We start from the raw sequence: 57,671 nt of genomic DNA on the forward strand, positions 1-57,671 counted from the left end.
GGATGATGCTTAATGCCTTTAAATGCCGAACACCAAATGAATATATTAAAAGATATTTTATCTAATCATCAAAGTGATTGCTGCGGAACGGTTGCGGAATGTGAACAGGTTGAACGTTTAATTCAATCAATGTTAGCAAAAGGATATGCTAGCACAGACGTACAAGCAACACTACAAAACGTGTATAAATACACGCAAGATGCAAAAAGTGCTGCTCATTTAGACGAACATATTCAAACCAATCAACAAAATTTATCACAATGGGTCCAAGAACTATCTACCTTGTCATAATCTTTGCTACTGTGCTTGAATGTCGTTGACGAGCAACATCCGAAGATATTCAAGCCAGTAATTCATTTCAGAATGTTCATTTTTCGAACGATGCCATTCAATGAATAAAATGGTTTGACTTATCACATACCACTTCATTCTCTTTTTCAAGTTCTCGGTTAGTTCAACCCCATAATGCTCAAGCCATTCTTCCCACTGAGATGGATTGATGTACCAATAAAGCAATAAACCTAAATCAATAGCAGGATCTGCAATCATCGCTCCGTCCCAGTCGATTAAATATAGCTGCGTATTCTCTCCAAGCATCCAGTTATTGTGGTTCACATCACAGTGACACACAACATATTTATCTGTCTGAACGGACGGAAGCTCTGCTTGTAAATAACTGATTCCCTGCTCTACAATACTCTCTTTTTGAAGTCGTTCGTCCACATTCTCTACAATATCGGCTAGCACGTCTTCGGGAAGAAGCGGTGTTTTCCCCAACCTTTTCAACATATCTAATAACTCGTTTGAATGATGAATTTTACTAAGCAATTCTGTCACTCGACTCGAATTCATATCTTTTGGTTTTAATTCTCGACCATCTAGCCAGTGCTGAGCTGTGATCACATCTCCATTTTCCATTCGTCTTGTCCACACGAGCTTCGGTACAATTCCTTCAGCTGACAATACTGCTAAAAAAGGTGATGAATTACGCTTTAAAAAAAGCTTTCGGTCTTGAAATTTTGCAAAATAAGCTTCTCCTGTCGCTCCGCCAGCAGGAGTAATTTCCCATTCGCTTCCTAATATATCTTCCAACCAATTCACCTTCAATTTCAACACACACATTTCGTTTAAAAATTTCACTCAATAAAGCAATCTATTAAGACATCATGACGTTATTTTCTTAGTAAATAAAAAAGACGGCTATTGAGGATATGTATCAATAGCCATCCTTTATAAATATTATCTCCATCACACTTTTTTCGTCAAGTGGTTGAAGACAATAATTACGTTTGAAATAAAATAAGAACGCTAAGCTTTGAAACGTTTATAGCATTATTCTCTATAGTAGGATACCCATTTTTATATACTTTACAATGATCAAGTGCTATTTTCCATGGTCCTTCTGGCAAAACTATTTTTTCTTCCATTAGGCCTTGATTAAAAAACACGATAATATTCTTCCAAGGACCGTAAGCCAATACGTTTGATAAGCAATAGCCAATAACGGATTGCGGCGTGTTTAGGAAAGAGACATGCTGCCTAATCGCTGAAGCATCTCCCAAGCGAAATGCACCGTGCTGTTTGCGAATACGAATCAGCTCTTGAACCCAATTCACATCACGAGAAAATTTGATCCGTCGATTCCAATCAAGTGCATTAATATCATCGGGTGAATTATAGCTGTTCTCTACGCCTTGTTTAGTGCGGTAAAACTCTTGACCACTATGAAGAAACGGTATGCCTTGCGAAAGAAGCACAATAGCAGTAGCAAGGCGGTGACGACTTCTACGAGTGTCTTCGTCTTCTTCTCCATTTGAATTCGTTAACTTATCCCACAGCGTATGATTATCATGTGATTCAACGTAATTAACTGATTGTGCTAGATTTATAAATAAAGCCCGGCTGTCTTCTTTATCCAGAATGCTCCCCGCTATCACAGATTGCACTGCCTCTTTTTGATGAATATTTCCGCTGATAAAACCTTTTTCATACACATCAAACGTGCTTCCTTTTACAGAATCTCGAAAGCGATCATTAAAATAGCCGATTTGAGGCGTTTGGCGAGCATTCGCCATAATTGCTTTTTGATTGTAGGAGAGAGGAGTATTTAAATCCCAGCCTTCGCCAAAAACCAAAATAGTAGAATCAATTTCATTTATTTTTTCCCGAATGATGTTCATCGTTTCTATATCTAAAATCCCCATGAGGTCAAAGCGAAACCCATCAACATCGTACTCTTTTATCCAAAATAATACTGAATCGATAATAAACTTTTGCACCATTTTCCGTTCAGAAGCAAAATCATTTCCTACTCCCGTCCCGTTCGAAGGCATCCCAAACTCATCATGTCGAAAATAATAGCCTGGAACAATTTTTTCAAAAGGTGATTCTTCTCGTACAAATACGTGATTATAAACTACATCTATAATAACACGGAATCCCTGTTGATGAAGGGTTGATATTAATTGTTTCACTTCAGCAATACGAGTGGCAGGATTTGAAGGGTCAGCGGAGTAGCTTCCTTCTGGTACATTAAACAACAATGGATTATACCCCCAATTATAAGAAGCATGAGGATTTAATTCATCTACTCCGCCAAAGTCGTTAATAGGAAGAAATTCAAGGTGGGTCACTCCTAGCTCTTTTAAATAATGAAGGCCTGTTGTTTTGCCTGGATGCCCGCTTGATTCAATAACAGCTAGGTACGTACCTTTTTTTTCTATCCCGCTTGAAGGATGAATAGAAAAGTCTCGAACGTGCATTTCGTAAATAACGGCATCCGTTGGCTGAAGGAAAGGCGGCTTTTCATGGAGATGAACATAGGCTGTATGAAGATTTATCAGAACTCCGTATTCACTATTTGCTGTAGCTGCAACGGCATAAGGGTCCACCGCTTCATTTGTCCGGCCGTTTACATCTATTAAAAATCGATAATAATACCCTTCTTTATCTAAGGAAAGTTCCTTTTCCCATACGCCTTTTTTTTGACGAGTCATGACGTACAGTTCCTCTTTCCCGCTATTTGCATGTATTAATTTTAAAACCACTGCTGATGCAGTTGGAGCCCAAATTTTTATCATAATATGATCTGAATAAAAGGCTGCACCCAAATCATTTTGATTATAATAAAATCTCTCATCAAACTCTTTGGTTCGTATAACAGCCCCTACCTGCAGCGGAACTTTCTCCCCGTAATTATCACAGATAACGTACGACTGTCCAATTTCTATGCTACCTGCAACCTTGCCTTCATATTTGATAAAACCTTCTAATTCATGTACGTTTTCAATAGAGATGGTCTCATGCATTTGTGTACTTTTAATCACAAAAAAATCAATTTGACCTTCATGATAAGAAGTTGGAACTAAAAGAGTAATACGATCTATTTGATCTAAATAAGCCTGAAACTTATTATCACCAGTCATCTTTTTCTCCTCCTTATGCCAATTACCTCTTTAGTAGCATTATATGTAGCAAACGCAAAAACGAAAGCACTTTCATAGCGTGAATGTTCGTATTATTCACCAGCTTCGAATTCCCGGTCAAAATAAATACTCTGGCTGTGTTCGAGCAATACTTGAGCTGCTTTCATCTGCTTAAACTTTAAAGGCGCTTTAGATTTCCGAAGTTCATAAAACCACTCTTCATACTTTCTAGCATCTACAAATTCAACCTGATAAGGCTCCGCAGCGTAATCAATGTATCCATTTCTGCTCAGTAATATTTTCTTTATGTTATGTTCAATATCGTGAGTACGATAGATGCTTCGGACAATTTGCTCCGTTCGATTTAACCCAATTAAAGGATTTAATATCTTTTTTTGATCTCTTCCTCTTAACTCTGTCCAAAAATTTTCTTTTGAATACTGAAAAACAGCGCTTTTATATGTTTCTATTAAACAAATACAGAGGGTTTCCGTTGGAGTAACAATAATGATATCTCCTTCTACCGGAGCTTTATTAATCAGGAAAACAGGCTTGTACATCACGAGATACGTATCAGGAAAGCGCTGAATAAAATAACGTAGAGCTTCATCATGGTAATATTTACGATCTGCTTGTGAAAACTCAAATAAAGTGGATGTGGCCCATTTCATTTGAAGATCAAATACATTTTCTAAAAACAATATTTTCAAGTCTTCCGCTGTTTGTGGAAGAGTTGTAAACCTCAATAGCTCTTGATTTTCCACGCTATCGCTAGAGAACGCTTCTTCCACTTCAAACGTTTCTTTTTTTCTTGTAAACCGCTCTTTTGCTTTTTGCAAAAATGAACGTTGAGCTTTTGTTTCTTCTTGTACAGGCGGCTCATGTAATAGCCCTTCTTCAAATAATTGCGTTGCTTTCTTCCAATTATGCTTTTTTAAGTGATTAAACTGAGACGTATAGTGATAAACGTCTTTTTCATAACGGGAAATATAATCTTGCACCTTAAGTAGCTGCGCCACGTTTACATCAATCCCCTAATTAAAATTCCTCTAAAACTTTGTTCGCCGATGATTTCTCTATTATCATCGGCGTTTTCTTTCCTTTGATAAGAGTGATTTTTAAATAACCTCTCTCCATGCTTGTATGTTCATATGCTACTGTGACTGCAAGGAAAAAGATAGTATTTTTTTATATTTAGGTTTGCTAGCAGGATGAACTTCAAAAAGGGCAAACGAACTTACTTGAAACTGTTCTTCAATCGACGTTTGCTTTAACAGTTCTTCAGAAAGTCCGGCTTCTCCTCCCCACTTCTTTGCAATTGTAATATGAGGACGATAAGGACGTTTTTCGTATAAGCCGCTTAGATCTTCCCATACGGCCTGTATATCCCTTTGCAGATTCACGAGCTTATCTTCTGGCCTAAGGCTTACATAAAGTACTCTAGGCTTGTTATACGCACCGAACACATCGTACTGACCTGTCTGCAGTGAAAAACTTGAATGACGGGAGGCTACTTCTTTTAAGCGGGTAATCAGCTTTTCCTTTTTGTCACCTAAAAACCCTAAAAATTGTAGCGTTATATGATAATCGTCAGGATATGTCCATTGTTTGAAAGGAAAAGGTATTAATTCCTTTGCCCAATTTTCTGCCTGATGTGCAATGGATACAGGCACGTTGATTCCAATAAAATAGTGTTTATCACCTTTCATCAAATCGCTCCTTTTCTTTTCATTAGCTTTCCCCAATTTGTTATGTTCAAAAAGAGCTAGATCTATTTTAAAGGTTTTTTCGGATGAAATAGAGAGGTTTTTCTGAAAATTTGTCATGTGCTTAAAAAATAAGAATTTGTGTTATCATAGAAACAATACAGAGAATTTTTATAAGAAAAGGATGAGAAAAATGAAAGTTGTTAACAATATGGCTGATTTGATTGGCGAGACACCTCTTGTTAAGTTGAATCGTCTTCAACCTGCAGATGGAGCATCCGTTTACTTAAAACTAGAATTTTTTAATCCGAGCCGTAGTGTAAAAGACCGTGCTGCTTTTAATATGATCGTGGAAGCTGAAAAAGCAGGCTTGCTCAATAAAAATTCAACCATTATTGAACCAACGAGCGGAAATACAGGTATTGGCTTAGCTATGAATGCAGCGGCAAGAGGTTATCGTTCTATTTTAGTCATGCCAGATACCATGACTCAAGAACGAATTAACTTGTTAAAAGCATATGGTGCTGAAGTTGTTCTAACACCGGGTGATGAGAAAATGCCTGGAGCAATCCGCAAAGCAGAAGAGCTTACAAAAGAAATTCCAAATGCATTTATGCCCATGCAGTTTGAAAATAATGCAAACCCTGACGCTCATCGAAAAACGACTGCTAAGGAAATTATCGAGGCAATGAACGAGTTAGGCAAAGACCTATCTGCTTTTGTCGCTACTGCTGGAACAGGCGGAACGATTACAGGCACAGGTGAAGTCCTAAGAGAAAACTACCCAAATATGACCGTTCATGTTGTGGAACCAGCTGGATCTCCTGTATTATCTGGAGGAAGACCTGGAAAGCACAAGCTTGTAGGAACAAGCCCTGGATTTATTCCTGATACGCTTAATGTAGATGTTTACGACGAAATTTTAAAAATTAAAGATGAACAAGCCTACGATATTACGCGACGCTTGGCTTCTGAAGAAGGAATTTTAGTCGGTCCTTCATCTGGCGCTGCGTGCTATGCTGCTATCGAGGTAGCCAAAAAATTATCTCCTGATCAAGTGGTCGTATGTATTGCTTGCGATACAGGTGAACGTTATTTATCAAGCGACCTATTCTCATTTGAATAATAAAAAAGCGAACGCAAAGGCGTTCGCTTTTTTTATTTAGCTAATTCGTAAATAGCCTGTGCATAGATAGCTGTTGCACGAAGTAAATCTTCAATTACCATGTACTCGTCTTTTTCGTGCGCTACTTCTTCACGGCCTGGGAAAAGAGGTCCAAATGCCACACCCGCTTCTAATGCTCTGGCATATGTTCCTCCTCCAATTGAAATAAGTGTTGGTTCTTCATTTGTTTGTTCTTGGTAAACCTTTTGAAGCGTTTGAATAAGCTCATGTTTTTGATCGACGTGATGTGGTTTAGAATCTGTAAAATGTTTGATGGTCATTTGATAAGATTCACTTTTTTCTTTAATCGTATCAATAATATCGTCAATATGAGCTGATACAGGATAGCGAATGTTTAAACCAAAATGCCCCGCTTCTTCTTGATTGTAAGACATGATTCCAACATTTATCGTTAAATCACCCGTGACCTCATCTTTGCGATTTAAGCCCATCTTTTCTCCTAGTGCATCTTGGACTAAATACGCATTTGCATAACCTACAAACTGATTAGCTTGTTCATCAAGTTCTAATGTGTGTAAAAAGCGAAGAAGTGTAAGCCCAGCATTTTTCCCTTTATCAGGCACGCTGCCATGTGCTGAAACGCCTTCTAGAGTAAGTGTGTGCACACCGCTCTTTTCTGTTATTGAACCTTTTAAAGACTGATCCTTTAAAAATTGATCATATTTATTTTTAATATCCGTTTCACTATGGAATTCAAGAACAGCTGTTGCAAGATCAGGAACCATATTGTAGCGTCGCCCAGAGGCAAATGATGTAAGCTGGACGCTTCCCTTTGTTCCCTCAATTGGCTGCTGGCGAATTTCTACGTCTGTAATGCCTTTTTCAGCATAAATGATAGGAAAATCCGCATCCGGTGCAAATCCCATAGTTGGCATCTCTTCATGGTTGAAGTAGTGGTCCACACATCTCCAGTCACTTTCTTCATCCGTTCCAATAATCATTCGAACTCGTTTAGATAGAGGAAGCCCTAAATCTTTCACAATTTTCATCGCATAATAAGCAGCCATCGTCGGGCCTTTGTCATCGATTGCTCCTCTAGCAAAAATTTTCCCGTCTTTTATTTCACCGCCGTATGGATCAACCGACCACCCGTCTCCTTCAGGAACAACGTCTACGTGACAAAGAATGCCAAGAAGGTCTTTCCCTTCTCCTGCTTCAATATGACCTGCATATCCGTCTACGTTCTTGACTGAAAACCCGTCATTTTTTCCTTTATTTAAAAGAAAGTGAAGCGCTTGAGCAATTCCAGGTCCGAATGGCTCTTCTTGTTTTTCTGTGCTTGTCAAAACACTTTTAATTTGCAGAAAACGCTGCGTCTCAGCTAGAATTTCAGCTTCTCTTTTTTGAACTTCCTCTTTCCAATTAATTGCCGTCATCTGCTTGTCTCCTTTTCCTGCTTTTACAGATTGTATCTATCATTACTATTGGTAAATTTAACTTTATCATACCTTTATATAGAAAGAAATAATTGTCTCCTTCCTTTCATATCAAAGGTTTACAGAGTCAAAATTCCGGGAAATAATTTGTAGGCACAATCGATAAAAACGGATTCTATTTGTTTATTGTTTACATATACTATAAAAAATGTGCAAATAGAGGAAGGAGATGTTACGAAAGGATTACATATTTATATCATTTTTTGTAAATATTGTGTTAATTCGCGTTTTCTCTTTTATTTTTCTGTCGATTTTGTGTACAATAAGGATAAGGACTGAAATAGTGCTTGACATCTCAGAGTTATAAAGAAGTTGTGCCTTACGAAAAACGAATAAGGAAGTGGTTTTTTGAAACCTTCAACTAATCGAATGCTAACTCGTATCAAATCGGTCTATATGTTCATTTGTAAAAATGGAACAGTTACAACGCAAGAGCTCGTAGACGAATTTGGTATTACACCAAGAACCATTCAGCGTGACTTGAATGTGTTAGCATATAATGATTTAGTTCGCAGCCCAAGTCGCGGTACATGGACGACTACGCAAAAGAAGGTCAAGATGTCATCCTAGTAAGTTTATTTCAAGGGTAGTAAGTGATTTATATATAGAGATAAAATTCTACGCAGTAGAAAGTCAAGACTTGGACGAGTGCATAGTCCCCCGCTCCATTTGCACGTCAAGCAGAGTTGGTACTCGTTTAAGTGCTTTAACGTGAAATGTTTCACTTGTCTAATAAAGTGGACAAAAAAAAGGAACCATTTTAGACTTAGGTTCCTTTTTCTTTCGCCTCTTCTTAGGCATTTGATTTTTGCAATAAAGCTAGTTCCTCTTCCGTTAACTCCCTATACTCTCCTAAATCTAACGACTCGTCTAATAGCAAAGCTCCCATAGATAAACGTTTTAAATACGTTACTTTTTTTCCTCTTGCTTCAAACATACGCTTCACTTGATGAAATTTCCCTTCAACGATCGTTAATTCAATTTCTGATTCCACACCGCTTGTTAGTATCTTTAACTCTGCTGATTTTGTTACATATCCATCATCAAGAGTGACGCCTTGTCTAAATGCTTCAGCATCTTCTTCAGTCACCGGTGCATTAATTTTTGCAAAATACGTTTTAGGAACGTGCTTTTTAGGAGATAGCAGCTGATGCGCAAGCTGACCGTCATTCGTCAGCAGCAAGAGCCCTTCTGTATCTTTATCTAAACGCCCTACCGGAAATGGGTCATACACAGCATCGTCAAGTTCAAGTAAGTCCAAAACTGTTTCATGAAGAGAATCTTCTGTCGCTGATATGACGCCTTGCGGCTTATGAAGCATAAAGTAAACAAATTCTCGGTAAGAAACGGCTTCGCCATGCACAGTTATTTCTTGTTCATCTGGATTAACGTGGACCTTAGCATCTTTAACTGCTGTACCGTCTACCTTAACAGCTCCAGTCTTTAAAAGACCTTTAACTTCTTTTCGGCTTCCGTACCCAATGGTAGAAAGCAATTTATCCAAACGCATGTAATATCCTCCTCTTTTTTGAAAAGAAGATGACTCTAACGAGTCATCTTCTTATGCACTGCGCTGTTTATTTCGGCGCAGTATCTTTCGTTCAATTGCACCTGTTACCCTCGCTCCCATTACTTTTTCAAGCAAGCTTGAACGATAGGTAATAATAAAGTAAATAAGGCCGCCTACTGCTGCTCCTATAATCGTAATAACAGTGGCAGAGAATCGTCCTGGCGTTGTAAATAGACCAATCACTGCTGCGACAATTTTTACGCTGATTCCCATAATCGCAACAAAAATGAGAATAAGCACAGAGCGTTTTATAAACTCACTGTAGTTATATTTTGCGTGTTTTTGAATAAGCGCAAACATATAAACAAGAGATACGATATAGCCTAGTGCTGTCGCTAAAACTGAACCAATCTCGTGGAACATAAGAATAAATGGAACGTTCACGACAATTTTCACAATCAATCCAAATAATAGACTTAAAACAGCATATTTTTGTTTGTTGATTCCTTGTAAAATAGCTCCATTAACCGTGAAAAATGAGAACAATAAAGCTACCGGTGCATAGTAAAGCAAGACATTTCCACCCGCATCCGATGCATCTGTTCCAAAGAAAAACGTATAGGCTGGGCCAGCTAAAGCCATTAATCCTACAGATGCTGGCAGCACAAGGAACATAATCGTTTGATATGTTTGATCAATTTGCTTTTGCAGTACGTTATAATCTTTATTCACAAAGGAACGTGTAATTGTTGGTACAAGAGTCAAACCGAACGCAGTAGCTAATGAAACAGGAATCATTACAAGCTTTGGAACATAAGACTGAACAATTCCGTTCATTGACTCTGCTATTTCTTTTTGTCCAGCCGCTACCATGGCACGGTTAAATGTGAATTGATCCACATACTGATAAAGCGGAATAGCCAAGCTGACAAAGACATATGGCAATGAATACGTAAGCAGCTCTTTAAAAATGGATACGGTAGAAATACGCGTAGGCGTTACCGTCTGCTCGTTCACCATTTTATCAAGATAAGGCTTTCGTTTTTTCCAGTACCAAATTAATACAGCAAGTCCAGCAAGAGCTCCTACAAAAGCCCCCATCGTAGCAAATCCAACGGCTAATGCAAGACTCCCATCGACAACTTTGATGACAATATAGGTAGATGCCAATAAAAAGACAACCCGCACAAGCTGTTCAACTACTTGTGAAACAGCTGTTGGCCCCATAGACTGGTGACCTTGGAAAAATCCCCGCATTAAACTCATCATCGGTACTACAATTAACGCAACACTAACCATTCGCATAACCATTACTACATCTTCTAAGGAGTTATTTAAATCAGAACCTCCCAGTGTAATTCTAGACATAACAGGAGCTAACGAATATAAAAGTAAAAATGCGAGTATTCCTGTGACAAGCATTAATTTCATGCCGGCCCGGTACATTCTTCTACTCGTATAGTAATCACCGAGTGCATTATATTTTGATACAAATTTCGATACGGCCATTGGCATACCGGCTGTAGCAATACTTAAATAAATAGCATATTGGTTATATCCGTAACCAAACAGTGCTCCCCCTACGGTTCCAACAAGGATTGCAAATGGAAATAAATAAATCATTCCCAAGATTCGGGATACATAGGTGCCAAGCGTTAGCACAAAGGTCCCTCTTAACAATTTTGAATCAGACATACGTTTGCCTCCGATACTTAATGTTACATACTGATAATAATGATAGAATTGAAAAGAAGCAAGTGACAGTATACACTAAGAAAGGTCTTATACTCACTCGCACTCGTCAACAAACTAAAAAAACAAAGACTATAGCCCATTTTATCCAATGTTGAGAGATTTGTCAGTGAACAAACTAAAATTTTTTAAGAATAGACAGGTTGGTGAAAGTATGATATATGATGTAGTCGTAATCGGAGGAGGACCTTCTGGTTTGATGGCATCGATTGCAGCTGGTGAGTCAGGTGCAAACGTATTATTAATTGATAAAGGCAATAAACTTGGACGAAAGCTGGCCATTTCTGGAGGCGGACGCTGTAATGTGACAAACCGCCTTCCCATTGATGAACTTATTAAACACATTCCAGGAAACGGACGCTTTTTATACAGTGCGTTTTCTGTTTTTAATAACGAAGATATCATCTCTTATTTTGAAGGCCTTGGAATTAAATTAAAAGAAGAAGATCACGGGCGTATGTTTCCGGTCAGCAATAAAGCGCAATCTGTTGTTGACGCATTAATTAGCGAACTTCACCGTCTTCGTGTGACAATTCGCACAAACACAGCCGTTAAACGCGTAAACTATGAGAACAACACCGTGAAAGAAGTTGTGCTTCAAAACGGGGAAGCAATCCAAACGAAAAGCGTTGTGATTGCAGTAGGTGGAAAATCAGTACCTCATACAGGTTCGACAGGAGACGGTTATCAATGGGCAAAAGATGCGGGGCATAAAATTACTGAACTTTACCCAACAGAAGTTCCTATTACATCTAGCGAACACTTTGTTAAAACCAAAACGCTTCAAGGTCTATCGCTTCGCAATGTAGGACTAAGCGTGCTTAATAAAAAAGGCAAGCCTGTCATTACTCATCAAATGGATATGATTTTCACTCACTTTGGCATCTCTGGCCCTGCCGCTCTTCGCTGCAGCCAATATGTTGTTAAAGAGTTAAAGAAACAAAAAAGCAACACTGTTCAAATGTCTCTTGATTTATTTCCTAGCCAAAACGAAGAAGATATTTTCCAAAAATTAGTCAAAACAACAAAAGAAGAGCCGAAAAAAGCAATTAAAAATGTCTTAAAAGGTTTTGTATCTGAACGCTATCTATTGTTTTTACTCGAGCAAGCAGGCATTGATAGCCAAGCGCTAGCAGGACAGCTTCAGCATGAGAAGTTGAGAGAGTTTTCAAGACTGTGCAAACGATTTGAATTTGCTGTAAACGGCACGCTTTCTTTAGAAAAAGCATTCGTCACAGGAGGCGGCGTATCTGTTAAAGAAATTCACCCAAAAGAAATGTCTTCGAAATTTATGCAAGGCCTTTACTTCTGCGGGGAAATTCTTGATATCCATGGATACACTGGAGGATACAATATCACTTCTGCTCTTGTAACAGGCCGTTTGGCTGGCAGTAATGCAGGAGAATTTGCAACAAGCCTAGCATAATATGCTAGGCTTTATACATAACCATGGCTGAAAAACAGTACACCTGCTCATCACGATCAACATCCACTGTCACTTGGTATTTAATATCAACGACGTCTTCATCCTCTAATTTCCGTAAAAATCGATTCACCGCAAATTCTAAATCTTTTTCATGCTCTTTATCAAACATTTTTACTTGTATCACAGCTTATACCACCTTGTCCTATCAAATTTGTTTCAATCAGAATGGACTGTTTTTCTTGATGATGGTTTTTGTACTGATTTTCAATCTCTTACTACCTCTATTTTTATGAGGGCTTTTATAGATTTAGTCATCATTTGTTTTCCTACTATCATTTTAGTCGGATGGCAGAAGTTTCATTCAAAAAGAAAAAAGCGCCTGTCAAAGGCGCTTTTTTCTTATTTATTAACCGTTTTTCCTTCCCACTCTAACATACCGCCAACCATATTTGTTACTTTATATCCTTGTTCTTGAAGGTAGTAACATACGTTTTCACTGCGGCGGCCCGAACGGCAAATGAAAATATATTCTTTGTCTTTATCGAAATAATCCACATTTGCTGGAATATCATTCATACGAATGTGTTTAGCAGTTGGAATCATTCCTTCTGCTACTTCTTCATCTTCGCGCACATCAACTAAATGAAGTTCTTCTCCATTTTCAACGCGTTTTTGAAGTTCTTCAGGCGTAATTACTTTTACTTCTTCCATCTTCGTCATTCCTCTCTATTCTTTCATTCAGCTTGCTATCGCTATTGTAGCAAATTCAAATACCTTTATGCCACTAAATAAGAAAAGCTTAAGCAGCAGCCTGCCTAAGCTTTTCCAATCGTAGTTAAAGGTTTGACTAAGCTCTTAAGGTCAAACCCGAAAGTAAGACGCATTTGCTTAAGCCTAGAACACAAGCTCCTCTAGCTCTTTCACTCTGAAGTGCATCAAAAAAAGAAACGAAGAAGACCTTTCGACCAAGTGACTCTATCATTGGCTAACCAGACTACTCCGTTCTTACTTTCAAAGATTTGACTAAGCGCCTGATGTCAACCCCGAAGGGGGGACATCAGGCGCTTAGGTCTAGAAGAGAACCCCTGACTGCACTTTAGTCAGGGGTTCTCTTCTACATCAATACTTAATTAGCTACGATGTTTACTAATTTACCAGGCACAGCAATCACTTTGCGCACTGTCTTACCTTCAATGAACTCTTGAACATCTTCATTAGCCATTGCAATATCTTGAAGCTCTTCACGAGATGCCTCAGCAGGTACGTTTACTTTCGCACGTACTTTACCGTTAATTTGAACGACAATTTCCACTTCATCATCTACAAGTTTCGCTTCGTCAAACGCAGGCCAAGCCTCATACGAAATTGTATCTTCGTGACCTAGTTTGCTCCATAATTCCTCAGTCGTATGAGGACAAATTGGTGCTAATAGCTTCACAAATCCTTCTACGTATTGCTTTGGCAGCACATCAACTTTGTATGCATCATTGATGAATACCATAAGCTGAGAGATACCTGTATTAAAACGGAGGCCTTCGTAATCTTCCGTTACTTTTTTCACCGTTTGGTGATACACGCGTTCAAGTGTAGTGTCATTGCTTTCTTGAACCTTGCTGCTTAATTCACCAGTATCTTCAATAAGTAAACGCCATACACGATCTAAGAAACGGCGTGCACCATCAAGTCCTTTTGTTGACCAAGCGATTGATGCATCTAAAGGTCCCATAAACATTTCGTAAAGGCGAAGCGTATCTGCACCGTGGCTTTCTACGATTTCGTCTGGATTTACAACGTTACCTTTTGACTTACTCATTTTTTCGTTGTTTTCTCCAAGAATCATACCTTGGTTAAACAGTTTTTGGAACGGCTCTTTTGTTGGAACTACGCCGATATCATATAAAAACTTATGCCAGAAACGAGCATATAATAAGTGAAGAACGGCGTGTTCAGCTCCACCGATATAAATATCAACCGGCAACCATTCTTTTAATTTTTCTGCATCTGCTAACGCTTCACTGTTTGTTGGATCAATGTAGCGCAAGTAATACCAGCAGCTGCCTGCCCATTGAGGCATTGTATTTGTTTCGCGGCGCCCTTTTTTGCCTGTTTCCGGATCTACAACGTTCACCCAGTCATCAATGTTTGCTAACGGAGATTCACCTGTGCCTGACGGTTTGATTTCAGTCGTTTTTGGTAACACAAGCGGAAGCTGATCTTCAGGAACTGCAGTTGTTGTGCCATCTTCCCAGTGAATAACAGGAATTGGTTCACCCCAGTAGCGCTGACGGCTGAATAACCAGTCACGCAGACGGTATGTTACTTGTTTTTCACCTTTTTCATTTGCTTGAAGCCACTGAATCATATTTGAAATTGCTTCTTCTTTATCTAAACCATTTAAGAAGTCTGAATTAACGTGCTCGCCGTCGCCTGTATAAGCTTCTTTTGAAACGTCTCCGCCCGCTACCACTTCTTTAATTGGCAGTTCAAATTTAACAGCAAATTCATAATCGCGCTCATCATGAGCCGGAACAGCCATAATTGCACCTGTGCCATAGCTCATTAGAACATAGTCAGCAATCCAAATTGGCATTCTCTCGCCGTTTACAGGGTTAATTGCATAAGCACCAGTGAATACGCCAGTTTTGTCTTTGGCTAAGTCTGTACGTTCTAAATCGCTTTTGCTTTTAATTTGATCTAAATACGCTTCTACCGCTTCTTTTTGTTCGGCTGTTGTAATTTTTTCCACAAACGGATGTTCAGGTGCTAAAACGGCATACGTTGCCCCAAATAGCGTGTCAGGACGCGTTGTGAACACAGTAAATGTGTCGTCATATCCATCGATTGTGAAGTGCACGTGAGCTCCTTCAGAGCGGCCAATCCAGTTGCGCTGCATTTCTTTAATACTTTCTGGCCAATCAAGATCATCTAAATCTTCTAGTAAACGATCTGCATAAGCTGTGATTTTAAGCATCCACTGCTTCATTGGACGACGCTCAACCGGATGTCCTCCACGCTCACTTTTGCCGTCGATAACTTCTTCGTTTGCAAGTACTGTTCCTAAAGCAGGACACCAGTTAACAGCTACTTCATCCACATAAGCTAAGCCTTTTTTATATAGCTGTAAGAAAATCCACTGCGTCCATTTGTAGTAGTTAGGATCAGTTGTATTAATTTCACGCTCCCAATCGTAAGAGAAACCTAACGATTTGATTTGACGACGGAAATTATTAATGTTAAGTTCAGTGAACTCAGCCGGATCGTTTCCTGTATCTAATGCATACTGCTCAGCAGGCAGTCCGAATGCATCCCATCCCATTGGATGAAGTACATTGTATCCTTGCATACGCTTCATACGAGATAAAATATCCGTTGCTGTATAACCTTCTGGATGCCCAACGTGTAAACCCGCTCCAGATGGATAAGGGAACATATCTAATGCGTAAAACTTACGCTTTCCTTCATCTTCTGTTGTTCTAAATGTTTTATTTTCTTCCCAAACTTTTTGCCATTTTTGTTCGATCTTTTCATGATTAAAAGCCATACATAATCCTCCTTGTACGCTCCAGCTGTATTTAATTAAACTAAAAAACCCCTCATCCCTCAAACAAAGGGACGAGAGGTTGAATAAACTTCCCGCGGTACCACCCAAATTAGCACAATTATGTACTCACTCATTTTCCTTAACGCGGATAGACGGCAAATGTTACTTTACTTCACATTTACAACTCCAAGGTGAGTTCATGAACGCTCGTTTGCTGACTCGCACCACCCGTCAGCTCTCTTAGCTCGCTTCGTTCACTACTATTCCTTATCATAGTTTTTACATCATACTACCTTGTATTGTAAATAATATGTTCGTAAACTGCAAGTTGTTCAACGGATTTTGTAAAAGTTTCTGCACTGCAGCACTGCTTTGTTGCTAAATCCTCTCTTTCATTCTTATATATGAACAACTTCTCCCAAAAACATACATCCACGGCCAAACAAAAAAGAGATTGAGACATAACTAAATCAATCCAATTTAAAGACGAACAAATGGGATAAATGCGCTAGTATGAATCTCTTGGTTACACCGCTGTTGATTTCCGTGCAAGACTTCTCTTTCCGCGGGCGGCCGATGAGCCTCCTCGTTGCTTACGCTCATGCGGGGTCTCACCTATTCCGCTTTTCCCGCAGGAGTCTTTGTCTTGCCCTCCACTCCACAGCTAGAAGCACCTAAACAAATGAAACCTACGTTCACCATAAACATGAAAAAATCCGAACGATTCATCGTTCGGATCTTCCTTCAACTAAAATATTTTTATCCCAGTCCCTACTTTCTTTAGCTGCTATTATTAAATGCCAAATCCAAAAGAAAACAGGATAATCGCAAGTACAAGACCGACAAGCGGAACAATCACCGTCATCGCTGCAACCGATCCATACGCATCTTTATGAGTTTCTCCGCAAATAGAATTAATTGTGGTGACGACATAACCATTATGAGGCAAGGAATCTAATACTCCAGAAGAAATAGCTACTACGCGATGGAGAGCTTCTGGATTTACACCAGCATCAAGATAGTGAGGTGCTAAAATCGGCAAAGCAATCGCCTGACCTCCTGAAGCCGAACCTGTCATCCCTGCGATAACACTCACGGCGATAGCTCCCCCGATTAACGGACTTCCTGGAATATGCGTCATAGCATCTACAGCCACTCCAAACGCAGGAACCGCCTTGGCCACTCCTCCAAAACCTACGACAGCAGCTGTATTCCCAATAGCAATTAATGCCCCCAGCGTTCCTTCTGAAGCTGCATTCCAAAATCCTTTAAAATGCTTTCGGTTCACAATATAAGTGACAATGATCCCGCTTAAAAGTGCGACAATCAACGCAGATTGCTGAAGTGGCTTATGAAGTGCAAAAGAAATAATGAGCACGACCACAAGCGGAAGCAAGCTTAACAGCGGATTAGGCAAAGACTGACCTTCTGTTGTTACTGGATCTTTCTCGCGTGACATAAAACGCTCTCCATTTTTAACTGCTTTTGAAATCAAGCGCTTTAACCACCAGTAGCCGAACACAGCCATCACTACTGCTACAATTAAACTAACTTCCCATCCTGCATATGGACTAGTCTTCAAATATTCAATTGGAATCCAGTTTTGGATTTCAGGCGACCCAGCCGAGGTCATCGTAAATGTAACGGAACCAAACGCTAAAGCAGCAGGAATAAACCGCCTCGGTAAATCGGCTTGTTTGAATAAGCTCAAAGCCATTGGATAGACAGAGAATGCTACTACAAACAGGCTGACTCCTCCGTATGTTAAGACCCCACAGGCAAGTACAATCGCCAACACTGCTCTTTTCATCCCAAGTTTACTGACAATCCAGCGTGAAACACTATCAGCAGCCCCGCTGTCTTCCATCACTTTTCCAAAAACTGCGCCCAATAGAAACATTAAATACCAAGAAGCAATAAAACCTGTGAAACCAGACATGTAATTCCCAACAAAATTTGCTTCTCCTTCTTTCACCAACTGTGGAAATAAAGGCATTCCGCTTGTTAACGCAACAACTAAAGCACTGAGCGGACCTGCTATAAATAAATTCATGCCTCTCATCGTTAATACAATGAGCAGCAATAATCCTCCAATTAATCCAATCATACTAAGCATATTTAGCCCCCCATGAAGTCACACGATTAGAAAACGCTTACATATTTACAGGTATATACTCCTTTCTTTGCTCGTCACAACCCTTACTATATTATTAAAGGAATACTGAAGACATTCCTACGTTTAGTTAACAGTCAAAAATAAAACCATCTCTATTTATTTAGAGATGGTTAGTGAACGCTGACGTTTTTCTTTTAATTTATAATCGTATATCCATGTTGTACACATGCTAAATAACAATAGTGCAATTAATAAATAACACAGGGTAGACATATTAAATGCATCGAAAATAACGCCTCCAAAAAGAGGGCCAATCATTTTACCTGCAGTAGCCATACTGTTAACTACGCCTTGATAAAACCCTTCTTTTCCGGATGGAGCTAACTGACTTGCAACAGCCGGAATGGCTGGCCAAACGAACATTTCTCCAATTGTTAACACAACCATTGCTGTTAAGAACTGCGGAAATGTTGTAGCATTCACCACGATAATAAAAGAAGCCACAAAAATAACCGTTCCAATTAGGACCTGTACTTTTAATGTTTTTGCTACTTTTTGAATGATGGGTACAATCAAAGGCTGACCGACTACAATTAAAATCCCGTTAATCGTCCAAAGCAAACTGTAGCTAGAAAGAGGTATATTCAGCTCACGCGTATGCGTAGCAATCGTTGTTTGCCACTGAACATACGCCACCCAGCATAAGACATACCCCGTACATAAAATAAGAAGAGCAGTCAGTTTCGTTTTATGCCCAATGCTCCCAGCTTCATTAAGGACATTCGTTTGCCCAACTGTAACCGAAATATGGCGATATGAAAAAATAGCAATAAGCAGAAAAATAACGTATAAAATTGTATTAGCTAAGAAAATATACGTAAATGAATAAGACGCTACAATGCCCCCTACCGCGGCGCCAATAGCTACTCCTGCATTTTGAGCAACGTACATCGCATTAAATGCTTTTCTTCCGCCTTGTGGCCAAACGGACCCTGCCATTGCATACATAGATGGAAACACAATACCAGATCCAAACCCTACAACAACCAAGAGAACAACGTATGTAGGCCAACCATGGAAAAACACGAGTCCCACTAATGCAATAAGAGTAATAATAATTCCTGATAAAATGGATTTATATCCTCCGATTTTGTCAAAAAGCGTTCCTCCAAGCAAATTTCCTACTACGCTTGCAGCAGAATTCAGCATAAGAACCACTCCTGCGACGGATAACGACTTTCCTAAATGTTCATTTATATAAATTGTATTGAGAGGCCATAAAAATGAAGCTCCCGTTACGTTTACAAGCATACCAATAATCAAAAACCAAAGTGATTTGGGCATTGATCTCCCCCCTATCTATTCGAATGCCAACGTACATTCTAGTCTTTTCTTAAAGGGTTCGCAATGCTTTTACATATAGACAATTTATTTGAAATTCGCTGACTATTTAAAAAGGTGATTCCACATGACAATATCATGCAAAATCACCTTTTTATCGCTTATTTTTGCTTCGAACGAACCGGCTGTGCACGCTTGCTGTTCCGTGCTTTTAATTCTTTTACCGGATCAAAATCTTTTCCTAGCTCAATATCATTGCTGTTGATTCCGTTTTTTGTTTTTTGTTCCGGATTATTTTGATTTGAACGAGTTGCCATAAAATCCTCTCCTTAATGCTGAGTTGTGATCAATTTATTTTGCAGCTGCTGAACTTGCAGGCGCATGCGATATAGCTGCTCTCTTTGCTGTGCATTTGCACTGTGAGAAAACTCTTCAATTTCTTTATAAGCATTTTCTAATTTTTCCTGTGCTTTTGTATATTCAGTGTCATTATAATGTTCTTGCTTCATGCCTTCCTGTAACTGACCTTGTCCAAAGCGAATAGCATCTTCACACTGTTGCATAAGTTGATCCACTGCTTGACGAGTTGTCATTCTCTATTCCTCCTATTCGTTCATTTCTGTCTTATTTTGCGCAACTTTACTTCCCTTTACGACAAGAAGAACCTGTTAAATATAAGCATCCTTAAATTTGTTTGGCACTTTTTCACGTTTTTGATACAATTTGTTGATGTATATTGCATGTAAAAAGGAGGTTGCTGATTTGAATCAGACAAACCCATTTCCGTATAAATCTGAAAACAAACGTTATCATACCTGGAATTACCACTTACGTAACCACTTTGGCCATAAGGTATTTAAAGTAGCCTTAGATGGAGGATTTGATTGTCCAAACAGAGACGGCACGGTAGCTCACGGCGGCTGTACGTTTTGCAGTGCTGCCGGTTCAGGGGATTTTGCCGGAAACAGAGCGGATGACCTTGTGACACAATTTAATGAAATCCGTGAAAAAATGCATCATAAATGGAAAGATGGAAAATACGTTGCTTACTTTCAAGCATTTACTAATACTCATGCTCCTGTCGAGGAGCTTCGTGAAAAATATGAAGCCGTCTTAAAGCTTCCCGGAGTTGTTGGGCTTTCTATCGCCACGCGCCCTGACTGTCTCCCCGACGATGTGGTGGAATACTTGGCTGAATTAAATGAACGAACTTATCTATGGGTAGAACTTGGACTGCAAACTGTTCATGAACGAACTTCACTGCTTATCAACCGGGCACACGATCATCAATGCTATGTAGATGGTGTAGCAAAGCTTCGAAAACGCGGTATTCGCGTTTGTTCTCACATCATTAATGGTTTGCCTTTAGAAACACCTGATATGATGATGGAAACGGTACGGGAAGTAGCAAAATTAGACGTTCAAGGAATTAAGATTCATCTGCTTCATTTACTAAAAGGAACTCCTATGGTCAAACAGTATGAAAAGGGCCTTGTTGAATTTCTTTCATTTGAAGAATACGTAAAGCTTGTATGCGATCAGCTCGAAGTAATCCCTCCTGAAATGATTGTTCATCGTATTACAGGCGATGGACCGATAGACCTCATGGTTGGACCGATGTGGAGCGTAAATAAGTGGAGCGTATTAAATGCCATTGATCAAGAGCTCCAACGCCGTCAAAGCTATCAAGGAAAATATTATGAAAAAGAGTTGATGGAAAGATGAAAATAGAACGTATCCTGCCTTTTGCCCGCACATTGCTCACTAATGCTGTGGCCGAAGGAGATGTCGCGATTGATGCCACAGCAGGAAATGGACATGATACATTGTTCTTAGCTAACTTAGTCGGAGATACAGGTCATGTATATGGATTTGATATTCAACCTCAAGCCATTCAAGCAACTCAGCAGCGATTGACAGAACACCATGTAGAAAACAGAGTAACACTTATCCAAGAAAGCCACAGCAATATAAACATGCTTCCTCGTTCTATTAAAGGACGAGTCACGGGCGCTGTCTTTAATTTAGGTTATTTACCAGGTGGAGATAAAAACATTGTCACCACTTCTGAAACAACAATCTCTGCAATTGAGCAGTTACTTGATTTGTTAGCACCTGAAGGAGTGATTGTGCTCGTTATTTATCATGGACACGAACAAGGGAAACAAGAAAGAGACGATTTACTAACGTATGTCCAAAATCTTGATCAAAAAGACGTTCACGTTTTACAATATCGTTTCATGAATCAGCAAAACAATCCTCCCTTCATCATTGCTATTGAAAAAAGATAAGCCGCATATGGCTTATCTTTTTAACATTCGGTACAAGCGTCCGTTGATGTAGAAAAAGTAGCTGAGGGCTCCCCCCGCTTTTATTAACCTACGTGCATTCACATGAACATGTTTTTGTGCCCGCACTTTTTGATCCGACAGGTAAACGCCCAAGAGTCCTTTATAGATAAAGCAGTGAAAGTGATAATCCGGCAGTTTTTTAGCATATTCGTCCGCTTTTACGACAAAATGCAAAAAGCGATCCATCATTTGCTGATAATGAGGATAATAAAAACAAAAGTTCAAATCTCCTCCTGCTTTATCTTCTTCTTGGTCAATTAAATAATCGAGTAAAATATGTAAGCCTTGAATATAAGGAAAATATCCTGCTTTTATTTTCTGAGTCATTTCTTCTGTCATCTCTTCTTGAAAGCTATAAGCGACCAAACAAAAAATTCCTAACGTTGAACCAGAGCACGCTGAAAATTCATACCACTCCATTTCAGGAACACTGTGCCGGTGAGCATCGAACCAATTCTCTAATCGTGGAACTCTTTCCTTGATTTCAACATGCTTATGTATTTGCAAATCACAATAATAATTAGCTAGTTCTAATAAATGTGAAGAGACTATATGGTAATTACAAGCTTTTCGCAAGGACTGCTGACAAGTCTGGACAAGTCCGGCTAAGTATCCTCCGTCGTCTTTATCCGTTCGAAAACGATAGTAATCCCCAAGGGGTGCATGAGGAGTCAACGCATCTGGCATCGATTCATGTAAGGCTGCAAAATCTTTAGGGTCGAGCGAATTGCTGCGATCACATAAGTTATCTAAGTAATCGCTGATTGTTTGGTAGGCAACAATAAATTTCACGCATTCAATCATATTTTCTTTCGCTAAAATCGATAGGATACCGCCTCCTTCACAATGAAAAGTTTTTGTATCGATACTTGCCAATGCTTGAGTACGCAATTCTTTATTAGGAATCTCTTTTGCCCGTTCGCGCCAATGCTTAAGCTCATGATGAACGACAGGAAACACTTCTCGATAAATTTTTCTCATTAATGAAATAGGATGAGACGGAATCTTCATTTATTTTCACCTCAATTTCTTACGGCACTTATTAAATGTGAAGATCAACAAAACTTTTCGCATATGTAAAAACGTATTCTCTTTCAGGCTCATTAAAGATTTCGTGATACAGCTGAGACCATTCTTTGTAGATTTTTTCACTTAGCTCTATTTCATCAAACCACTGCCTAACAATCAGCTTTTCAATGATTTTATCTTCTCCTGCCTGCATCACAAGAAGCGGGACATCGGGCAAACGATCGATATCTTTAAAAGCTAAGTTGACAGCTTGGATCAATTCTCGGTACCATCTTACAGAAACTTTTGTAACGTACAGTGAGTCGTTTTCATCTTCATCTCGAACTTCTTGGTTTCTTGTTGCTTTTTCAACAGTGAGACCCAAATCGAAAAGTTTGTTCGGCATGACTTTATTTAACCCTTTAGATAGCATATCCAAATAAGCCGGTACTTGCTCTTTTAATCCTAGACAAGGAGAGGAAAGAATCGCACCCCATACAGGGAGATTTTTTGTCTGCAGCGTACGAATAACCGCCAGTCCTCCCATACTGTGGCCTAACAGGAAAATAGGCAAATCATATTTTTGCGCTTCACGTACCCATTCTTCCACTTCATATACATATTCATCAAAGGATAGGATATGTCCTCTTCTTCTTGTTGTTAAGCCTTGGCCAGGAAGGTCTCCCATAATTACGTGCATTCCAACCGAACGCCACATCTCAATCAGCCAGCGATAGCGTCCGTGATGCTCCGCTGCTCCATGGACCATGACAATAACGCCTTTTGGATTTACTGCTTCCCATTTATGCATTTGAGTTACTCCTTCTTCCTTTTTTTGTTTACCTGCTTAAAAAACCTTTGTACACTTACATTAGAAGATTTACTACTTTTTTTCAACTAATAAAGGGAGATGATTTGATGATTTATCCGTATAAAGAAAAAATACCTACCATTGCCCCCAGCTGCTTCATCGCAGACTATGTCACGATTACTGGAGATGTCACCATTGGTGAAGAAAGCAGCATTTGGTTTAACACTGTTATTAGAGGAGATGTTTCACCTACGATTATTGGTAAACGAGTAAATATACAAGATCAATCAACACTCCATCAAAGCCCAAATGCTCCTTTGCTTATTGAGGATGATGTGACAGTAGGACATCAAGTTATTTTACATAGCTCCATCATCCGCAAACGCGCGCTCATTGGCATGGGTTCTATTATTTTAGACGGTGCGGAAATTGGCGAAGGTGCTTTTATCGGTGCTGGAAGCTTAGTGCCTCCCGGTAAAAAAATACCGCCTAATACTCTCGCACTCGGCCGACCTGCTAAAGTGATCCGCACTCTGACAGAAGAGGATTTAAAAGATATGCAGCGCATTCGTACAGAATATGTAGAAAAAGGGCAGTATTATAAGTCTATTAAGAAACCTGATTCTTCATTATAAAGGAAACGTTCCCTCAGAAAGTCATACTGAGGGAATTTTTTTAGTATCTCCACAAACTCTCCAATCATGTTCTATTCTCTCCACAATTGTAAAGAAATTTCCATATTAATTTACATCGTTTTAGTACTGCCTCCACAATTAAAGATTAAACTGAATAATAAAGACGTATTTATTGAAAAGGGAGCGACTCTATGAAAGCCAAGTTAATTCAGTATGTATACGATGCCGAATGCCGATTATTCAAAAGCGTAAACCAACATTTTGATCGAAAGCACTTAAATAGATTTTTACGTTTACTAACTCACGCCGGCGGAGCCGCGTTTACCATTGTGATAGCGTGCTTGCTGCTATTTCTGCATCCTTCATCCGTCGCTTACGCTTGTGCGTTTTCTCTAGCCGTTAGTCATATTCCTGTCGCCATGGCTAAAAAACTATATCCGAGAAAACGACCTTATATTCAATTAAAACATACAAAAGTATTAGAAAATCCATTAAAAGATCATTCATTTCCATCTGGGCATACAACAGCTATTTTTTCGTTGGTTACCCCTCTTATGATTGTTTATCCAGCCTTCGCTGCCGTTCTTTTGCCTCTTGCAGTAACGGTAGGAATTTCAAGAATTTATCTCGGTCTGCACTATCCGACGGATGTCATCGTAGGCCTGATGCTGGGCATCTTTTCAGGTGCTGTTTCACTGAACATATTTTTAACTTAATTGATAGGAGGAGTACTAATGAGAATTGCTTTATTTACGGATACATTTGCTCCAGAAGTTAACGGAGCTGCTAAAACACTTTATCAATTTACTCAGTATGTCAAATCAAAGCAAATTCCCATCCAGGTATTTGCTCCTGAATTTGCTCATGACCAGTCATTTTCAACGTATGTTCACCGTTCGCCCAGCATGCCGTTTTTCCTTTATCCAAACAGCCGCTTTTCATTGCCAAACGTTCTAAAAATTAAAAAGCAGCTGCAGGAATTCAATCCTTCTATTATTCATTTGGCCACTCCTTTTACAATGGGGCTTTGCGGCTCCTATTACGGGAAAAGATTAGGTGTTCCTCTTGTCGGCTCTTATCATACCAATTTTGATGATTATTTATCTCACTATGAACTTGAAAAAATGCGTGTACCACTGCAAAAATATATGAAATGGTTTTATAAACCTGTACAAAAAATATTCGCTCCCTCTGAAGTGACCAAACAGCAGCTAGAAGAACAAGGGTTTTACAACGTAGCTATTTGGTCGCGAGGAGTAAATCATAAATTATTTCATCCCCACTATGACCGCTTTGATATTCGTATTAAATATAATATTAAAAAACCCTACATTTTAACGTATGTAGGAAGATTAGCTAAAGAAAAAAACGCTGATTTTTTAATAAAAATCGCACGATCTCTACCTGATCATATCCGCCATCAAGTTCACTGGGTTATTGTGGGAGACGGCCCTTTAAAAGAACAAATGCAGCAGCAAGCATCTGAGCATATGACATTTACAGGCTTTCTTGAAGGTAAGCAACTTGCTCATATCTATTCATCATCTGATTTGTTTGTTTTTCCTTCAGAAACAGAAACCTTCGGAAATGTTGTACTGGAGTCTCTTGCTTCTGGAACTCCTGTAGTGGCAGCAAATGCAGGAGGAGTTAAACAGATGGTTCAGCATGGGCGAAACGGCTACCTTTGCAAACCTCAGTCCTTAGAAGAATTCAGTTCGGCTATTACAGGTTTACTCGATGATTTGCATCAGCGGCTTCACTTTGGCCATGCAGCGAGACACTATGCTCTTACTCAATCATGGGACGTTATTTTTCAGCATTTGCTTTCGGAATATGAAGGTGTCGTAGAAAAATCTGCTGAAGGTATTCAATGGGCATAAAAAAATCTCCGTTTTCACGGAGATTTTTTTATTATTTAGCTAAAGCTTGAGTTTTTAATGCTTCCGCTTTGTCTGTGAACTCCCAAGGAAGCTCCACATCCGTACGACCAAAGTGGCCGTAAGCTGCTGTTTGCTTATAAATTGGGCGACGTAAATCAAGCATTTTAATGATGCCTGCTGGACGTAGGTCAAAGTTTTTGCGTACTACGTCTACTAGTACTTCTTCAGAAACTTTTCCTGTACCGAATGTATCAATTGAAATAGATACTGGTTGTGCAACACCAATTGCATATGCTAGTTGTACTTCACATTTATCAGCAAGATCAGCTGCTACAATGTTTTTCGCAACATAACGAGCTGCATAAGCTGCTGAACGGTCTACTTTTGTTGCGTCCTTACCAGAGAATGCACCGCCGCCGTGACGAGCATATCCGCCGTAAGTATCAACGATAATTTTACGACCAGTTAAACCAGCATCTCCTTGAGGACCGCCGATTACGAAACGTCCTGTTGGGTTAATGAAATACTTTGTATTTTCATCAATTAACTCGTTTGGAACAACTGGATTAATAACATATTCTTTTAAGTTACGTTGAATTTGCTCTAACGTTACTTCTGGGTGATGCTGAGTTGAAATAACAATTGTATCGATGCGAACAGGTTTGTTGTTTTCATCATATTCAACTGTTACTTGTGTTTTACCATCCGGGCGAAGGTAAGGAAGAATTTCTTCTTTACGTACTTCTGTTAGACGGCGAGCAAGTTTATGAGCTAATGAAATTGGAAGAGGCATTAATTCTTTTGTTTCGTTACATGCATAACCAAACATTAACCCTTGGTCTCCAGCTCCGATTGCTTCGATTTCTTCATCTGACATTTGACCTTCACGTGCTTCTAACGCTTGGTCTACACCAGCAGCGATATCAGCTGACTGCTCGTCGATAGATGTTAATACTGCACAAGTTTCAGCATCAAATCCGTATTTTGCACGAGTATAGCCAATTCCTTTAATTGTTTCACGAACTGTTTTAGGAATATCCACGTAAGTAGAAGTTGTAATTTCACCACTTACTAAAACTAAACCAGTTGTTACGCTTGTTTCACAAGCAACACGAGCATTTGGATCCTTTGCTAGGATAGCATCAAGAATTGAGTCAGAAATTTGGTCACAAATTTTATCGGGATGTCCCTCTGTAACAGATTCTGACGTGAACAGACGACGTTGTGTTGACATCAGTTTTCCTCCTTATAAATACGATACATTGTGATACGGTACTCATTCCCTTATTTTCATTACACGTTAAAAAATATAAAAAAACCTTTCCTTGTATCGAGGAAAGGTATCAAATTCTACATAAGCCTTTCACTCTTATCGATCAAGGTTGTGCCCTTGCATCAGGTTAGCACCTTATCGTCTACACAAAAAAATGACGATGGTTGCTGGGTTTCATAGGGCCTGTCCCTCCACCAGCTCGGGATAAGAGAGTATCCGTTCAAGGACATATAATACATGAAAAAGCGCTTCACTGTCAACAACATTCAAATGGAAATCATCTCTTTATGTTTGAATCTGTTTTAATGTAACATACTCAAATTCTTAAATAGTACATCTTATTAAGAATCATCACTAAGTTTGGTTAATAAGACAGATCAAAATGAGGCTTTCACTTGAAATAGCTTCACTTTTTTCGCTTCTAGCACATATACATGTGTCTAAAATAGGTATAACGTACATTTTTTTATAAGACACAAACATTTTTAGTGAAATAGTATAGAATAATTAAATAAATGTGTTATACTAATTATAAATTTCAAACATTAATGAATAAATAATAGCTAAAAAAGGAAGGTAGTGCACATGAGTACTGTTGATATGTCTATCGAATTAAATGGTTTGCTTCAATTAAAAACAACAAAACACCAATTATCTGTTCCACAACTTGTTGAAAAAATTCTAGCTCGACGCGAAGGAACGCTGACTTCTACAGGTGCTGTGTCAGTCGAAACCGGAAAATATACAGGTCGCTCTCCTTTAGATAAATTTATTGTAAGCGATGCTGTGTCTTCAAAAACGGTTGAATGGGGACCTGTCAATCAGCCAATTTCTGCTCAGCGATTCGATGCGCTATACAAAAAAGTCTTAACCCACTTAAAGAAGCAGGATGAACTTTTTGTTTTTAATGGATATGCTGGAGCTGATAAAAAGTATCAGTTACCAATTCAAGTAGTTAATGAATTTGCATGGCACAACCTATTCGCTCAGCAGTTATTCATTCGCCCTTCAGCCAAACAAAAAACAAATGATGACGTGAAGCCGTTTACAATTGTAGCAGCTCCAACGTTCAAAGCTGATCCTGAAACAGACGGGACGAATTCTGAAACCTTCATTATTCTTTCATTAGAGCGACGCATTGTGCTAATTGGAGGAACTGAATACGCTGGTGAAATGAAAAAATCTATTTTCTCAGTGATGAACTTCTTGCTTCCTCAAAACAATATTCTATCCATGCACTGTTCTGCTAACGTAGGAGAAGAAGGTGACGTTGCATTATTCTTTGGTTTATCTGGAACGGGTAAAACAACGCTTTCTGCTGATGCAAACCGTCGTTTAATCGGAGATGACGAGCACGGTTGGTCAAGCTCTGGTGTATTTAATATTGAAGGAGGGTGCTACGCGAAGTGCATTCAGCTTTCCGAAGAAAAAGAACCGCAAATTTTCAATGCAATTCGCTTCGGCGCCGTATTGGAAAATGTAGTGTTAAATCAAAATACGAAAGTAGCAGATTACAATGATAATAGTTTAACAGAGAATACTCGTGCCGCTTATTCAATTGACTCTATTGATAATACGGTATTGCCAAGCGTTGCTGGGCACCCTACAGCTATTGTCTTTTTAACTGCTGATGCCTTCGGCGTCTTGCCTCCAATCAGCAAGCTTACAAAAGAACAAGCGATGTACCATTTTCTGAGCGGATACACTAGTAAGTTAGCTGGAACAGAGCGCGGCGTAACATCGCCACAGGCTACTTTCTCTACATGCTTTGGTGAGCCTTTCTTACCTCTTGCTCCAACAACTTATGCAGAAATGCTAGGAAAGAAAATCGATGAACATAATGTAAATGTCTACCTTGTAAATACTGGATGGACCGGCGGTGAATACGGCGTAGGCGAACGAATGAAGTTAAGTTACACTCGAGCTATGGTTCAAGCAGCCCTTGAAGGAGAACTAGCTAATACCGAAACAGTAACAGATGCTATTTTTGGTTTATCGATTCCAACCCATGTTCCGGGAGTTCCTGATGAAGTACTTCAGCCTTCTAAAGCATGGAACGATGCAACAGCTTATAACCAAAAAGCAACTGAGCTTGCTGCTAAATTCAAAGCTAATTTCAAGCGTTTTAACGACGTAGCATCTGACATTTCAACATTAGGGGGACCTAGAGTCTAATAAAAAACCGATCGTCTTATAGACGATCGGTTTTTTAGTTAGTTGAATGTAATTTTGTCAGTTCATATGTGACAACGGTTTTTTCTTGCTCCATTTCTACCTTACGCACAACAGCAGTTCCAATACATTCTCCATTTTTCGTTTTGTGAATGTTTAATGGAATATCTAACGGATACAAGCGATATCCTTTTTTCTCAATTTGAAAAATGTTATCCGTTACACGCTTTTCGTTGCCTTTTGTCACAATCATTGTATTTAATTCTAGCGGCATCCCCATTTTTTTCTCACTCCTCACTGTTATTCTACTTGTTTTCTCTATCGTAGCATATCTTTTATTGCGCTTTCATCCACTTCGTTAACTTCTTCACCGTTTCTCGGTTTTCTTTTGGTGGAAAAGCATGTGGAAAGTTTTCGAAGTACCAGCTGGTAACTTTTTTATTGGACTCTTTTAGTTTAGATTCGAGCTGATAGGAATGATCAATCGACACGTTTTTATCTTCTAAACCATGAATAAGCAAGACCGGCGGCTCGACGAGATGAGCACGATGCAAAGGTGTCCTCCATTCGTATCTTTCAGGATATTTAGAAGGAGTTCCTCCAATCACCCGCTTCATCATTCTTCTTAAATCTTCTCTTTCTTCATATGTCAGCACCATATCTGTGACGCCTCCCCATAACACAAGAGAGCGGCTGTCGTTTTTTTCAATGGCTGTGAGTAAAGCCATCACTCCCCCTCTTGAAAACCCAAAAATATGAATTCGGTCATGGTGGACGTTAGGGAGCTGTTTCAGTAAATCGTAAGCAGCAAAAGCATCGTAACGATCATCTCCTGCAAAATCTTCGTTTCCTTCGCCTCCTTGATTTCCCCTATAAAACGGAGCCATGACAATAAAACCTTGAGAAGCAAATTGAATGAGTCGAGCAGGACGAACCGTTCCTACGTTCTTAATACCTCCTCTTAAGTATAAAAAGCCGTCATACACTCCTTTTTCTTTTGGCTCTGCGAGCATCCCTTTAATCTTAAGTCCTTGACATGCATATGTAATTATCCACAGCGCCACGCGAGGGTTTGGGGATGGGAAGCGCTGTTTATGTATTATTGTTCCATCTTTCATTTTTTTCCTCCATTCTTTATATGACCAGTCTATTTTTTCCCGCCACGGTGGACTTTCAATCGTTGGCTAATACTTCTTTGATTTTCCACATGGTTATGTAGGCACTCACCTTCTTCTACTTTCTTACATACATTATCATAAAATATTTTATTCTTTTAAGGAGGTTTGCTTTATGAAACCAATTAAATGGCTCTTTTCTTTGCTTGCTATTATGATTTTACTCATCCCACTAATTAGCTGCAGCAAAACAACATCTGTACAAACGATTCGTGTCGGTGAAGTAACTCGTTCTATCTTTTATGCTCCCCAGTACGTCGCTATTTCAAAAGGCTTTTTTGAAGAAGAAGGACTAAAGGTAGATTTAAAAACAACGTGGGGCGGAGATAAAACAATGACGTCACTTTTATCTGATGGCATCGACGTCGCCTTAGTCGGCTCTGAAACCTCAATCTACGTATATGCCCAAGGGTCTAGTGATCCCGTCATCAACTTTGCACAACTAACCCAAACCGACGGAACATTTCTAGTAGCGCGTAAAAAGGTCGATCAATTCTCATGGGATCAGCTTAAAGGCAAAACGTTTCTTGGTCAACGCAAAGGCGGCATGCCGCAAATGGTAGGGGAATATGTGTTGAAACAGCATAATATTGATCCTAAAAAAGATGTAAAACTCGTTCAAAACATTGATTTTGCTAACGTTGCGAATGCTTTTGCTTCTGGTACTGGAGATTACGTTCAATTATTTGAGCCAACGGCTAGTATTTTAGAGCAACAAGGAAAAGGACATATCGTTGCTTCCTTCGGAAAAGAATCAGGAACAGTTCCTTATACAACATTTATGGCCAAAGAAAGCTATTTAAAAGATAACCCTGAAGCAGCAGCTAAATTTACTCGAGCTATTTACAAAGCACAAAAATGGGTGGATACACATAGCACAGATGAAATTGCTGAAGTGGTTGCACCGTATTTTGAAGATACACCTAAAGAAACGCTGCAAACTGTTATTGACCGCTATAAATCCCAAAAATCCTTTGCAACTAACCCTTTATTAGATCAAAAAGAGTGGGATCATTTACAAAAAATCATGGACGAATCTGGAGAACTTCCAAGACACATTGATCACAGCAAGCTAGTCAACACAAAATTCGCAAAAGATGCAATGAGTGAGTAATATGACAAAACTTCACATTCAAGATGTTCAGCATATGTATCTTACGACAAAGTCTGCTACCACTGCACTTGAACATATTAATTTGTCTATTGAAGAAGGAGAATTTGTTTCCTTTCTCGGCCCAAGCGGATGTGGAAAAACAACGCTTCTATCGATTATTGCAGGCTTGATTGAACCAACGTCCGGCTTCGTCACAATAGACGGTGAAAATATCGGAACATCAGTCCCAAACATCGGTTATATGCTTCAACAAGATTATTTGTTTCCGTGGAAAACCATTAAAGAAAATATTTTACTTGGGCTTGAAATTCGCGGACAGCTAACAGATAAAGCAGAGAGTAAAGCACTGTTACTCCTAAAAGAAATTGGTTTACAGGGCGTAGATGACCTATATCCGCACCAGTTATCCGGAGGTATGAGACAACGCGTCGCTTTAGTCCGAACACTTGCCATTGACCCCGCTATTTTACTCTTAGATGAACCTTTTTCAGCACTTGATTTTCAAACAAAACTCAAGCTTGAAGAACTTGTCTCCAAAACGCTGATGACCTATCAAAAAACGGCCGTTTTGGTCACGCACGATATCGGCGAAGCTATTGCCATGAGCAGCCGAATCTTTTTATTCTCAGCAAAGCCGGGAAAAATCGCAAAAACATTTACGGTTCCTTCTATTTTACGAACCCTCTCTCCGTTTGAAGCACGACAGCACCCTGTCTATAACGACTTATTTATGGACATATGGAAGGAGCTTGATCAACTTGAAACCCACTAGCTCCCTAGATACTCTTCATGAAAGCTATCTTCGCAAGGTTCGGGTCGAAAAACGATTAGTACTGAGCGTACAGCTGATAATTTTCTTAGCCTTTTTTAGCTTATGGGAACTGGCTTCTCGTTTAAAGTGGATTGACCCTTTAATCTTCAGTTCCCCCGCTAAAATATGGAATTTATTTTTAATTAAACTTGCCGACGGCTCGCTAGCAGAACATATTGGCTTTACGTTATTTGAAACAGTTCTTGGCTTTATTTTAGGCACAGTGCTAGGTATTTTACTTGCAACGGCTCTTTGGTATTCAACTAGGCTTGCACATATATTAGACCCTTACCTCGTTATTTTAAACGCCATGCCAAAAGTAGCGCTGGGCCCTATTTTAATTGTAGCTATCGGTCCAGGATTTTTCTCAATCTTAACGATGGGGGCGATTATATCCGTTATTATTACATCCATCGTCGTTTACACAGCATTTAAAGAAGTTGATCCGAACTATATTAAATTACTAAAAAGCTTTGGGGCAACGAAAACCCGCTGTTTTAAAGAAGCAATTTTGCCAGCTTCCATGCCTGCTATTATTTCCACATTTAAAGTAAATGTCGGCTTATCTTGGGTAGGCGTCATCGTAGGAGAATTTTTAGTTTCTTCGAAAGGGCTTGGATATATGATTATTTATGGTTTCCAAGTCTTCAACTTTACTCTTGTTCTTCTCAGCTTGTTATTAATTGCCATTTTCGCTACGATTATGTACCAAGGCGTTGCTTATTTAGAAAAGAAATTGATTAGACGCTCATAAAAAAAGAGGTTGGGATATAACTAAATGAATCCAATTTAAAGACGAACAAATGGGATACATTAGCTGAACTGCTTGTGATACCGCAGTTGATTTCCGTGCAAGACTTCGCTTTCCGCGGGCGGCCGCTGAGCCTCCTCGTTGCTTGCGCTCCTGCGGGGGTCTGATCTGTTCCGCTTTCCCCACAGGAGTCTTCGTCTTGCCCTCCAATCAACTGCTAGAAGGATCTAAACAGATGAAACCTATGTTCACCATAACAAAAAAAACGAACCACTAATCAAACATTTTGATCAATGGTTCGTTTTTCACTTCGTCTAAAATACTTTGGTCCCAGCCTCTTTAATTGGTATGATGCTTTTACAAAAATGTTCGCTTTACATATTTCATTACATACTGCAAAACATTATCTTTCATGATAAAGCTGTATGCATTATCTTGTTGAATGCCCGAAGGTAGTTCATCAATCATTACGGGACCATCTGTTTCCATGTAGTCTTCTTTTTTAATTACATTTCCAATAGTAGCAAAATAAATATTTTTAATAATGGTCTTTCCTTTACTTACTACTTTATATTGCCCAATATAAGTTAAAGAAGAGACTTCTCCGCCTGTTTCTTCAAATACTTCTCGAACCGCTGCTTCTTCTGGTACTTCATTGCCTTCTAGTTTTCCTCCGGGAAATTCTAAACCTCGTTTTGAGTGATTCGTTAGCAACCATTGATTTTCATACCTGCATACGACCCAAACATGACGTGGAGTTTTCGAGAATGGATTTTTTTCAAATGATAAAAATACTTGATTATGATATGCATCCTTAAATGTGTACATGGTCGACTCAAACTCCATTTGATTTTTCCCTTATTTTATCATACATTACGGCCATACCTGATAAGAAAAGTATGCTCGTACTTTTTTTCTTTGCTTTTTACCCCTTATTCCATTCTATCTGAAGATAAAATATTCATCTGTTTGATATGTGATTTTGTTTCATCGTCTCCCAGCTGATAAAGCGTAGCATATATTTCAACCGTCGTTTTATCGTACATATCATTTTGAGAATCATGATGATATTCCAGATACGGAATATGTGATCGCCAAAAGCTTGACCAATCGCTTGAAGCACGCTGATCTAAATACGTTCTCAGCTTCTCCACTTCTTCATCTGTTGCTTCAATCGCATAATTCCAATCTGAAGCAGTATTTGACTGATTGATTTCTCCTGAACTCAGAGACACATAATATTTTTTTGTCATGAAAGATATTCAGCTCCTTCTTTCTAGTGCCAACTTATCTTTCTTATTTGTATCTTATTCTTTTTTTATACACTCTACGATTTAAAGCGGTCTTTTAAAATCGCTATTGCTTTTTTTAACGGCTCTGGAATTGGAATGCCTACAATTCCTGCATTTTCTGTAATTGAAATCATTTCGTTTAAAATATAGAACAAAATAGCTCCATCTCGAATAATATGACCGTTTTCCCAGAATACAGAATCGATAAAGTTTGCTACAGCAATCATGGCAAAAATAAAAACCTTTTTGGCAATTCCTTTAAAACCTACTTTGCTAGATAAACGTTTATTTATAAAAGCTGCAATTGTACCCGTCAAGTAATCCATTGCCACTAATGCTACTAAAGCCATTAGTAAATAGTCCCACTCTCCAAATAAAAAAAAAGCCAGTGAACCTAAACTTGAGATTATCAAGACAGAAAGCTTCTGCATATCCACTTTTTTCACCCTTTCAGCAGTCATATCCCTACAGTATATGCCGGTGAAAAAAAAGTGTTCGTCCATCTTATCATAAAAAAACCTGCGATTACTCGCAGGTTTTAATTACTTGCCTAAGAATGATTTTAACATCCACGTATGCTTTTCTAAGCTTTGATGAATGGCTAAAAGCATGTCCCCTGTTGTTTCATCGCCCGCTTCACCGGCTGCGTCCATCCCTTCTTTTAATTCAGCAGTTAGCGTATCAAAATCGCTTACTAAAGAAGCAACCATATCTTTAGCCGTTTCGCTTCCATCCGCTTCTTTAATAGAAGAAAGTTCTAACGATTCTTTCATTGTTGCCACAGGTTTTCCTTCTAGCGCTAAAAGGCGTTCTGCAAGGTCATCAATAATTGTAGCTGTTTCCGTATACAGCTCTTCAAACTTTTCATGAAGAGTGAAGAATTGTTCACCTTTTACGTACCAGTGAAAGTTATGAAGTTTTATGTACATTACACTAAAATTCGCTACTTGTTTATTAACGATTTCATTTACATTTGCTGCCATGTTTTTCGCTCCTTTGTGAACTCTTTGTATAGTATAGTTGTACCCTTTTTTAGTTGATTAAAACATTTTTTTCATAAAAAGAGACATTTCCCTTTCTTTAGACTCAGAGAAACTTCTTTATCTTTTTTCAAATAAAATAAGCAGCCCAGCGGACTGCTTATTTTTAGCCAAATACTTTTTCTAAATCTTCTTTGTCCTGTTCTAACCAGAACTTCATCAAACGTTTTGCTCCTTCTAAATCGTGAAGTTTCGCTTGACCGCACTGTTTTTCATTTGCTGCTGGAATTTCAGTAATGTTAATTGCATCTTTTAACGTATCATCCAACAAATCAATAATTTCACGTACATTCGGCTCACCGCTCACTACTAAGTAGTACCCTGTTTGACATCCCATAGGTGAAATATCAATAATATCAAAGTGATCGTATTTTTCTACATGAGTACGAATATTAAAAGCTAATAAATGCTCTAGCGTATGAATAACGTCCGGCTTCATTGCTTGTTTGTTTGGCTGGCAAAAACGAATATCGAATTTATTTACAACGCCGTCGCTTCCCACTTTGTGAACACCGCAGTGTCTTACATAAGGTGCTTTAACCGCATTATGATCTAGCTCAAAACTTTCTACTGATGGCATAATACCACTCCTTTTTTCTTCTTTCACCTATCATAACATGCAATTCCGATATATTTCATCCATTTAATAACCTTTATTTCTTTTAGTTGCTTTTTATTCCTTCTATCCCTTATAGTATGAGCAAACACGAAAGAAAGAACGTGATAATAAATGATTGCAAAGCTTTTGCTTTTACTTATAAAAGGATATCAAAAAGGAATTTCACCTTTTCTTCCGGCAAGGTGCCGGTTTTACCCTACTTGCTCACAGTACGGAGTTGAATCTATTAAACGCTTTGGTGCCGTAAAGGGATCTTATTTGACTGTAAAACGCATTTTAAAATGCCACCCGTTCCATCCGGGTGGCATTGATGAAGTACCTGAGAAAAAATCACACTAAGCTTTAGTTGTTTTCGATCGCTTCATACCCATTTACAACAACATCTAGCTTTCCTGTATTTGGATCAATAACTAGTCCATGTACAGGAGTATCTTTTGAGAATAGAGGGTGGTTACGGATTGCCTCTACACTATGCTGAACAGTCTCTTCTACTGAATCAAAACCCGTTAACCATTTTTTCAAGTCCATGCCAGAGTATTCAATGGTATTAATCACTTCATCTGAGATGCCTTTTGCTCTTACTTTCTCTAAAAAAGGTTCCGCCTGAAGTTTACCTGCTCCACAGTCGTGGTGACCAATTACACATACCTCATCTGCCTGAAGCTCATATACAGCTACTAAAATGCTTCGCATAATACTTCCAAATGGATGTGAAACAAGCGCTCCTGCGTTTTTAACAATTTTCACGTCTCCGTTGCGCAAATTCAAAGCTTGTGGAAGTAATTCTACCAATCTTGTGTCCATACACGATAAAATAACCATTTTTTTATCAGGGAATTTGCTTGTTTCGTAAAGTTCATACTTTTTTTCTTCTACAAATTTTTGGTTGAATTCTAAAACATCTTGTAATAAGCTCATCTGCTGTCTTCTCCTTCATAAAAAAATTCTTTCTTGTATTATAATACTTTTTCCTATAAGATGAAAAGTGTTAAATCGTAATCATTATTATTTAAAAACAAGAAAGTAGGTTATAACAGTGAAAAAAATTCCCGTTACCGTTTTAAGCGGATACCTTGGTTCAGGTAAAACAACTCTTTTGAACCATATTTTAAAAAATAAAGAAGGTTTAAAGGTCGCAGTTATTGTCAATGACATGAGCGAAGTAAATATTGATGCAGACTTAGTTAAACAAGGCGGATTTTCTCGAACAGAAGAAAAGCTAGTTGAAATGCAAAATGGCTGTATTTGCTGTACGCTTCGAGATGATCTAATGAAAGAGGTAGAACGCCTAGCTGACAATGGTGATATTGATTATATTGTCATTGAATCTTCCGGAATTAGCGAACCTATCCCTGTTGCTCAAACATTTACTTATATTGATGAAGAGCTTGGCATTGATTTAACTCAGAAATGTTCATTAGATACGATGGTCACTGTAGTAGATGCTAATCGCTTTTGGGAAGACTTTTCATCCGGCGAAAGCTTATTAGACCGCAAAGAAGGAACGGATGAAAACGATAAAAGAGAAGTGGTTGATTTATTAATTGATCAAATTGAATTTGCAAACGTCATTTTGTTAAACAAAGTTGATTTGTTAACAAAAGACGATGCAGATGAGCTGCAGGCTGTTCTTCATAAATTAAACTCAGAAGCCACTGTTATCCAAACAATTAATAGTGAGGTAAGCCTTGAAGCCATACTTCATACCGACTTATTCGACTTTGAAAAAGCTAGTCAAGGAGCCGGGTGGATTAAAGAACTAAATGAAGAACACCATACGCCTGAAACTGAAGAGTTTGGTATTTCTTCTTTTGTATACAGAAGGAATCGTCCCCTTCATCCTGAACGCTTTATGAAATGGTTAGAGAACTGGCCGGTTGATATTGTACGTGCAAAGGGATTTTTCTGGCTTGCTTCACGTAACCATATGGCAGGACTTCTTTCTCAAGCAGGTACGTCCATTATGATTCAAGGAGCGGGTGAATGGGTGGCGACGTACACAGCAGAGGAAAGAGAACAAACCTTAAAAGAAGAACCTGAATTACGAACAAAATGGGATGAGCAATTTGGAGACCGTATTAACGAGCTTGTGTTCATTGGTATTGATATGAACGAAGCTGAAATTATTAAAACATTAGACCACTGTTTGTTGACAACTGAGGAAATGAATCAGGATTGGGCTACTTTCAAAGATCCTCTTCCGAAGTTTACAGTAAATGCGTAAATTTTTAGTTTTCAAATCGTAATAATTACGATATAATAACATAGGACATAAATGGTTACGATACGAACGGAAGGAGCAACACAATGAAATTCAAACCACTTTTAATGGTGCTGGCATTAGGAATTGGAACAGCCCTTGCAGGGTGCAGTTCAAGCAGTGCAAATAACGCATCTGATAATAAAAACAAAAAATTAGAAGTTTATACAACAATTTACCCTTTACAGGACTTTACTGAGAAAATCGGTGGAAAATATGTAGAAGCTAAAAGTATTTTACCAACCGGTGTAGATGCTCATTCATTTGAACCTACCACAAAAACAATGGTTAAGATCGCAAATGCGGACGCATTCGTTTACTCAGGAATTGGGCTTGAAGGTTTTGCAGATAAAGCACAATCTACGCTAAAGAATGAAGATGTCGCTTTAGTAGAAGCTGCAAAAGGAATTGAACTAGCAAAGAGTTCTGAAGATGAGCATGCCCATGAGGACGAACATGCACATGAAGAAGAGCATGCCCATGAGGACGAACATGCACATGAAGAAGAGCATAACCACGGAGATACAGACCCTCACGTTTGGCTTGATCCTATTTTAGCTATTCAATTAGCAGAAAATATTAAAAATGAACTTGTTGAATTAAAACCGGATAAAAAAGCAGAATTTGAAAAGAACTTCCAAGCGTTAAAAGCTCAGCTTGAAGATGTAGACCAAGAGCTAAAAACAACGATTGGCGACGCACCTCATAAAGAAATTTTAGTATCACATGCAGCTTACGGCTACTGGGAAAACCGATACGGCTTAAAGCAAATTAGCGTAGCGGGTTTATCTCCTACAAATGAGCCGTCTCAAAAACAATTAGAAAACATCGTAAAACAAGCAAAGAAAGACAATATCAAATACTTTATCTTTGACCAAAATTTAAAACCTAAAGTGTCCACGCTTGTTAAAAATGAAGTGGGAGCTCAAGCTTTAACACTTCATAACTTAGAATCATTAACAAAAGATGATGTTAAAAATAAAGAAGATTATTTTTCCATTATGCAGCACAACATTGATACGTTGAAAAAAGCATTATATTAATAAAAAACTAGCCTCTCGGCTAGTTTTTTTATTGTAATTTATATTTTTGTTTAAAGCGTTCTACACGGCCGCCTTTATCAGCAAATTTTTGTTTTCCTGTATAAAATGGATGTGTATCCGAACTGATTTCAACTTTTAAAAGCGGATACGTGTTGCCATCTTCCCATTGAACGGTCTCATTTGATTGTTTTGTAGATCCTGATAAAAATGATGTTCCGCTATTTGTATCCATAAATACAACTTTACGATAGTCTGGATGAATATTTGTTTTCATTAAATATCTCTCCTTTAAAACAATATACACTTATTATAATCGTAATGATTACTATTTTCAAGTTATATGTTTTACCAATTCTGATGCATAAAGCGTGGTAAAAAGTGGACAATAAGGTTTATCAATACTTTACTGGAAAGGTTGAAAAATGAATGGATCATTTAGTTACTGCACGTTCAATGTTTGGCCTGAACATGGGGGTACATATCATTTTTGCCACTCTTGGCGTCGGCATTCCTCTCATGATTTTATTGGCTGAAATTCTTTACTACAAAACAAAAGATAAAGATTATGAACTTATGGCACAGCGCTGGACAAAAGGAGCTGCTGTCCTGCTTGGAGTCGCCATTCCTACGGGAACGATTGCTGGTGTGCAATTAGCGTTGCTTTGGCCAGGTTTTATGGAAATCGTAGGAAAAGTGATGGCTCTTCCCTTTCAAATTGAAATTTATGCTTTCTTTATTGAGGCTCTGTTTCTCTCTATTTATGTATACGCAGCGGACCGTATTTCTCGAAAAATGCGGATTATTAGTCTGATTTTAGTAGCAATAGGCGCTCTTGCCTCTGCCGTTTTAATTACAAACGTGCACGCATTTGAAGGAACGCCTGCTGGATTTCGAATTTTGAATGGCGAAATTGTAAGCGTAGATCCTTGGGCAGCTTTCTTTAACCCGAGTTTCTTTGTAACGTCCGGTCACGTAGCTGTTTCTGCCTATACAACCGGAGGCTTTGTCATTGCTTCAGTAGCTGCCTTTAAAATGCTTCGTGCGCGAAAACATAATCCAAGAGAATATAAATTCCATCATAAAGCGTTGATGATGGGATTGGTAATCGGCGGGATTTTTTCTTTTGTAACGGCTTTGAATGGACATGAATCCATGCAAAAAGTATATGAATATCAACCCGAAAAACTCGCAGCAGCTGAAGGTCTATTTGAAACTCAAGATCATGCTCCATTAGCTTTAGGCGGATTTACAGATGAAAAAGAACAACGAGTCAAGTATGGAATTGAGTTTCCATGGATGCTCAGCTTCTTGTCAGGTAATAGCTTTAATACAGTGATTACTGGACTCAATGACTTCCCTAGGGATTATTGGCCGCCGCTTTTTGTGCATACCTTGTTTAACGGTATGGTCATTATCGGATCGATTTTAATTTTAGTGGCGCTAGTGGGCGTTGTTTGGTACAAGTTTTTAAAGAAGAAAAGCTTCCCTAAAATTTTCATGTGGGCATTTGTCGCAACAGGTCCTCTCGCGATCATGGGCATTGAATTCGGATGGATTTTTGCATGTACAGGAAGACAACCCTGGGTCATTTACCGCATCATGCGTACATCAGAAGCAGTTACCACTTCTGCTAATTTGCATATTTTATTTTTTTTATTTTTGCTTGTTTATATCGTACTCGTGGCCGCAGTCGCCCTTGTACTGGTGTTTTATTTCAGAAGAAATCCGCTTTCTAAAGAGCTTGCTGCGCAAGCAGATTAAAAAGGATGTGAGAATATGGCTGATTCATTACTAGCAATTACTGTAATATGGGGCTTCATTTTTATCTATGCCGTAATGGGAACAATGGACTTTGGAGCTGGTTTTTGGTCGATGGTATATATTAATCGTACGAAAACAAATGCTACAGATGTAGCAAACAGATATCTATCGCCTACTTGGGAAGTAACTAATGTATTTATTGTTGCGATTGTTGTTGCGCTGTTTAGCTTTTTTCCTCGTGCTACTTTTACGCTTGGCACAGTGTTACTAATACCCGGAAGTATCATTTTACTTCTCTTATCTATTCGAAGCGGGTTTTTAGTGTTTTCACATTATGCTAGCAGTTTTAAATATCGGAGAGCATTGGTTTATATATCCGGTATATCTGGCGTGTTAATTCCTGCTTTTTTAATCGCTGTACTACCAGTAAGTCAAGGTGGATTTATTGATATAATTGATGGAACGCAGCGATTAAATTTAGCAAAAGTATTTTCAAGTCCGCACGTCTATTCATTTATCGGATTTGCCATAAGCTCTTCGCTGTTTCTATCGTCTCTGTTATTAGCAGATTACTCGAAGTCATCTGACGAAATGGAAGCTTATGCGGTCTATCGGCGTGATGCGCTCATTACAGGACCTCTTTCCCTGCTAATGGCTATCTTTATTATGATTACAATGCAATCAGAAGCAAGCTGGTTATATGATAAAATGATGCAGTTTAAGCCCCTTCTTTACGGATCTGTAGGTCTATTTGTAGTAGCTGGCATTGCTCTGCTGCTACCTTCTCAAAAAGGAAAAGGCATGCCTCGTTTAGCCGTGGTATCCATTATCCTTCAATATTTCTTAGCAAGTTACGTATACGGACTAAGCCATTTACCTTATGTTGTCTATCCAAACGTAACGATTGAGAATGGATTTACACATCCCGATGCGTTTCATTCTTTATTTATTGTGTATATTGTTGGCTTTGCTATTTTATTTCCTGGATTCTTTTATTTCTGGCGTCTATTTATGAAAGATAATAAAGAATACAGCAAAAAGAAGCCATATTAAAAAACCCGGTCAGCACTTGACCGGGTTTTCTTATGAAGCAGCAGATTTTGCTACTACTTCAGCAAAATCTTTAGCAAATACCTTACATTTTTCTACATCTTCTCCAAAGGGAGAGAGCTCGATTTTCAAACCGGGAACGGCTATATTTCCATTACGTCCCCTTATTTTTTCTTCAATTAAATCAACTGCTCCGCAAAAAACATCATATGATGAATCACCTGAACCAAATACAGCCATCTGCTTTTGACTGAGATCTATGTCATCCATTTCATCATAAAGATCTAAAAAATCATCTGGCAGCTCTCCATCTCCCCACGTATAAGCTCCAAAGATAATAGATTCTGCGGATACAAGGTCAGAAGCATCAATGTCATATACTTCTGCTCGTTTCACATGCAATCCATGCTTGACTAATTCTTCTTCGATCAAATCGGCTATCGCTTCTGTGTTACCTGACATACTCGCATAAGCTAGTAAGATTTCCTTCATGTAAATGACGCTCCTTTACACCAGCAGTGTTGGCCGCACATCCCCTTCTTTAGCACATTCTCGTTGAAGAGGACAGTTTTCACACTCACTGGATGCATAATTCTTTTGAAAATGTTTTGGTTCCATTAACACACTTTTGACAATATGTAGTTGAAGTATGGCTTTTTTATAATCGTCTAGTGCAATATGATAAGTTGTTGTTTCCCCAGTTAATAATGAATAAAAACGAATTTGTTCAGGAACCTTTTTAAAAGCTTGTTTCGAAAAAACGATAATAAAGTCTTTCATTGCGTTCTTCACTTCTTCATGGTCATCTAGAATGAATTTTGTTACCGTATAAGACTTCTCTGTCCATGCAGCAAAATCAATGGTTAGAGAAAGGTTGCTTTGAATTTCTTCTACATAAACGCTGTATTTCTCAAACACAAAAAGCGGTAGTTCCACCTGTGCTTTCTCTCCTAAAAACCTTAGTAAATAATCGCTTACTTTAGCTAACACATCGTAATAGTGAATGGGTGATGAAAACATATTTGGCTTTAGGCGCCAATATTTTTCAATAAGCTGTAAAACATAGAGGGTTGAGCGATACTCAACTGGCTTGCTATAGTATGTTTTAATGATTTGATGGACAGTTACTTGAACAAGCTGTTTCCAATCTATAGATGTTTTTTTCAAAAGAAGCTGCTGCTGATAAAATTTGTACGGACATCGAATAAATTGTTCGATGTGGTCGTTAGAGAGTGTCTTTATATGCACTTTTATCGGTTCCACCTATGTCTCACCACCCTAATTGAAATTCATTCTCAATAATGATTAAAAATTAAATCATGAAATTTGCTCAATCACTTTACGAATAGCACTCCATGAATGTTTGACGAAATAAATCGGTTTTTTTTGTTTTTTTGCTTTCTCTTTAATGACTTTTGCCATATTGTGATTAATAAAATCCGTAATAACTAATACAAACCCAATATGTTCGGGGATTTCTCGCTTCACCATATTGCTTTTACGGCCATCTAAATGAATTACTTCATTAAATCCTTCTCCCGCTAAACGATCTGTAATATGCTTTAACCTGTCTCCTCCTACAACCATAACTGATGACATGTTTGTTCCCTCCCAATTAATTATTCATTTAATGATTTGACAACAACCTGTATTCTTTACTATATACACAGTTTAATTGAGAATGATTCTCTTTGTCAATGTTTAATTGATAAAAATTCTCAATTAAAATGAAAGTCTACCACCTTTCTTATAAGTTAGTTGAATTTTGACCATACTATAGCTATCACATACAAAGGAGGGTTAACGTTGGAACAAAACATTCTTTGTGAAGTAAATAACTGTCACTTTTGGAAAAATGGAAATCACTGCAGCGCAGAAGAAATTTACGTGGTAAGTCATAGCGGAAAACATGCAGCAAGCAGTTATGAAACAGACTGTAAAACGTTCAAGCCAACTGAAGCGTAACCCGCAAAAGGACAGCCTCTGGGTTGTCTTTTTTCTCTCTTCAAGATCATAAAAAAGGAGACTAATATGAAAACTGAACAACTGATTCATTTTTTTAAAGAAGAAGCAATAAAAGCAAATGAACAAACCTTTCCAATCTATGTACAATCGTTTACTCATTTATGGACATACAAATGGGGAACACTTGAAAACATTCCAGAAGAAATTGATGACTTAATTACCACACGTGCGTTAGAACTTGGACTTATTCACTTAAAAAAAGCTGACTAATCAATAAGGAAATTAGTCAGCTTTTGTGTTTATAGATCATCAAATCCATTCGCATCTGATGCTTTTGTATATTGTCGTGATTTCTGTTCAAAGAAATCCGTTTTTCCTAAATCTACCTCTTGATAAGCAATAATCCAACGAAGAGGATTTTCAATCGGTGCTTGTGGGAAAGCAGCTCGACCGAAGCCTAACTGATTACAGCGTTTATTAGCCATGTATTCAATATACTGCTGCAGTTCTTTCATCGTGATGCCGTCGAATTTTTCTCCGATAACAGATTCCGCCCATTCAATTTCAAGACGAGCTGCCTCTTGGAATGTTTCAACTACAAACGTTTCTAGCTCTTCCGTACGATAAGCTGGATTTTCATTTAGTACTTCCTTGAAAATCTTTTCAAATAACCCAACGTGAAGCTGTTCATCACGATTGATATAGTTAATCATCGTAGATGTCGCCACCATCTTTTGATTTCTCGCAAGATTATAGAAGAACGCGAATCCGCTATAGAAGAAAAGGCCTTCTAAAATAACATCATATACCATAGACTTCAAAAAGTTTTCAACCGTTGCTTCTTCGCTAAATGCTTTATATCCGTTTGTAATAAAGTCATTTCGAGCGCGGAGCTTTTCGTCTGTACGCCAGTATTCAAATACTTCATCTTGTTTTCCTTTTGGTACAAGACTTGATAAAACATATGAATACGAATGATTATGAACCACTTCTTGCTGCGCTAAAATAATCATTAGAGCATTAATCGAAGAATCGGTTACATAGTCAGCTACTTTGCTAGCATAATCTGATTGAATACTGTCCAGTAGCGCCAGCAAGCCAATAATTTTTAAAAAGCTCTCTTGTTCGTCAGCCGTTAACTGAGGGAACTGCTTAATATCTTGACCCATATTAATTTCAAACGGCGTCCAGAAGTTAGCTAGCATACGCTTGTATTTAGGGAACGCCCATGAAAATCGGACGTCATCCCAATTTAGAATATTTGAGCTCTTGCCGTTAATGATTCCTGTCGAACGGTTCGGAGCTGTTTCGTTCATTAATTCTCGTTTTAACATGCTTGTCATCAATTATTCACTCCTTTTAACTATGACAGCTTTCACATTCTTCAATGACTTCACTTGATGTTGAACGTACGTAGTAGGTCGTTTTTAACTTTTCTTTCCATGCCGTCATATGAAGATCTAGCAGTTCTTTTGCTCGGATATCGTTTTGTACGTATAAGTTGAATGAAATGGATTGATCAATATGGCGCTGGCGCTTTGCGTTTTGCTTAATGCTCCAGTGCTGATCAATTAAATAAACGGACTTATAATACCAGTTTGTTGCTGGTGATAAATCTGGTGCCGTCACCGGGATTTTATAGTTTTTCTTTTCCTCTGAATAAAACTTACGGAAAATCGGATCAATACTTGCAGTAGAACCCGCGATAATAGATGTTGATGAATTAGGTGCTACAGCCATTAAGTATCCATTTCTTATCCCATTGCTTTGAACTTCGTTACGCAGTTCACTCCACGCTTCGCTTGTGTATTTACGTGTTTCAAAATAAGCGCCTGACTCAAAATCTGAGCCTTTAAATAATGGATATGCGCCTTTTTCTTTAGCTAAGTTCATGCTTGCCTGCACGGTTAAGTAAGCAATTTGCTCATACAATTCATCGCAATAGACTACCGCTTCATCTGTTTCCCATGCTATTTTCTTTAAGGCAAGCAAATGGTTCCAACCAAATGTGCCAAGCCCTACTGCGCGGTACTTTTGGTTTGTTAGTTTTGCTTGAAGTACTGGCAAATCATTTAACTCAATAACGTTATCAAGCATGCGTACTTGAATTGGAATTAAACGTTCAAGCACATCTTCAGTTACGGCTCTCGCTAAGTTGATAGAAGAAAGATTACATACAACAAAATCGCCCGGATTCTTTGTAATAATAATTTTTCCGTCTTCCGTAATTTCCTCTGTTACTACCGTTGTGCTTTGGTTTTGCGTGATTTCTGTACATAAGTTGCTGCAGTAGATCATGCCCTCGTGGCGGTTTTGATTAGCTCGGTTAACCGTATCACGATAGAACATATAAGGCGTTCCGGTTTCAAGCTGCGAAAGCATAATGCGCTTGAAGATTTCAATAGCAGGTACTGTTTCTCTTGAAAGCTGTTCATTATTTACACACTCAGCGTAACGAGTGCGGAACGAACCGCTGCCTTCTTCTTCATCATAAAAATCTTCTAACGAGTAGCCCATCAGCGTACGAACTTCGTGAGGATCGAATAAGTGCCAGTCTTCACGTGCTTCTACTTTTTCCATAAACAAATCTGGCAGACATACGCCAGTGAATAAATCATGCGTGCGCTGGCGTTCGTCACCATTGTTCAAACGCGCGTCTAAGAATGAAAAGATGTCTTTATGCCATACGTCTAAATATACGGCAATAGCTCCTTGTCGTTGACCTAGCTGATCGACACTTACAGCCGTATTATTTAGCTGTTTCATCCATGGAATTGTTCCTGATGATACGCCTTTAAAACCTTTTATATCACTTCCTCGGCTTCTAATATGACCGAGGTAGACACCAATTCCGCCTCCATTTTTACTAAGCGTGGCCAAATCTGTATTGCTATCATAAATACCGCGTAAGCTGTCATCAATCGTATCAATAAAGCAGCTAGATAGCTGTCCGTAGCTCTTTCCTGCGTTCGAAAGTGTTGGTGTGGCAACCGTCATATATAGACTAGAAAGCGCCCAGTACGCTTCTTTTACTAATGCTGTTCGATTTTCTTTCTTTTCTTGAGACATCAGCGTCATAGCAATGATAAGAAAACGTTCTTGCGGTAGTTCGTATACGCGCTTATCATGCGATGTCGCTAAATAGCGATCTGCTAATGTCAGCAATCCAATGTATGTAAATAAACGATCGCGTTCAGGAATAATGACTGAAGCAATTTCATTAATTTCTTCTTCTGTATATGTTTTTAATAGTTGTTTATTATAAATGCCGATTTTTGTTAGTTCTTGAATAAGCTGATAAAACGAACCGTACTTTTCTTTTTTATCATAACCTCGGTTGTCCGCTGCTTTTCGATATAGTTCGTTTAAGTAGACGTCTGCCGCTACGTACGTCCAATCTGGTTCCTCCATTGAAATACGCTCTAGGGCTGCCAAAATTAGTACGTTTGCAACCTTTGCGTCCGTCATATTTTCCTTTACTGTAACAGTTTGAATAACCTTTTCCTCATACAAAGAAAAATCAAGCTGCGTAAATTCTTTTTTTAAACGTTCAATATATGCAGTTAATTCATGTAGAATTGTAGGTTTTAATGTATTCACCATAAATATGGCTCCTCTCTTCACTTCAAAATAAAAAATCGCTCACCGTACCTCGGTGAGCGAATAGAACGAAGATAGAAGAAGACACTAAGTCTTTTCTCAATCCTCGCTCTACCCTCTCACCTCCCGAAGAAGATAAAACGACATAAAAAAGGCAGGTCTCCTGACTTATGCTTCTTTTTACTTTAAGGCCTTCCCATGATGTTTACTCACAGTGGATCTCCTTATTTCATCAGCATTCACAGTTGCGGGGACAGCTTTGGATTTTCACCAAATTCCCTTTTAAGTCTTTTTATCAGACACCTTTTTCACTGGAAAACACAAAATATAGTATTTTATTATGAATTTCAAAACAACATATTGTGTTATGTTATAAACACATTATATAGGACAACTTAGAAAACTATCAACCTATTTTCAAAAATAATTTTGTTTTTTACGATAAAACCCTTCGACTTCTTTCATCAAACTATTCCATCATAACATGTTTTGACACGCTTGATGGAACAATGTGCTCTTTTTAAAAAATTTGTTCTATTTTTCTACTAAACATTGACAACATCAATAAAAAAACCGTTTTTCATAAAAAAACGGTTTTTAATTATTTGTATTCTTTTTCAAATGCTGTGATTGTTTTGATAAACTTTTTATCAATATCGTATCCTATCCCCGGTTTTTCCTTCACCTTTATTACTCCGGCTTCTACCTCTACTTCGGGCTTAATAATATCTTTTTCCCAATAGCGAGACGACGCAGAAATGTCACCTGGTATCGTGAAAGAAGGCAGTGTGGCAAGAGCGATGTTATGAGCTCGTGAAATCCCGGCTTCTAACATTCCTCCAACCCAAAGCCTTACACCATGCTGGGCGCATAAATCATGAATTTGCTTTGCTACGGACATTCCTCCAACTCGACCGATTTTCACATTGATAATCTTACAGCTTTTTTGTTCGATGGCATGACGTGCATCTTCATAGCTCACAATACTTTCATCTAAGCAAATCGGCGTCTTCATTTGCTTTTGTAACAATCGATGATCAAGGATATCATCAGAACTTAACGGCTGTTCGATCATCATTAAATTCAATTCATCTAGTTTCTTCAATGAATCACTATCGCTTAACGTATAGGCTGAATTGGCATCAGCCATAAGAGGAATGCTTGGAAATTCATCTCGAATTTGTTTCAGTAGCTCATAGTCAGCACCCGGCTTAATTTTCACTTTAAAGCGCTTATAGCCATCTTTCATGTAAGTCTTTATTTGTTCTTTCATTATGGAAATATCATTTAAGCCAACTACCACTCCAGCTTCTACAGCAGGCCTTACTCCGCCAATTACTTCAGCTAAGGGCTTATTTTTCCGCTTTGCATACAAATCCCATACAGCACAGTCCAAAGCTGCTTTGGCCATGTTGTTTCGCTTTAGAGGTTTGAATAGCTTTTGAACGTCCTCTGGTTTTTGAACGTGCTGATGAAGAAGCGAAGGAATTAAAAAATCGTCTAGCATATGAAAACATGTATGAATCGTTTCTTCCGTATACCAAGGAGATGAAAAAGCAACGACCTCTCCCCACCCCGTAAAACCTTTTTCATCTTCTACTTCAAGCAAAATCAATTCTCGATCCTGCACCGTACCATAGCTTGTTGAAAAAGGAGAAAGAAGCTTCATGTCAATTTTATAAAGATGTACTTTTTTTATAATCATCGATTAATTCCCTTTCTGTATGAAAGATGATAGTTTCCGGCGTATGATTTTATTAGAAGCCGTTCGTGGCAGTTCCTCTACTCGAACGAAATACTTTGGAAGTTTGTACTTCGCTAAAAATTGTTGAATGTGTAAAGATAACTCTTCATCTGAAACGTCTTCGTTTGTAACGATGCATGCTGCCGGAACTTGTCCCCATTTTTCATCGGCTACTCCCGTTACACCAGCCTCTTTAACAGCAGGGTGCTTCAATAAAACATTTTCAATTTCAGCTGGATATACATTTTCTCCACCAGAAATAATGAGGTCCGAACGTCTGTCTAATACATATAGGAAGCCTTCTTCATCCACTTTCCCGATATCTCCTGTATAGAACCAGCCTTGTTGAAGGGCTTTTTCAGTAGCTTCAGGTTTATTTAAATATCCTTTTGTAACATTTGGACCTTTAACAATGATTTCTCCTGCTTCGCTTGTTTCATTTCCTTTTTCATCTACAATTTTCATTGCACATGGAAATAATGGTTTACCTGCTGATCCCAGTTTTCGCAAACTGTCTTCAGGTGAAAGCGTAACGCACTGTGAAGATGTTTCTGTCATTCCATACGTTTGATAAACAGGAATTTCTTTATTCACACAAGCCTCTAAAATAGTAAGCGGTGCAGGTCCTCCTCCTAAAAGCATACAGCGAAACGTATGCGGATATTTCCGTTCCCCTAACTCATCAAGCATATTGGATAGCATGGAAGTGACAACCGAAATAATCGTTACCCCTTTGTTTTCAATCGCTTCATTCACTGCTCTTGCTTCAAATCGTTCTTCTAAAATGATTTTCATTCCGTAAAAGACGCTCCGCATTAAAATAGATAAGCCGCTAATATGAAACAAAGGAACCGCTATAAGCCAGCAGTCTTTTTCATTTAATCCTAAATTAAGCGCTGAACCAACGGAACTCCACCAGTGATTCCCATATGTCTGCAGCACTCCTTTTGGATTACCTGTTGTTCCAGAGGTATACATAATGGTGAACGTCTCCTCGAGATTCCACGTTTTCTGAAAATCCGTTTCTGCTTCTGAAGAACTTTTTAAAGCAGATAAAGTAAGCTGAGTGATGGAACTTTGGAATTCTCTTATTAAAAATGTTTCATCTGTAATAAGCAACGAAACGTTTGCATCTGTTAGCTGATAATCGATTTCTTCATTTGTCAAACGCGTATTGACGAGCAGCACTCGAGCGCCAATATAAGAAACCGCATGTAAAATCTCAATAAACTCTACGCTATTTTTCATACATAAAGCAGTGGTATCACCTTGTTTTACACCATTAAATGAAAGCTGCTGTGCTACTTTTTGAACACGCTTATGAAGCTCTTGAAACGTAAGGGACGTTTGCGTTGTTTCTACCGCTACTCGATTTGGCGTCAAATATGCTCTTTGCATAAGCCCATTAGGAATCGTTTGGCTACTCATGGATTTCTCTCCTTTTTATACTAATTAACTAAATTAAATTGAAAAAACAGCCTGATGATAATCACCAAGCTGTTTCAGCTGTTTAAGGGAAACGTGGGAACTGTTGGAAGTCTGGATTGCGTTTTTCCTTAAATGCATCGCGACCTTCTTTTGCCTCGTCCGTTGTGTAATAAAGAAGCGTTGCGTCACCAGCAAATTGCTGGATACCAGCTAAGCCATCCGTATCAGCATTAAATGCTGCTTTTAAGAAACGAAGAGCCGTTGGACTTTTTTCTAGCATCTCTTCACACCATTGAATTGTTTCAGCTTCAAGCTGCTCTAATGGAACGACCGTGTTTACTAATCCCATGTCTAGTGCTTCTTGAGCATTGTACTGACGGCATAAGAACCAGATCTCACGCGCTTTCTTATGACCTACGATGCGAGCTAAGTAACCAGAGCCATATCCTGCATCGAAGCTTCCAACCTTAGGACCTGTTTGTCCAAAGACTGCGTTATCCGCTGCAATTGTTAAGTCACATACAATGTGAAGAACGTGACCTCCACCAATTGCATAGCCTGATACCATCGCAACAACCGGCTTTGGAATTACGCGAATTAAACGCTGTAAATCTAGAACGTTTAGACGTGGAATTTCGTCTTCTCCTACATAGCCGCCGTGGCCACGAACTTTTTGGTCTCCGCCTGAACAAAATGCCTTATCTCCAGCACCTGCTAATACAATTACTCCAATGCTTGCATCGTCACGAGCATAAGCAAATGCATCGATCAATTCCATTACTGTTTTTGGACGGAATGCATTGTGCACTTCCGGACGGTTAATCGTAATTTTAGCGATTCCGTTATATGTTTCGTATAAAATGTCTTCATACTGACGTACTGATGTCCATTCAACTGTCATCTTTATTTCCTCCTAATTATGTAGTAGCTAAGAACTCACTTACTATTCTACCAAAAATCTCAGGTTGTTCCACGTGAATTGCATGACCTGTCCCTAAAATAATTTTAGCAGTAGCATTTGGCATTAATGTTTGCATTTCTTTGGAAATTAAACAAAACTTTTGATCTACTTCTCCAGTAATAAGCAAAACCGGCATCAACAGATCGTCTAGCTTCTCCCAAAGGGACGGCTGGACACCCGTTCCCATTCCTTTCAAACTGTTGGAAAGGCCGATTTCTGTATGAGAAAGCCTTTCTTTACGCACCGCTTCTTGAACATGGCTAGGCAATTGCTTTTGAGAATCAAAAAGAGGGATTTCCTCCCAAAAGTTCACAAATTCTTCAATGCCATTTTTCATAATGCGGCTCGCCAGCTGCTCATCTTTTTCTTTTCTTAGCTTTTGTTCTTCTCGTGTTTTTAAACCAGGCGATGCGCTTTCTAATACCAACTTTTTCACAAGGTGTGGGTATCGCTGAGCAAATGAAAGAGCAAGCCTTCCTCCCATTGAATATCCAATTACATTCACCTGTGAAAGAGATAGCTGTCGAAGCAGCTCATGCAGTGCTTCAACAACTGATTCCATTGAATATGGTTTGATTTCTTTCGGAGCTGCTGATTGGCCATGGCCAATCATATCAACAGCAATCACTTGATAGTCTTTAACGAATTTCTTCATAAAGGTACGCCAGGTTTGAGAAGAACCGGTAAAGCCGTGAAGCAGAAGCAACGGCTCTCCTTTTCCCTCGGTGTGCACATAGTAAGATACACCATTTAATTGATACATCATTGCTTATTCCTCACCGTTTGACAAATTTATTTCCTCGGAAACAAGTTTCCACAAACTGCGATGAGTCTCTACATTTTCTGTACGAGTTGTACGAATCTCTACAACATGCAACCCGCCTTTTGTGAAAGCATGGTTCATTGCATGTCGAAATTCTTCCCAGCTGCTTGCTGAGGAAAATGTGCCATCATACAGACGAGTGGCATGCTCAAAATTTAATCCAGTTGGCGTACCGAATAAAAATTCAAAGTGCTTTTCTTGTTTTGACTGCGGTAAAAATGAAAAAATTCCTCCGCCGTCATTGTTAACTAGCACAACGGTTAAGTTTAAATTATGCATTTTAGCTGCCAGCAGACCATTTAAATCGTGATAAAACGATAGGTCACCAATAAATAAAACGGTGTGATCGTAAGCCGTGCTTACGCCTAGAGCAGACGAAACCACACCATCAATTCCATTTGCTCCCCGATTTACAAAGAGTGGAATATCTTTTTCCGTATTTAAGAAGAAAGAATCAATATCTCGAACAGGCATTGAATTTCCAGCAAACAAAGCTGTGCCTTCAGGTACTACATCAACAATTTCTTGAACTACCTGTCCTTCAAACCATTCCTGGCCAGAAGTTAATGTTCTCAGAGCCTGTGCGGTTTGAGCATTAATCTTTTTCCACAGACTCAGCCATGAAGTAGACTCCTCTTGATTCGCTGAAAGACGCTTGATCAGTTCTTCACAAAATAATGTATCATCGGCTTCAATCATCACTGTTGAACGCAAAGTAGGGTCTCTCCAGCCTTTACCTTGGTCAACTACAAACATTTCATTCGGCTCGTGTGCTTTTAAAAATTGCAATAGCGGTTTCGATACCGGCATCGCGCCAAAACGAATGACAACTTCCGGGTGAAAACGCTCATCAACCTTATCACTTTTTAAAAATGTATCATATGTCTCTATTACATTTTCTTTTGAATGCTTGCCGCTTCTTAATTGTGATAACGGATCTGCGAGCACCGGAAAGCTTAAAGTGTCAGCTAAACGGCATACGCTGTCTACTGCTTTTAAAGACATTTGATCTCCGCATATAATAAGTCCATTTGTTGTTCCCTCTAAGCGCTTCGCAATTTCTTCGAATCCTTTTTCAGATAGAGATGCTTCTCCATGAATAGCAGCCACATATGATTTACCGCGTTTCCCCTGACTCCATAAATCTTCAATAGACAAATCTGGTACAATCGGTTCACGTAAAGGTACGTTAATGTGTACAGGACCGCTCGGTATAGCTTGAGCTGTATGAACAGCCCTTGAAGCTACCGTTCGAATATAACGATTCATATCTGCACTTTCTTCTGGTAAAGCTGTATCTACAAACCACTTCGCATATTGACCGAAAAGATGATTCTGATTAATTGCCTGCGGGGCACCTATATCCCTTAACTCATGCGGCCGATCCGCTGTGATAACTACTAAAGGAATGCGTGAGTAGTGAGCTTCAATTACTGCAGGATAATAATTCGCTGCAGCTGTTCCAGATGTACATACAAGCGCCACTGGTTTTTTCTTTGCTTTTGCTATTCCTAGAGCAAAAAAGCCGGCGGAACGTTCATCAATATTTAAGTGCACATGAATATCAGGGTGCTCAGCCATAAGCATCGCAATAGGCGTTGAACGTGACCCTGGACTGACCACTACTTCTTCAACATTTGCTTCTACTAATTCATCCACGAATGACGCAATATACGTTGTTAATGATTTAATGTGTTCCACGCATAATCCCTCCTAAAGCTGAAAGCATCGGGTTGAATTTAATTCTTGTTTCTTCATATTCACTTTCAGGCGTAGAATCTGCTACAATTCCACAGCCCGCAAATAAAACGGCTTCTTTTTGCTGAATAACAGCGGAGCGGATTCCTACTATAAATTCACCGTTTCCGTTGATATCCATCCATCCTAAAGGAGCTGCATACCACCCTCGGTCAAAGGATTCTAGCTGTCGAATAATAGGCAAGGCCTCCTGTTGAGGATATCCTCCTAGCGCTGGTGTTGGATGGAGCTTTTGAATAAATGAAAATAACGTTACATCTTCCTTTATACGCCCTTTAACAGGTGTATACAAATGTTGAATATGCTTTGTTTTATATAAACTTGGCTTACTTGGAATTTCTACTTCATAACAATAAGAATTCATCGCTTCTTTAATCATATGAACAACAACATCGTGCTCAATTAAGTTCTTAGGATCTTGAAGCAATTCCTCACCTAGTTCGTGATCTTCATGCCTTGTCTTTCCTCTTGGAATCGAACCCGCTAAACAAGTGGAAAACACATAATCTCCTTGTTTTTGCACTAGTCTTTCTGGGGAAGCGCCGATAAAATGCTGATGCTCTCCCTCTAAAATATATGTGTAGCTAGTTGGCTGTTCCTTTAACAGACGCTGAAGCACATATTCAGTAGAAATATCTTCGTTAAATTTTACTTTTAATTGACGAGCAAGAACCACTTTCTCTATAGCCTGTTGCTTAATTAAAGTAGTAGCTCTTTCAACATTTCCTTTAAATTTCTCTACCCCAATTTCCTTTTTTTCCAACAGCAAAGGTGAAATATGAGATTCCCCGTCGTACTCTTCACAAAGAACAAGTTTTTGGACCTCTTCAAAATAATTGATGTGCTTTTTTACAGAATCTTGTCCTTTAACCATCATATTAACGGTGAGGTATCCTTCTTTGTCTACCTGGGTATATAACACAGTTGGAATCATAAATTTTGAACTCGGGAAATCACTCCAATAGTTTTCTCGATACTGATTTGGGTCAAATGAAAATCCTCCAAATAAAAGAGGACCTGTCCCATCCGGGAAAATTTGGTTGTTTTTATAAAAGTCTTCTTTTATAAAGCGCTTCCATTCATTTTCAATGTGGAAATAACGTTCTTTTGCCGCATTGGTGCAAATAGTATGCGCATATCCTAATCCAACAAATGTATAATAACTGTTGGGATCTTTCCAAAAAAAGCGTTCTTTATAAAACTGGTCATGTCCGTTCGCATAAAAAATAAGGGGGTCAATAGGTCTTACTTTTTTCACTAAACTGACCAATTTTGGCTGATTTTCATTTTTTGCACACTCAATCGCATCTTTAATGTATTCTTGTACTAACTGTTCGGTCGTTGCAATCACACTACGTCCCCCCGTTCATCTTTTTTTCTTAAGTCTGTAACTAACTTATTATAAACTTTCAGTTCAAAAAAATCTAGCATCGCGATTCATGAGAAAAAATTAATTTCGCTTGTCTAAATTATGCCTTTTCATTAAATGAATCAAAAATCTTTATGATCTATTTAGTACTCCTTAGACCTCGAGAACGTTATTTTTATCATACCCTTTTCTATACCCTTTAACTTTCTTTAATTTTCCACTCCTTTTCTCTCTTAGCTTCATGAATACCCCAAATACTCCTAATATGAATCGTGTTTTTTTGAATTTTTAACACATACTACAAAAGTACAATAAATTTTTAAGGGGGAGCTTCATGACACTTTCAAAACAAGAAATCAGTCAGTTAAAACAAAATTTACAGCAGCAGCAGGCTGATATTCAATCGCACTTTGACCAAAATGATCATTTTGGTCTAACTCGAAGCGACGCTCACGATGCTGTAGGAGAACTTTCAAGCTACGATAACCACCCTGGTGACACAGCCACGGAAACATACGAGCGTGAAAAAGACCTTGCACTAAATGAACATGCAAAACAAGAGCTACATGAAATAGAAGAAGCACTTCAGGCAATCGCTCACAGCACGTATGGGACATGCAAAGTATGTGGAGCAGATATCTCGTTTGAAAGACTTCAGGCTGTACCAACTACTTTATACTGTAGAGAACATAGCCCATCACAGAATATTCCAAAGCACAGACCTGTAGAAGAAAATGTTCTCCATCACCCATTTGGTCAATACGACTATGATGATACTGAAACGACAGGATATGACGCAGAAGATTCTTGGCAAGACGTTGCGCGTTACGGGACGTCTGAATCTCCTTCTGATTTTATAGAAGATACGTCTAACTATAGTGAAACCTATATTGAGGCAGATGAAGCTATCGGGTACGTTGAAGATTATGAAAACTTTGCCGCTACCGATTTATATGGACAGCCTCTTCCTATTTACCCTTCAAAAGAGCATGAGCGATACGAAAATGCACTGGATGAAGAAGGTACGATGACCATGTTCGGAGATTTACCGGCTTATGAGAAAGACCCATATACTGAAAAGGAGTAGTTCTTCATACTACTCTTTTTTCTATTTTTAGTAGGAGCTATAGGAGATGACATCGAATGAATAGGAGATTAGAATTAATAATGAGGTGAAAATGATGAATGCACATGAAATTGATTATAAATTGTATGGAGATGACATGCAGTTTGTTGAAATTGAATTAGATCCTTCAGAAAGTGTTATAGCAGAAGCTGGAGGAATGATGATGATGGAAGATGATATTGAGATGGAAACCATTTTTGGTGACGGTTCTTCCTCCATCAGCAGCGGGCTTTTTAATAAACTAAAAGGAGCTGGGAAACGCGTATTAACTGGTGAAAGTTTATTTATGACGGTATATACAAATAACGGATATCACAAACGAAAAGTATCTTTCGCTTCACCTTTTCCAGGTAAGATTATTCCTGTCGATTTAGAGCAGCTCGATCATAAAATCATTTGTCAAAAAAGCTCC

The 57,671-nt window shown here is 38.6% G+C and carries 60 protein-coding genes, 1 pseudogene, 2 riboswitches and 1 other annotated feature (1 of these 64 running past the window's edge); of the genes and pseudogenes, 22 read left to right on the plus strand and 39 right to left on the minus strand.

The features are described from left to right. Positions 1–12: 12 nt before the first annotated feature. The gene (locus tag LIS78_RS24470) at positions 13–291 is read left to right on the plus strand and encodes a YtzH-like family protein (protein WP_013059510.1); all 279 of its coding nucleotides are present in this window, start codon (positions 13–15) and stop codon (positions 289–291) included. Positions 292–297: 6 nt separating this feature from the next. On the opposite strand, the gene LIS78_RS24475 is transcribed toward LIS78_RS24470, so the two are convergent. The 4 genes from LIS78_RS24475 to thpR all read right to left on the minus strand — a co-directional run bounded on the left by LIS78_RS24475 (position 298) and on the right by thpR (position 5,134). Further along, positions 298–1,092 carry a phosphotransferase family protein gene (locus LIS78_RS24475; RefSeq protein WP_028410490.1) on the minus strand — a complete coding sequence of 265 codons (795 nt, stop codon included), beginning with the start codon at positions 1,090–1,092 and terminating at the stop codon, positions 298–300. A gap of 191 nt (positions 1,093–1,283) precedes the next feature. Continuing rightward, positions 1,284–3,425, minus strand: coding sequence for a type I pullulanase (pulA, locus tag LIS78_RS24480; protein WP_252284457.1), 2,142 nt, complete (start codon positions 3,423–3,425; stop codon positions 1,284–1,286). A gap of 92 nt (positions 3,426–3,517) precedes the next feature. Next, entirely contained in the window at positions 3,518–4,444 is a 927-nt protein-coding gene (locus tag LIS78_RS24485) for a hypothetical protein (RefSeq protein WP_252284458.1), read from the minus strand. Positions 4,445–4,579: 135 nt separating this feature from the next. Beyond that, positions 4,580–5,134 carry an RNA 2',3'-cyclic phosphodiesterase gene (gene thpR / locus LIS78_RS24490; RefSeq protein WP_252284459.1) on the minus strand — a complete coding sequence of 185 codons (555 nt, stop codon included), beginning with the start codon at positions 5,132–5,134 and terminating at the stop codon, positions 4,580–4,582. A 190-nt stretch (positions 5,135–5,324) separates the two neighbouring features. Here thpR and cysK point away from each other — a divergent pair, with 190 nt between their 5' ends. Beyond that, positions 5,325–6,257, plus strand: coding sequence for a cysteine synthase A (cysK, locus tag LIS78_RS24495; protein WP_195781721.1), 933 nt, complete (start codon positions 5,325–5,327; stop codon positions 6,255–6,257). A 32-nt stretch (positions 6,258–6,289) separates the two neighbouring features. Here cysK and pepV read toward each other — a convergent pair whose 3' ends face one another. Then, the gene (gene pepV / locus LIS78_RS24500; RefSeq protein ID WP_195781720.1) at positions 6,290–7,693 is read right to left on the minus strand and encodes a dipeptidase PepV; all 1,404 of its coding nucleotides are present in this window, start codon (positions 7,691–7,693) and stop codon (positions 6,290–6,292) included. Positions 7,694–8,101: 408 nt separating this feature from the next. On the opposite strand from pepV, the gene LIS78_RS24505 reads away from it, so the two are divergent. Continuing rightward, positions 8,102–8,323, plus strand: a complete 222-nt coding sequence (locus tag LIS78_RS24505) for a DeoR family transcriptional regulator (RefSeq protein ID WP_013059517.1) — start codon at positions 8,102–8,104, stop codon at positions 8,321–8,323. 223 nt (positions 8,324–8,546) lie between these two features. On the opposite strand, the gene LIS78_RS24510 is transcribed toward LIS78_RS24505, so the two are convergent. Continuing rightward, complete coding sequence (locus LIS78_RS24510; RefSeq protein WP_028410484.1) at positions 8,547–9,263, minus strand: pseudouridine synthase; 717 nt, start codon at positions 9,261–9,263, stop codon at positions 8,547–8,549. A 51-nt stretch (positions 9,264–9,314) separates the two neighbouring features. Continuing rightward, positions 9,315–10,958 (minus strand): putative polysaccharide biosynthesis protein, encoded by a 1,644-nt coding sequence (locus tag LIS78_RS24515; protein ID WP_252284460.1) that lies wholly within the window; start codon positions 10,956–10,958, stop codon positions 9,315–9,317. Between the two features lie 211 nt (positions 10,959–11,169). On the opposite strand from LIS78_RS24515, the gene LIS78_RS24520 reads away from it, so the two are divergent. Continuing rightward, positions 11,170–12,441 (plus strand): BaiN/RdsA family NAD(P)/FAD-dependent oxidoreductase, encoded by a 1,272-nt coding sequence (locus LIS78_RS24520; RefSeq protein ID WP_195781719.1) that lies wholly within the window; start codon positions 11,170–11,172, stop codon positions 12,439–12,441. A 4-nt stretch (positions 12,442–12,445) separates the two neighbouring features. Here LIS78_RS24520 and LIS78_RS24525 read toward each other — a convergent pair whose 3' ends face one another. The 8 genes from LIS78_RS24525 to LIS78_RS24555 form a co-directional block, all read right to left on the minus strand. After that, positions 12,446–12,625 (minus strand): sporulation protein Cse60, encoded by a 180-nt coding sequence (locus LIS78_RS24525; RefSeq protein ID WP_013059521.1) that lies wholly within the window; start codon positions 12,623–12,625, stop codon positions 12,446–12,448. 215 nt (positions 12,626–12,840) lie between these two features. After that, positions 12,841–13,152 carry a rhodanese-like domain-containing protein gene (locus LIS78_RS24530; protein ID WP_071270224.1) on the minus strand — a complete coding sequence of 104 codons (312 nt, stop codon included), beginning with the start codon at positions 13,150–13,152 and terminating at the stop codon, positions 12,841–12,843. A gap of 415 nt (positions 13,153–13,567) precedes the next feature. Further along, a complete protein-coding gene (leuS, locus tag LIS78_RS24535) occupies positions 13,568–15,982 on the minus strand; it encodes a leucine--tRNA ligase (RefSeq protein ID WP_252284461.1) in 2,415 nt (804 codons plus the stop codon). A 64-nt stretch (positions 15,983–16,046) separates the two neighbouring features. Beyond that, positions 16,047–16,265, minus strand: a binding site (T-box leader). A gap of 197 nt (positions 16,266–16,462) precedes the next feature. Further along, the gene (locus tag LIS78_RS31520) at positions 16,463–16,585 is read right to left on the minus strand and encodes a hypothetical protein (RefSeq protein ID WP_264408625.1); all 123 of its coding nucleotides are present in this window, start codon (positions 16,583–16,585) and stop codon (positions 16,463–16,465) included. A gap of 190 nt (positions 16,586–16,775) precedes the next feature. After that, the gene (locus LIS78_RS24540) at positions 16,776–18,098 is read right to left on the minus strand and encodes a GntP family permease (protein ID WP_195781717.1); all 1,323 of its coding nucleotides are present in this window, start codon (positions 18,096–18,098) and stop codon (positions 16,776–16,778) included. Positions 18,099–18,254: 156 nt separating this feature from the next. Then, entirely contained in the window at positions 18,255–19,442 is a 1,188-nt protein-coding gene (locus LIS78_RS24545; RefSeq protein ID WP_045291274.1) for an MDR family MFS transporter, read from the minus strand. A gap of 158 nt (positions 19,443–19,600) precedes the next feature. After that, entirely contained in the window at positions 19,601–19,756 is a 156-nt protein-coding gene (locus tag LIS78_RS24550; protein WP_013059527.1) for a hypothetical protein, read from the minus strand. Between the two features lie 12 nt (positions 19,757–19,768). Beyond that, a complete protein-coding gene (locus LIS78_RS24555; RefSeq protein WP_013059528.1) occupies positions 19,769–20,032 on the minus strand; it encodes a YtzC family protein in 264 nt (87 codons plus the stop codon). Between the two features lie 169 nt (positions 20,033–20,201). On the opposite strand from LIS78_RS24555, the gene mnmL reads away from it, so the two are divergent. Together mnmL and mnmM are read left to right on the plus strand one after the other, a co-directional pair. Further along, positions 20,202–21,164, plus strand: a complete 963-nt coding sequence (gene mnmL / locus LIS78_RS24560; RefSeq protein WP_195781716.1) for a tRNA modification radical SAM protein MnmL/YtqA — start codon at positions 20,202–20,204, stop codon at positions 21,162–21,164. Beyond that, positions 21,161–21,730: a tRNA 5-(aminomethyl)-2-thiouridylate-methyltransferase MnmM gene (mnmM, locus tag LIS78_RS24565; RefSeq protein ID WP_252284462.1), complete on the plus strand. Its 570-nt coding sequence runs from the start codon at positions 21,161–21,163 to the stop codon at positions 21,728–21,730. The genes mnmL and mnmM overlap by 4 nt, the downstream gene beginning before the upstream one ends. A 12-nt stretch (positions 21,731–21,742) precedes the next feature. Here mnmM and LIS78_RS24570 read toward each other — a convergent pair whose 3' ends face one another. Together LIS78_RS24570 and LIS78_RS24575 are read right to left on the minus strand one after the other, a co-directional pair. Then, complete coding sequence (locus tag LIS78_RS24570; protein ID WP_209150718.1) at positions 21,743–22,801, minus strand: tetraprenyl-beta-curcumene synthase family protein; 1,059 nt, start codon at positions 22,799–22,801, stop codon at positions 21,743–21,745. Positions 22,802–22,832: 31 nt separating this feature from the next. Next, complete coding sequence (locus LIS78_RS24575) at positions 22,833–23,609, minus strand: alpha/beta fold hydrolase (protein WP_195781714.1); 777 nt, start codon at positions 23,607–23,609, stop codon at positions 22,833–22,835. Positions 23,610–23,716: 107 nt separating this feature from the next. On the opposite strand from LIS78_RS24575, the gene LIS78_RS24580 reads away from it, so the two are divergent. From LIS78_RS24580 to LIS78_RS24590, 3 genes are all read left to right on the plus strand, one after another. Further along, positions 23,717–24,244 (plus strand): gamma carbonic anhydrase, encoded by a 528-nt coding sequence (locus LIS78_RS24580; RefSeq protein WP_195781713.1) that lies wholly within the window; start codon positions 23,717–23,719, stop codon positions 24,242–24,244. Positions 24,245–24,435: 191 nt separating this feature from the next. Then, positions 24,436–24,960 carry a phosphatase PAP2 family protein gene (locus tag LIS78_RS24585; protein WP_252284463.1) on the plus strand — a complete coding sequence of 175 codons (525 nt, stop codon included), beginning with the start codon at positions 24,436–24,438 and terminating at the stop codon, positions 24,958–24,960. Positions 24,961–24,978: 18 nt separating this feature from the next. Further along, the gene (locus LIS78_RS24590; protein ID WP_252284464.1) at positions 24,979–26,124 is read left to right on the plus strand and encodes a glycosyltransferase family 4 protein; all 1,146 of its coding nucleotides are present in this window, start codon (positions 24,979–24,981) and stop codon (positions 26,122–26,124) included. 31 nt (positions 26,125–26,155) lie between these two features. On the opposite strand, the gene metK is transcribed toward LIS78_RS24590, so the two are convergent. Next, complete coding sequence (gene metK / locus LIS78_RS24595; protein WP_013059536.1) at positions 26,156–27,358, minus strand: methionine adenosyltransferase; 1,203 nt, start codon at positions 27,356–27,358, stop codon at positions 26,156–26,158. Between the two features lie 132 nt (positions 27,359–27,490). After that, positions 27,491–27,608: riboswitch (SAM riboswitch) on the minus strand. Between the two features lie 374 nt (positions 27,609–27,982). On the opposite strand from metK, the gene pckA reads away from it, so the two are divergent. Next, positions 27,983–29,572 (plus strand): phosphoenolpyruvate carboxykinase (ATP), encoded by a 1,590-nt coding sequence (gene pckA, locus LIS78_RS24600; RefSeq protein WP_195781710.1) that lies wholly within the window; start codon positions 27,983–27,985, stop codon positions 29,570–29,572. A 34-nt stretch (positions 29,573–29,606) separates the two neighbouring features. On the opposite strand, the gene LIS78_RS24605 is transcribed toward pckA, so the two are convergent. Beyond that, the gene (locus LIS78_RS24605) at positions 29,607–29,849 is read right to left on the minus strand and encodes a DUF2584 domain-containing protein (protein WP_195781709.1); all 243 of its coding nucleotides are present in this window, start codon (positions 29,847–29,849) and stop codon (positions 29,607–29,609) included. Between the two features lie 55 nt (positions 29,850–29,904). Continuing rightward, a complete protein-coding gene (locus LIS78_RS24610; protein WP_252284465.1) occupies positions 29,905–30,687 on the minus strand; it encodes an alpha/beta hydrolase family protein in 783 nt (260 codons plus the stop codon). A 172-nt stretch (positions 30,688–30,859) separates the two neighbouring features. On the opposite strand from LIS78_RS24610, the gene LIS78_RS24615 reads away from it, so the two are divergent. The 3 genes from LIS78_RS24615 to LIS78_RS24625 are packed head-to-tail and all read left to right on the plus strand — an operon-like array spanning position 30,860 to position 33,423. After that, positions 30,860–31,858 carry an ABC transporter substrate-binding protein gene (locus LIS78_RS24615; protein WP_252284466.1) on the plus strand — a complete coding sequence of 333 codons (999 nt, stop codon included), beginning with the start codon at positions 30,860–30,862 and terminating at the stop codon, positions 31,856–31,858. A gap of 1 nt (position 31,859) precedes the next feature. After that, positions 31,860–32,630 carry an ABC transporter ATP-binding protein gene (locus tag LIS78_RS24620; protein ID WP_195781706.1) on the plus strand — a complete coding sequence of 257 codons (771 nt, stop codon included), beginning with the start codon at positions 31,860–31,862 and terminating at the stop codon, positions 32,628–32,630. Continuing rightward, positions 32,617–33,423 (plus strand): ABC transporter permease, encoded by an 807-nt coding sequence (locus tag LIS78_RS24625; protein ID WP_252284467.1) that lies wholly within the window; start codon positions 32,617–32,619, stop codon positions 33,421–33,423. The genes LIS78_RS24620 and LIS78_RS24625 overlap by 14 nt, the downstream gene beginning before the upstream one ends. Here LIS78_RS24625 and LIS78_RS24630 read toward each other — a convergent pair. The 6 genes and pseudogenes from LIS78_RS24630 to LIS78_RS24655 form a co-directional block, all read right to left on the minus strand. Then, positions 33,418–33,634, minus strand: a pseudogene (locus LIS78_RS24630) (hypothetical protein). The gene LIS78_RS24625 and the pseudogene LIS78_RS24630 sit on opposite strands and share 6 nt — an antisense overlap. 143 nt (positions 33,635–33,777) lie before the next feature. Next, entirely contained in the window at positions 33,778–34,248 is a 471-nt protein-coding gene (gene ytkD, locus LIS78_RS24635) for an RNA deprotection pyrophosphohydrolase (protein WP_195783203.1), read from the minus strand. Positions 34,249–34,352: 104 nt separating this feature from the next. Further along, complete coding sequence (locus LIS78_RS24640; RefSeq protein WP_195781704.1) at positions 34,353–34,673, minus strand: hydrolase; 321 nt, start codon at positions 34,671–34,673, stop codon at positions 34,353–34,355. A gap of 74 nt (positions 34,674–34,747) precedes the next feature. Continuing rightward, the gene (locus LIS78_RS24645; RefSeq protein WP_195781703.1) at positions 34,748–35,173 is read right to left on the minus strand and encodes a phage holin family protein; all 426 of its coding nucleotides are present in this window, start codon (positions 35,171–35,173) and stop codon (positions 34,748–34,750) included. A gap of 81 nt (positions 35,174–35,254) precedes the next feature. Next, on the minus strand, positions 35,255–35,695 hold the full coding sequence (locus LIS78_RS24650; RefSeq protein WP_013059546.1) for a Dps family protein: 441 nt from the start codon (positions 35,693–35,695) through the stop codon (positions 35,255–35,257). Positions 35,696–35,858: 163 nt separating this feature from the next. Further along, positions 35,859–36,332 (minus strand): S-ribosylhomocysteine lyase, encoded by a 474-nt coding sequence (locus tag LIS78_RS24655; protein WP_252284468.1) that lies wholly within the window; start codon positions 36,330–36,332, stop codon positions 35,859–35,861. Between the two features lie 150 nt (positions 36,333–36,482). Here LIS78_RS24655 and yidD point away from each other — a divergent pair, with 150 nt between their 5' ends. Beyond that, the gene (yidD, locus tag LIS78_RS24660) at positions 36,483–36,710 is read left to right on the plus strand and encodes a membrane protein insertion efficiency factor YidD (RefSeq protein WP_013059548.1); all 228 of its coding nucleotides are present in this window, start codon (positions 36,483–36,485) and stop codon (positions 36,708–36,710) included. A 3-nt stretch (positions 36,711–36,713) separates the two neighbouring features. Here the strand turns inward: yidD and LIS78_RS24665 are convergent, their stop codons facing one another. Further along, positions 36,714–37,289 carry a beta-class carbonic anhydrase gene (locus LIS78_RS24665; protein WP_252284469.1) on the minus strand — a complete coding sequence of 192 codons (576 nt, stop codon included), beginning with the start codon at positions 37,287–37,289 and terminating at the stop codon, positions 36,714–36,716. Positions 37,290–37,407: 118 nt separating this feature from the next. Between LIS78_RS24665 and LIS78_RS24670 the strand changes: the two genes are divergently transcribed. Then, entirely contained in the window at positions 37,408–38,595 is a 1,188-nt protein-coding gene (locus LIS78_RS24670; RefSeq protein WP_195781701.1) for a GTP-binding protein, read from the plus strand. Positions 38,596–38,678: 83 nt separating this feature from the next. Then, positions 38,679–39,674: a metal ABC transporter substrate-binding protein gene (locus LIS78_RS24675; protein ID WP_252284471.1), complete on the plus strand. Its 996-nt coding sequence runs from the start codon at positions 38,679–38,681 to the stop codon at positions 39,672–39,674. Positions 39,675–39,702: 28 nt separating this feature from the next. Here LIS78_RS24675 and LIS78_RS24680 read toward each other — a convergent pair whose 3' ends face one another. Continuing rightward, positions 39,703–39,948: a type B 50S ribosomal protein L31 gene (locus LIS78_RS24680; RefSeq protein ID WP_013059552.1), complete on the minus strand. Its 246-nt coding sequence runs from the start codon at positions 39,946–39,948 to the stop codon at positions 39,703–39,705. 152 nt (positions 39,949–40,100) lie between these two features. On the opposite strand from LIS78_RS24680, the gene LIS78_RS24685 reads away from it, so the two are divergent. Together LIS78_RS24685 and LIS78_RS24690 are read left to right on the plus strand one after the other, a co-directional pair. Beyond that, positions 40,101–41,435 (plus strand): cytochrome ubiquinol oxidase subunit I, encoded by a 1,335-nt coding sequence (locus tag LIS78_RS24685; RefSeq protein WP_013059553.1) that lies wholly within the window; start codon positions 40,101–40,103, stop codon positions 41,433–41,435. Positions 41,436–41,450: 15 nt separating this feature from the next. Next, positions 41,451–42,488 carry a cytochrome d ubiquinol oxidase subunit II gene (locus LIS78_RS24690; protein ID WP_195781699.1) on the plus strand — a complete coding sequence of 346 codons (1,038 nt, stop codon included), beginning with the start codon at positions 41,451–41,453 and terminating at the stop codon, positions 42,486–42,488. A gap of 30 nt (positions 42,489–42,518) precedes the next feature. Here the strand turns inward: LIS78_RS24690 and LIS78_RS24695 are convergent, their stop codons facing one another. The 3 genes from LIS78_RS24695 to LIS78_RS24705 are packed head-to-tail and all read right to left on the minus strand — an operon-like array spanning position 42,519 to position 44,084. Then, positions 42,519–42,977 carry a flavodoxin gene (locus tag LIS78_RS24695; RefSeq protein ID WP_252284472.1) on the minus strand — a complete coding sequence of 153 codons (459 nt, stop codon included), beginning with the start codon at positions 42,975–42,977 and terminating at the stop codon, positions 42,519–42,521. A 15-nt stretch (positions 42,978–42,992) separates the two neighbouring features. Further along, complete coding sequence (locus LIS78_RS24700) at positions 42,993–43,748, minus strand: hypothetical protein (protein ID WP_245210636.1); 756 nt, start codon at positions 43,746–43,748, stop codon at positions 42,993–42,995. A gap of 54 nt (positions 43,749–43,802) precedes the next feature. Further along, positions 43,803–44,084 (minus strand): DUF2325 domain-containing protein, encoded by a 282-nt coding sequence (locus LIS78_RS24705; protein WP_013059557.1) that lies wholly within the window; start codon positions 44,082–44,084, stop codon positions 43,803–43,805. A gap of 207 nt (positions 44,085–44,291) precedes the next feature. Between LIS78_RS24705 and LIS78_RS24710 the strand changes: the two genes are divergently transcribed. Beyond that, positions 44,292–44,450, plus strand: a complete 159-nt coding sequence (locus tag LIS78_RS24710) for a DUF1540 domain-containing protein (RefSeq protein WP_013059558.1) — start codon at positions 44,292–44,294, stop codon at positions 44,448–44,450. Positions 44,451–44,516: 66 nt separating this feature from the next. Further along, complete coding sequence (locus tag LIS78_RS24715) at positions 44,517–44,720, plus strand: hypothetical protein (protein ID WP_013059559.1); 204 nt, start codon at positions 44,517–44,519, stop codon at positions 44,718–44,720. Positions 44,721–44,749: 29 nt separating this feature from the next. Here LIS78_RS24715 and LIS78_RS24720 read toward each other — a convergent pair whose 3' ends face one another. The 8 genes from LIS78_RS24720 to LIS78_RS24755 form a co-directional block, all read right to left on the minus strand. After that, positions 44,750–45,793, minus strand: a complete 1,044-nt coding sequence (locus LIS78_RS24720; protein WP_098326348.1) for a ribonucleotide-diphosphate reductase subunit beta — start codon at positions 45,791–45,793, stop codon at positions 44,750–44,752. Between the two features lie 16 nt (positions 45,794–45,809). Beyond that, a complete protein-coding gene (locus LIS78_RS24725; protein ID WP_195781697.1) occupies positions 45,810–48,053 on the minus strand; it encodes a ribonucleoside-diphosphate reductase subunit alpha in 2,244 nt (747 codons plus the stop codon). A 133-nt stretch (positions 48,054–48,186) separates the two neighbouring features. Continuing rightward, a riboswitch (cobalamin riboswitch) is annotated at positions 48,187–48,372 on the minus strand. A gap of 279 nt (positions 48,373–48,651) precedes the next feature. Next, positions 48,652–49,755: an o-succinylbenzoate synthase gene (menC, locus tag LIS78_RS24730; protein ID WP_195781696.1), complete on the minus strand. Its 1,104-nt coding sequence runs from the start codon at positions 49,753–49,755 to the stop codon at positions 48,652–48,654. 3 nt (positions 49,756–49,758) lie between these two features. After that, positions 49,759–51,222, minus strand: a complete 1,464-nt coding sequence (locus tag LIS78_RS24735; RefSeq protein ID WP_252284473.1) for an o-succinylbenzoate--CoA ligase — start codon at positions 51,220–51,222, stop codon at positions 49,759–49,761. Positions 51,223–51,304: 82 nt separating this feature from the next. Then, a complete protein-coding gene (gene menB, locus LIS78_RS24740) occupies positions 51,305–52,123 on the minus strand; it encodes a 1,4-dihydroxy-2-naphthoyl-CoA synthase (RefSeq protein WP_195781694.1) in 819 nt (272 codons plus the stop codon). Between the two features lie 16 nt (positions 52,124–52,139). Beyond that, positions 52,140–52,949 (minus strand): 2-succinyl-6-hydroxy-2,4-cyclohexadiene-1-carboxylate synthase, encoded by an 810-nt coding sequence (menH, locus tag LIS78_RS24745; RefSeq protein WP_252284474.1) that lies wholly within the window; start codon positions 52,947–52,949, stop codon positions 52,140–52,142. Positions 52,950–52,952: 3 nt separating this feature from the next. Beyond that, positions 52,953–54,707, minus strand: a complete 1,755-nt coding sequence (gene menD / locus LIS78_RS24750; protein ID WP_252284476.1) for a 2-succinyl-5-enolpyruvyl-6-hydroxy-3-cyclohexene-1-carboxylic-acid synthase — start codon at positions 54,705–54,707, stop codon at positions 52,953–52,955. Continuing rightward, positions 54,694–56,115, minus strand: coding sequence for an isochorismate synthase (locus tag LIS78_RS24755; protein WP_252284478.1), 1,422 nt, complete (start codon positions 56,113–56,115; stop codon positions 54,694–54,696). Before LIS78_RS24755 ends, menD begins: the two co-directional genes overlap by 14 nt. Positions 56,116–56,467: 352 nt before the next feature. On the opposite strand from LIS78_RS24755, the gene LIS78_RS24760 reads away from it, so the two are divergent. Next, entirely contained in the window at positions 56,468–57,220 is a 753-nt protein-coding gene (locus LIS78_RS24760; protein ID WP_195781690.1) for a TraR/DksA C4-type zinc finger protein, read from the plus strand. Positions 57,221–57,314: 94 nt separating this feature from the next. After that, positions 57,315–57,671, plus strand: partial view of a TIGR00266 family protein gene (locus LIS78_RS24765; RefSeq protein ID WP_074893799.1) — the beginning only. Its footprint extends 441 nt past the window's final position; 357 of the gene's 798 nt are visible here — the first part of the coding sequence; its start codon is at positions 57,315–57,317; its stop codon lies off the right edge, out of view.

It is taken from the genome of Priestia megaterium (genome assembly GCF_023824195.1).
Classification (GTDB): domain Bacteria; phylum Bacillota; class Bacilli; order Bacillales; family Bacillaceae_H; genus Priestia; species Priestia megaterium_D.

What these genes read in the sequence shown, in the direction of transcription:
- LIS78_RS24470 (WP_013059510.1), top strand. Translation starts at nt 13, where the DNA reads ATGCCTTTAAATGCCGAACACCAAATGAATATATTAAAAGATATTTTA.
- pulA (WP_252284457.1), bottom strand. Translation starts at nt 3,425, where the DNA reads ATGACTGGTGATAATAAGTTTCAGGCTTATTTAGATCAAATAGATCGT.
- thpR (WP_252284459.1), bottom strand. Translation starts at nt 5,134, where the DNA reads ATGAAAGGTGATAAACACTATTTTATTGGAATCAACGTGCCTGTATCC.
- cysK (WP_195781721.1), top strand. Translation starts at nt 5,325, where the DNA reads ATGAAAGTTGTTAACAATATGGCTGATTTGATTGGCGAGACACCTCTT.
- pepV (WP_195781720.1), bottom strand. Translation starts at nt 7,693, where the DNA reads ATGACGGCAATTAATTGGAAAGAGGAAGTTCAAAAAAGAGAAGCTGAA.
- LIS78_RS24510 (WP_028410484.1), bottom strand. Translation starts at nt 9,263, where the DNA reads ATGCGTTTGGATAAATTGCTTTCTACCATTGGGTACGGAAGCCGAAAA.
- LIS78_RS24515 (WP_252284460.1), bottom strand. Translation starts at nt 10,958, where the DNA reads ATGTCTGATTCAAAATTGTTAAGAGGGACCTTTGTGCTAACGCTTGGC.
- LIS78_RS24520 (WP_195781719.1), top strand. Translation starts at nt 11,170, where the DNA reads ATGATATATGATGTAGTCGTAATCGGAGGAGGACCTTCTGGTTTGATG.
- LIS78_RS24530 (WP_071270224.1), bottom strand. Translation starts at nt 13,152, where the DNA reads ATGGAAGAAGTAAAAGTAATTACGCCTGAAGAACTTCAAAAACGCGTT.
- leuS (WP_252284461.1), bottom strand. Translation starts at nt 15,982, where the DNA reads ATGGCTTTTAATCATGAAAAGATCGAACAAAAATGGCAAAAAGTTTGG.
- LIS78_RS31520 (WP_264408625.1), bottom strand. Translation starts at nt 16,585, where the DNA reads ATGAGCGTAAGCAACGAGGAGGCTCATCGGCCGCCCGCGGAAAGAGAA.
- LIS78_RS24540 (WP_195781717.1), bottom strand. Translation starts at nt 18,098, where the DNA reads ATGCTTAGTATGATTGGATTAATTGGAGGATTATTGCTGCTCATTGTA.
- LIS78_RS24545 (WP_045291274.1), bottom strand. Translation starts at nt 19,442, where the DNA reads ATGCCCAAATCACTTTGGTTTTTGATTATTGGTATGCTTGTAAACGTA.
- LIS78_RS24550 (WP_013059527.1), bottom strand. Translation starts at nt 19,756, where the DNA reads ATGGCAACTCGTTCAAATCAAAATAATCCGGAACAAAAAACAAAAAAC.
- LIS78_RS24555 (WP_013059528.1), bottom strand. Translation starts at nt 20,032, where the DNA reads ATGACAACTCGTCAAGCAGTGGATCAACTTATGCAACAGTGTGAAGAT.
- mnmM (WP_252284462.1), top strand. Translation starts at nt 21,161, where the DNA reads ATGAAAATAGAACGTATCCTGCCTTTTGCCCGCACATTGCTCACTAAT.
- LIS78_RS24570 (WP_209150718.1), bottom strand. Translation starts at nt 22,801, where the DNA reads ATGAAGATTCCGTCTCATCCTATTTCATTAATGAGAAAAATTTATCGA.
- LIS78_RS24575 (WP_195781714.1), bottom strand. Translation starts at nt 23,609, where the DNA reads ATGCATAAATGGGAAGCAGTAAATCCAAAAGGCGTTATTGTCATGGTC.
- LIS78_RS24580 (WP_195781713.1), top strand. Translation starts at nt 23,717, where the DNA reads ATGATTTATCCGTATAAAGAAAAAATACCTACCATTGCCCCCAGCTGC.
- LIS78_RS24585 (WP_252284463.1), top strand. Translation starts at nt 24,436, where the DNA reads ATGAAAGCCAAGTTAATTCAGTATGTATACGATGCCGAATGCCGATTA.
- LIS78_RS24590 (WP_252284464.1), top strand. Translation starts at nt 24,979, where the DNA reads ATGAGAATTGCTTTATTTACGGATACATTTGCTCCAGAAGTTAACGGA.
- metK (WP_013059536.1), bottom strand. Translation starts at nt 27,358, where the DNA reads ATGTCAACACAACGTCGTCTGTTCACGTCAGAATCTGTTACAGAGGGA.
- pckA (WP_195781710.1), top strand. Translation starts at nt 27,983, where the DNA reads ATGAGTACTGTTGATATGTCTATCGAATTAAATGGTTTGCTTCAATTA.
- LIS78_RS24605 (WP_195781709.1), bottom strand. Translation starts at nt 29,849, where the DNA reads ATGGGGATGCCGCTAGAATTAAATACAATGATTGTGACAAAAGGCAAC.
- LIS78_RS24610 (WP_252284465.1), bottom strand. Translation starts at nt 30,687, where the DNA reads ATGAAAGATGGAACAATAATACATAAACAGCGCTTCCCATCCCCAAAC.
- LIS78_RS24615 (WP_252284466.1), top strand. Translation starts at nt 30,860, where the DNA reads ATGAAACCAATTAAATGGCTCTTTTCTTTGCTTGCTATTATGATTTTA.
- LIS78_RS24620 (WP_195781706.1), top strand. Translation starts at nt 31,860, where the DNA reads ATGACAAAACTTCACATTCAAGATGTTCAGCATATGTATCTTACGACA.
- ytkD (WP_195783203.1), bottom strand. Translation starts at nt 34,248, where the DNA reads ATGTACACATTTAAGGATGCATATCATAATCAAGTATTTTTATCATTT.
- LIS78_RS24640 (WP_195781704.1), bottom strand. Translation starts at nt 34,673, where the DNA reads ATGACAAAAAAATATTATGTGTCTCTGAGTTCAGGAGAAATCAATCAG.
- LIS78_RS24645 (WP_195781703.1), bottom strand. Translation starts at nt 35,173, where the DNA reads ATGACTGCTGAAAGGGTGAAAAAAGTGGATATGCAGAAGCTTTCTGTC.
- LIS78_RS24650 (WP_013059546.1), bottom strand. Translation starts at nt 35,695, where the DNA reads ATGGCAGCAAATGTAAATGAAATCGTTAATAAACAAGTAGCGAATTTT.
- LIS78_RS24655 (WP_252284468.1), bottom strand. Translation starts at nt 36,332, where the DNA reads ATGCCATCAGTAGAAAGTTTTGAGCTAGATCATAATGCGGTTAAAGCA.
- yidD (WP_013059548.1), top strand. Translation starts at nt 36,483, where the DNA reads ATGATTGCAAAGCTTTTGCTTTTACTTATAAAAGGATATCAAAAAGGA.
- LIS78_RS24665 (WP_252284469.1), bottom strand. Translation starts at nt 37,289, where the DNA reads ATGAGCTTATTACAAGATGTTTTAGAATTCAACCAAAAATTTGTAGAA.
- LIS78_RS24675 (WP_252284471.1), top strand. Translation starts at nt 38,679, where the DNA reads ATGAAATTCAAACCACTTTTAATGGTGCTGGCATTAGGAATTGGAACA.
- LIS78_RS24680 (WP_013059552.1), bottom strand. Translation starts at nt 39,948, where the DNA reads ATGAAAACAAATATTCATCCAGACTATCGTAAAGTTGTATTTATGGAT.
- LIS78_RS24685 (WP_013059553.1), top strand. Translation starts at nt 40,101, where the DNA reads ATGGATCATTTAGTTACTGCACGTTCAATGTTTGGCCTGAACATGGGG.
- LIS78_RS24690 (WP_195781699.1), top strand. Translation starts at nt 41,451, where the DNA reads ATGGCTGATTCATTACTAGCAATTACTGTAATATGGGGCTTCATTTTT.
- LIS78_RS24695 (WP_252284472.1), bottom strand. Translation starts at nt 42,977, where the DNA reads ATGAAGGAAATCTTACTAGCTTATGCGAGTATGTCAGGTAACACAGAA.
- LIS78_RS24705 (WP_013059557.1), bottom strand. Translation starts at nt 44,084, where the DNA reads ATGTCATCAGTTATGGTTGTAGGAGGAGACAGGTTAAAGCATATTACA.
- LIS78_RS24715 (WP_013059559.1), top strand. Translation starts at nt 44,517, where the DNA reads ATGAAAACTGAACAACTGATTCATTTTTTTAAAGAAGAAGCAATAAAA.
- LIS78_RS24720 (WP_098326348.1), bottom strand. Translation starts at nt 45,793, where the DNA reads ATGACAAGCATGTTAAAACGAGAATTAATGAACGAAACAGCTCCGAAC.
- LIS78_RS24725 (WP_195781697.1), bottom strand. Translation starts at nt 48,053, where the DNA reads ATGGTGAATACATTAAAACCTACAATTCTACATGAATTAACTGCATAT.
- menC (WP_195781696.1), bottom strand. Translation starts at nt 49,755, where the DNA reads ATGATTATAAAAAAAGTACATCTTTATAAAATTGACATGAAGCTTCTT.
- LIS78_RS24735 (WP_252284473.1), bottom strand. Translation starts at nt 51,222, where the DNA reads ATGAGTAGCCAAACGATTCCTAATGGGCTTATGCAAAGAGCATATTTG.
- menB (WP_195781694.1), bottom strand. Translation starts at nt 52,123, where the DNA reads ATGACAGTTGAATGGACATCAGTACGTCAGTATGAAGACATTTTATAC.
- menH (WP_252284474.1), bottom strand. Translation starts at nt 52,949, where the DNA reads ATGATGTATCAATTAAATGGTGTATCTTACTATGTGCACACCGAGGGA.
- LIS78_RS24760 (WP_195781690.1), top strand. Translation starts at nt 56,468, where the DNA reads ATGACACTTTCAAAACAAGAAATCAGTCAGTTAAAACAAAATTTACAG.